Raw genomic sequence first — 57,671 nt, 5'->3', positions numbered from 1 at the left:
TATTTCTGTGCGAGAGCTACAGCTTCCGATAAACTCATTGCGTGTTGGATTACAGTGGTACCTTGAATAGCTTGTTCAATCACAGCTGCATCTTCACCAATCAGAATCACTGATTTTACATATTTTTGAATCGCATCTCGTAATGGTTTGAAATCCTGCCCTTTACCTTGACCTCCTAGGATCAAGGCTAGTTTGCCATGTTTCACTTCAATAGCAGCACCTAAACCATCAATTGCAGCAAGGGTTGCACCTACATTGGTTCCTTTAGAGTCATTATAGTAACGCACCCCAGAAACTGTTTTCACATATTCACAGCGATGCTCTAAACCTTTAAAATGCTTGAGTGTTTCCAACATGGATGCAGTATCTAAACCAATCGCCTCACCCAACGCCAGACATGCGAGTGCATTAGCAACATTGTGCATACCTTGAATATACATATCTGAGGCTTTCATCAAACGCGCTCTGCCACGCGCTAACCACATCGTGCCATCAGCATCACGAAGCACGCCATATTGATTTAAATCAGGTGCATTCAAACCAAAACTTTGCATTGGTGTAACATCAGGTACAAGCGGACGACTTAAATTATCATCACGGTTATAGACCACTTTTTTCACGCCTTGGAAGATTCGATGTTTGGCCTTGTGATAACCAAGCATATCACCATGACGATCTAAATGATCTTCACTCATATTCAAAACAACTGCGACTTCTGCATTTAAATTCGAGGTTGTTTCTAACTGAAAACTAGATAACTCTAAAACAATTAACTCTGGCTTATCTTTGAGTAAATCTAATGCGGGACGTCCTAAATTCCCCCCCACAGCGACTTTTCGACCAGCTTCTTGTGCCATTAATCCAATCAGCGTCGTTACTGTGCTTTTTGCATTTGATCCTGTAATTGCAACAATCGGGACTTCAGTAGCACGACGTAGTATTTGAATATCGCCAACAACAGGAATACCTTGTTCAATTGCTTGTTGAATTTCTGGTAATTGAGGGGCAAGTCCTGGACTAAGAATAATTTCTTCTGCTTGTAATAAAAGTTCTGTATCCAACTTTCCAAAACTGGTACGAACACCAGTAGGAATTTGATCATGCCCTGGCGGTGTTTCTCGAGAATCCGTTACTGCAACTTGGTAGCCTTGCTCATGTAGGAAGTTGACTGCTGACACTCCCGAAATCCCTAAGCCAGCTACAACTTTTAATCCACCACGTTGTATTAACATTTTTGCCCCATTTTTTGCAGATTACAGAATGGCAAAAATGTTAGCACTTTACTGTTTTAAATGCTTTTTCAGTTTTCGTTTTATTCAGGCTTTTTTGTGTCAGTGCGTAAAAGTAAATCTATATCATGTCTAGGGAATTGTTCACATTCGACAGATGTTTGCAATATGAACCGTATAGCGCAAAATTTTTAGATAAAAATACGTTTCGCGAGATTTAGTCATTCTGAATGAAGAAAGATAACGCAGTGACAACAACAATCGTTCTCTGTAGGGCTTTGACTAAAATGCTCACCATTCCCAATTAATTAGGAATAAAATAAGAAAATACCCATAAAATGATCGCAACATACATTATCCCATCAATTTTCTTGGCTGTGGCATTTCGTAGCTGAAAATGAATAATCTCAGGTCTTAACCATAAATACATAAAACAGAGATTAGAACCTAAGCAAGATAAAATTGCTTTTAAATGATGAGTTTCCGACCAATTCAGAATAGCAAAAATATTCAGCAACACGATGAAACCAAACAAAATTAACTTATGTCTAAGGCTCAATACTTTTATTTCTATATTTTCTAGTTGATTCATTCTGTGACTCTTTATTTTAGTTCTTTGATTATTAAAAATTGCCCATACCCTAGAATATGAGCAATCATTATCTTTTAACGCCATTTGACCGCTTGAATGGTTTCCTGTTTCTTGGGTTCATTGTTATCATCGACAGCACAACCGCAACCTCCGCCACAACCCACCACAATTTTAGGTTTTAACCATGTTGCCAAACGGTACCAACCCAAACGCTGACAGAGATTCGATAAGGTAAGAAAGCTTGAACTTGCGGTTTTAGGGAATACTTTCTTAAAAACGACAAAAGCACTCCATAACACTAATACAGCAACAATCGAATACTCAAACATAAGCGACTCCTTTTAGCCCCAAATGCGTGATGCAATTTGGTAGGTGAAAAAAGACATTAGATAAGCCAAGCCAAACAAATACGTTGCCATGATTGCAACATATTTCCATGAACCCGTCTCACGGCGTACCGTTGCTAAGGTTGCCAAACAATGTGGCGCATAAATAAACCAAACCAATAAAGATAAACCTGTAGCCAATGACCAACCTGTACCATCCATACTGATTAAATGTGATAAACCTTGTGCCACTGCATCATCATCAGCACCAGATAAAGCGTAGACCGTACCCAATGCTGCAACGACTACTTCACGTGCTGCCATCGCTGGAATCAATGCAATACAAATCTGCCAATTGAAACCAATTGGGGCAAAAATTGGTTGTATCAAGTGACCTAACATTCCTGCAAAGCTATAATCAATTGCAGGCTGTGTCGCACCATCTGGTGCTTGCGGGAAAGTACATAGGAACCAAAGTAAAATCGAAAGAGCGAAAATAATTCCACCCACACGTTTTAAGAAGATTTTGGCGCGATCTAATAATCCAATCCCAACACTTTTTAAATCAGGAATACGATAACTTGGTAACTCAAGTAATAATGCATGTTGTGATTTATCTTTTTGTAGAAATTTCATCACAATCGAAACACACAATGCACTAACAATACCCGACATATATAAGCCAAAGAGTACCAAACCTTGCAGGTTGAAAATTCCCCATACCATTTGATTTGGAATAAATGCTGCAATCAATAAGGCATAGACGGGTAATCGTGCTGAACAAGTCATTAATGGTGCAACCATAATCGTGGTAAAACGATCACGCGGATCACTAATACTACGGGTTGCCATAATACCCGGCACTGCACACGCAAAGCTTGAAAGTAACGGAATAAACGCACGACCACTGAGGCCTGCTTTAAACATTAATTTGTCGAGCAAAAAAGCTGCGCGTGGTAAATACCCAGACTCTTCCAATACTAAAATAAAGAAGAACAGAATCAAAATTTGGGGCAAGAACACAACAACGCCACCTGCACCCGCAATAATCCCGTCAACGACTAAACTATGGAGCAAAGGCTGCGAAATATAGGTACCAAGTGTCGTACCTAACCATCCGAAAAGGCTTTCAATCCCATCCATAAATGGAGCTGCCCAAGCAAATACAGCTTGGAACACAATAAACATCATCACAGCAAGGCTTAATAAGCCCAATACAGGATGCAAAAATATTTTGTCGAGAAAATCGGTTCGCTTATCTTCCTGATCAACAAAGTTCACCACATCTTTAAAAATAATTTGGATCTTTTGATGATGCTCACCCGTTAAACCACTGAGTTCGGTATGGGGCACTGTATATTTTTGTTGATCTAATGCGTGCAGTAAGTTCTCAATACCCGAGTTACGCACAGCGACTGTCTCAACCACGGGAACACCCAATCGCTCTGATAATTTTTGAGTATTGATTTGAATTCCACGGCGACGTGCTTCATCCATCATGTTTAACACAACAAGGATCGGACGCCCTAACTCAATAATTTCTAGCACTAATCCAAGATGAAGCTTTAAATTAGTCGCATCAACAACACATAAAAATGCATCTTGCTGCCCTTCTTCAGCAATTTTACCTTCACACACATCACGCGTGATTTCTTCATCAGGGCTTGTTGCTTGCAAACTATATGTTCCAGGCAAATCAAGTACTCGAACATTTCGACCTGAAGGCAACTGAAAATGTCCAACCTTACGCTCTACTGTGACCCCTGCATAATTGGCAACTTTCTGGCGTGTTCCAGTTAAGTGATTGAATAAGGAAGTCTTACCACAGTTTGGATTTCCCACAAGGGCAACACGTAACGCATCACTCATGCAGGTGCTCCTTCAAATTGGATTTCAATTTTATCGGCTTCAGTTTTACGTAATGCAAAACGAGTAAAACCAATTTGGATTAGAATCGGATCGCCACCAAAAATACCTTTGGTGATCACCTGTACTTGTGTACCAGGCACAAAGCCTAAACTCTCTAAACGAATAGCCACAAGGTCTGGCTGTTCGGTATCATCGACTAAGCGATTCACTTTAGTAATCATCGCCGTTTGCTTGACTTTTAATGCTGACAATCGCACCGCTTCTAACCCTAAACTCTTTTCTCCAAGAGTATACAGGCAAATGAGAATAATTACCAAAAACAATCTCAATGGCATTCGCTTCTGTGACAGATCGACAACAATTCATTTTTCTTTTACAGTGCAGTTGAATGAAGGACTTTTCTGATTATGTTAAATAAAAAACCTCGTATTCCAACTGCAGTCACAATTCCAGAACATCTCAGTTTTTTACACGGTTTTCGTGATTATTTAGTGGCGCAAACCGTGAGTCCACATACACGTAATGCCTATCTATCAGATCTTATTCAATGTGCTGAGTTACATCCAAATGTGACGTTAACGCAATGGTCCAGTGATGATATTGCTGATGTATTAATTGCACTCACTAAAGCAGGCAAAAGCCCACGCTCCATTGCACGCTGCTTGTCTGCTTTACGTCAATTTTATAAATTTCTAAGAGAACAGAAACTAAGAGATGATAATCCCGTGGCAAACCATCGTTCTCCTAAAATTGGACGTGCTTTACCTAAAGATTTATCAGAACAAGATGTAGAAGCATTAATCAATGCACCCGATGTCAATACGGCGCTAGGTCTGCGTGACCGAGCAATGTTCGAAGTGTTATATGCCTGTGGCTTACGTGTATCAGAACTACTTAATTTACGTTTGGAATTAATTAATCTCAAACAGGGCTTTCTTCGTATCACAGGTAAAGGCAATAAAGAACGCCTCGTTCCTCTCGGACAACATGCTTGTGAATGGATCGAAAAATATCTCGCCGAATCACGACCTCAACTCTATAAAAGTAGTACGGATTATTTATTTTTAACACAACATGGCGGCATCATGAGTCGGCAAAATTTTTGGTATGCAATAAAACGTTATGCACTACAAGCAAATATTCTCGCTGAACTATCCCCACATACCTTACGACACGCGTTTGCAACACATTTACTCAATCATGGTGCTGATTTACGTGTTGTGCAAATGTTACTTGGCCATAGTGATTTATCAACTACTCAAATTTACACGCATGTTGCTCAGCATCGGATGCAAGAACTACATAACAAATACCATCCAAGAGGATAAAACTACCTTTTATCAATCAACATGATTTCATTCACACAGCATCAGCAAGATTTAACGAAGTCAATTTAAATTTTTGGTATGCTTGGGCAAGCTTATAAATACAGTATGAAAGGTTGTTTATGTTGTTTACTCGATCTCAGTTGTTCATTGCATGTGCATTAACCTCAACACTTTTGATCAGTGCTTGTTCAAAAGAAAATTCAGCACAAAAGCCTGATGCTCTGACAGCGAGTGCACCAGCCACTGGTGAAGCATCAACTTTAAATGAACGTAATGCGCAACAACGTCTAGTTGCTACTTTAGAAAAAAATTTTAAAACAGCCAATATCAACGCCAAAATTCTTGCCATTAAAAAAACTGAAGTTCCAAATTTATTTTGGGTGAGCCTAGAAGGTATGGGATCGGTTTATGCGACCAGTGATGGACAATATATAATTCAAGGTGATGTTATTCGTCTTGGTGAAAAACAATTAAAAAATGTGAGTGAAGCTTTACAAGCGACTGAAAATAAAAAGCACTTAGCAGCACTCAAAACAGAAGACCTTATCGTTTACCCAGCACAAGGGGGTAAAGCGAAACACGTCATTTATGTATTCACTGATTCAAGCTGTCCTTATTGTCACAAACTACATGAACATCTTGCCGAAATTAATGCGAAAGGCATTGAAGTCCGTTACATCGCATGGCCACGTGGAGAGCAATTTATGCCAACCATGCAAGCGATTTGGTGTAGTCAAGATCGTAAAGCTGCATTCGATCAAGCTGCGCAAGGCTTACCAGTTGCATCAGCAGAATGTAAAAATCCAGTTCGTGATCAATATCAATTAGGCTTAAATATGGGCGTGAATGGCACACCTGCAATTTATAATGTTGAAGGTGTTTATTTAGGTGGATACATGACTCCAGATGAAATCATTAAACGCCTAGAAAAATAAAACATTCTCTACACCACCTCACCACGACTCGGGCGACAGATTAAAGATGATCTTAGCCCTAGTGTCTGCGCACTTTTTTAGCTATGATCAAGCTTCATTAAAATGATTGAATAAAATGGAGTGTGACGTGAAACCAGTTCGTCTGGCGATACTCGGTCTTGGTACTGTAGGTGGTGGAGCCCTTAAATTATTACAAGAAAATGCTGCTGAAATTAAACGCCGTACCGGTCGCGAAATTCAAATTACACATGTAGGCACACGCCGTCCACGTCCAGATTTACAACTCGAAGGGATCAAACAAAGTGATGATCTCATGGACATCGTACGTCAACCTGATGTTGATGTCGTAGTCGAAGTGATGGGCGGTATTCATCCTGCCTATGAAGTTATCATGGAAGCCATCAAACATGGCAAGCAAGTTGTCACTGCCAATAAAGCACTACTTGCAGAACATGGTAATGAGTTGTTTAAAGCAGCTGAAGATAATGCTGTTCAAATCGCTTATGAAGCAGCGGTTGCTGGTGGTATTCCAATTATTAAAGTCATTCGTGAAGGTCTAGCTGCAAACCATATTCAATGGCTTGCAGGTATCATTAATGGTACAGGTAACTTCATTCTGACTGAAATGCGCGAAAAAGGTCGTGCATTTGATGATGTGCTCAAAGAAGCTCAAGAACTCGGTTATGCTGAAGCAGATCCAACTTTTGATGTAGAAGGCATTGATGCTGCGCACAAACTGACTATCTTGGCGTCATGTGCTTTTGGTATCCCATTACAGTTTGATAAGGTCTACACAGAAGGCATTAGCAAAATTACCGCACAAGATGTGAAATATGCTGAAGAACTTGGCTTCCGTATCAAACATTTGGGTATTGCACGTCGTGCAAGTAATGGTATTGAGTTACGTGTTCATCCTACACTGATTCCAGCAGAACAACTGATTGCCAATGTGAACGGTGTTAAAAATGCGGTATTGGTACAAGCACATGCTGTAGGCCCAACGCTTTACTATGGCGCTGGTGCTGGTGCTGGTCCAACGGCTTCTGCAGTTGTTGCTGATGTGATTGATATCGTACGTGATATTTCTTATACCGAAGATGGTGCAGGAACGATTCCACAATTGGCATTTGAAGCACTAACGAACATGCCTATCCTGAGTCGTGAAGAAATGACGACTGGATACTACATCCGTTTAAATGCTGAAGACCAAACGGGCGTACTCGCTGATATAACCACCATCCTTAGCCGTGCTGGTATCAGCATCGATGCGATCATGCAGCAATCTCGCTTGAAAGATTTGATTCCTATCGTGATTTTGACAGACCCAATTGTTGAATCAAAAATGGATGAAGCACTTGCTCAAATTCAAGCATTACCAGCTATTCGTGGCGAAATCGTAAGAATTCGTTTAGAATCGCTCGATAGTTAATCAGGTTGAGGGAAAATGCATTCCCTCTCCCAGCTCTACCTCATATTGGAACACCATCATGTCGAATGCCAATCGTTATACTGGTCTTGTAGATCGTTATCGTGACCGTTTACCTGTGTCTGCAACTACACGTGCAATTTCTCTAGGTGAAGGAAATACTCCTCTTATTAAACTTGAGAATATTCCACGTATTATTGGCAAAAGCGTTGAAATCTATGTGAAGTACGAAGGTCTTAACCCAACAGGTTCATTCAAAGACCGTGGTATGACGATGGCTGTAACCAAAGCAGTTGAAGAAGGCTCGAAGGCAATTATCTGTGCATCAACAGGGAATACTTCAGCTGCAGCAGCGGCATATGCAGCACGTGCAGGAATCAAAGCATTCGTTTTGATTCCTGAAGGCAAAATTGCAATGGGTAAAATGGCTCAAGCAATGATGTATGGTGCGATCACCATGCAAATCCGCGGTAACTTTGATGATGGTATGCGCCTCGTAAAAGAAGTTGCAGATCAAGCGCCCGTGACGATCGTAAACTCAATCAACCCTTACCGTTTGCAAGGCCAAAAAACGATTGCTTATGAAATTGTAGAAGCATTGGGCCGTGCACCTGACTATCACTGCTTACCAGTTGGTAATGCAGGTAATATCACGGCTCACTGGATGGGTTATACAGAAGCAGTAGCAAATCAACCTGCTGATCAGTTCGAACAAGTCATCTATGATGCAGCAACAGATCAATTCACGGGTCCTAAACCTGAAGGCTTACCAACGATGGTTGGTTATCAAGCTTCTGGTGCAGCGCCATTCTTACGTGGTGCTCCAGTGGAAAGTCCTGAAACCGTTGCAACGGCTATTCGTATTGGTAATCCACAAAGCTGGAATCATGCAAAAGCAGTTGTACGTGATTCGAAAGGTTGGTTCGATGAACTTCAAGATAGCGAAATTCTTGAAGCTCAACGCTTACTTTCTATGTATGAAGGTGTTTTCGTAGAGCCAGCTTCTGCTGCTTCTATCGGTGGTGCTATTCGTGACATCAAAGCAGGTAAAATTGCTGAAGGTTCTGTGATCGTATGTACTGTGACAGGTAACGGTTTGAAAGATCCAGATACAGCAATCAAACAATGTGCGGATGCTGTGATGTTATCCATCGATGCAACGATGGATCAAGTTAAAGATTCTATTCTTTCAAATATGTAAGAATAAATTTTTAGTAATAAAAAACCAGTTGCTTGCAACTGGTTTTTTATTAACTAGAACATGATTTTATTCTTCATATTCATAATCTTCATCATAGCTATATTGTTTCGCTAAGTCTTTTTCAATTTTTTGAATTTCTTCTAGACTAATTTCCTTAATTTCAAACAAAGGCTGCTTCAATAGCGAATTCACAGCATACAATGCTTCATCTTGCCAAGCATCAATGACAAGAGTTTGTTTTGCTTCATCATAACTTAAACCAGATTGTGTACTAATCATTGCTTGCAATAAAATCGGTTGGGCTGAAAGTTCATCCAAGCTGCCTTTTATTTCAATTGCTGAATAATCATAATCAGCAAAAATATGCTCAACTTTAGATTTAAAAGCATCTAAACTTTCTGAATATATTAAACCCGCAAAGCATTCATCATGCTCCTCCACCCATTGCTGTTTTTTTACAGACCATAAACTATAAAACTTGACTTCATTTTCGAATTCAACCAATTGGAATTTTTGCATTCCAGCAAGCTGAATAAATTCAAAGGTATCATCGTCACTTAAACTTGCAGGTAATACATCGTCAGAAATATCCCCTTCTTCGCAAATATGTTCACCACAACGTGAATATACGAAGTCATCTAATTGCTGCAATAATGCTTCATCAGCATCAAAAAGGGATTCAACTTCATATAATGCAAAATCACGCGCTCCATCTATCTCAAGTTTTTTATAAGCTAATTCAGCCTGTTGCTTATTATCAAAAACATTCGCAATACGATTGCCAGCTACGTAGAAAACTTCATCGTTATAACCAAAATACTTGGCACGAATCACATAAGTCGCCATCTTATTTCCCCAATTTTAGCTTTTTTGAAATCAAAATAAATATTAATGTCTGAAATGCTAATCTAACAAAAATTACTCAAAATAAAAGTGATAAAGCATTTTTTACGTCATAAAATGTCGTTACGTTATATAAAAAAGCTCCTCATATGAGGAGCTTTACGTTCGTAAGTAATTAAATTCTTTTCGGTAAAGTACTCAGCCAAGTTAATAAGTTGGTTGCATCATTGGTACGTGCTTGAGAAGTTGAAGCCCCCAATAGCACGACTACAGCAGGACGTGAATTAACAGTTGCATGCATGACCACACAGCGCCCAGCCTCACCAATATATCCTGTTTTAGATAGATTAATATTCCAACCACCATTACGCACTAAGGCATTGGTATTATTTGACTTAAGCACACGATAACCTAAATTAAAATCATAGGTTGGCGTGGTGGAAAATTGACGAATTAAGCCATACTGAGAAGCAGCACTCACCAAAATACCAAGATCACGTGCGGAAGAAACGTTATGAGGATCTAAACCTGTTGACTCTGCATAACGGGTTGAGGTCATTCCTAATTGTTTTGCTTTGGCATTCATCGCTGCAATAAATGCTGAACGCCCACTTGGGTAAGTCCTTGCTAATGCTGCCGCAGCAGGATTTTCTGATTTCATCAAAGCGAATAACAAAAGTTCCGCTCGATTCATGGTATCGCCTACTTTCAAGGTCGAACTTGAATTCTTTCCACCTGCACCCGCAAAGTCAATTTGCTGTAGCGTGATTTCTTCCGACATATTCAGCCGTGCATCTGCGGTAATCACAGCAGTCATCAATTTGGTAATTGAGGCAATCGGTACCGACATATTACTGTTTTTACTAAACAGTACTTCGCCCGTTTGTGCATCCATCACCAAGGCTGCACGTGCATTTACAGCGGGTTGGCTACTGAAATGAGAGGTATCTCGAATCTGTATGCTTTTTTGTGGCGTTGCAGATGAACTAATACTTGCAGAACCACCACTTCGTAAAGTGGTTGTAACCGAAGTTGAACCTTGCGGGCTGATCTCTAATGAATCATCATCTTGCATCAATTGGCTTGCATCACTTGCAGACCAATTTAACGAAGCTGAAGAACTATTCGCACTTGTAGAGGCTGGATTGTTGTTTACAACCAGCTCAGCATAACTTGTTGAACTAAGCGCCAACAAAATAGACATGCTCAAGGCATGCATGATAGATTTTTTAGAATTTTTCACGACACAATACTCAACTCGGGACGCTGCACATTTGCGCTTAATAACATTATGCCTTACATTTGAACAAATCGGGTAAAGCTTTTATAGACACAATTGTGTACAACTATTCTCTAAACATGGAGAATAGGATTGCTAATTTTGTCGTTTGATTGCAAGCTCATTTTTCTTTATGTAACAAAAAAATCGTTTTTTTGAAAAAAGGAGGTCTTCTTGATCACTGTTCTCGTTGTTGATGATCATGAACTCGTACGTACAGGCATTTGTCGTATGTTGGAAGACCACCCAGATGTAGAAGTCATTGGACAAGCTGAATCTGGAGAAGAAGCGATTGCTTTAGTTCGATTAAAGCATCCTCAGGTTGTACTCTTAGATGTCAATATGCCAGGAATTGGTGGCGTAGAAACAACACGTCGCCTTTTACAAACAGCACCTGAGACTAAAGTGATTGCTGTCAGTGGTTTAGCGGAAGAACCTTATCCATCGTTGTTATTAAAAGCAGGTGCAAAAGGCTATATTACAAAAGGCGCGCCTATTTCAGAAATGGTACGTGCAATCAATAAAGTGATGCAAGGTGGTAAATATTTCAGTGCAGATATTGCTGAACAGCTTGCGAGTTCTTATCTTTCAGATACGCAACAATCACCTTTTGACGCACTTTCTGAGCGTGAAATGCAAGTCGCAATGATGGTGGTTAATTGTATTAGTGCTCAAGAAATCGCCGACAAATTATTTGTTAGTGTTAAAACCGTAAATACTTATCGTTACCGCATTTTCGAAAAACTAGCAATTGATAGTGATGTAAAGTTAACCCATCTCGCCATCCGTTATGGTCTCATTAAACCTTAATCATATTAAGTGATCGCTTATGTTGGGAAAAATTGCGTCCTCAGTGTCCCAAACCGTTTATCGGCTCGGAATTTGGTATAGTGGATATCGACTGATTATTTCAATCAGTCTAATCCTGATTTACTTACTTACCGCAGAGCAGCTTGCTACCAATTATGATTATCCATTTTTATATTTTTACACTCTGATTTGTTATATCAGCTTTAATATTTTTCAGCTTTTTTTACTAAAAATAGTTCCATTACAAATCAGCAAACAGCTCATTTTTATTTTTATTATAGACGTGATTTGCCTGAGCCTAATTACATTTTCAGCAGGCGGGCCAAACCTCCAGTTGAGCCTGCTCTACGTCATCATCATTTTTTCCTCTGCCATTTTACTGAATGCCCAATTGTCCTTAATCGTGACGCTGTTTGCGGTAATTATGGTGATTTATCAGCGTTTTCTGGGCAACTTTTTTGACTACAATAATTTAAATCATCTCGGCAATAGCGCTCTCCTTGCCTTTCTATTTTTTGTGGTGCATGCGATTGGCCGTATTGCGGTGCAACGATTTAAAATTCTGGAAACCTTAACTTTCCACCAATCTATCGAGATCCATCAACTCCAGAATATTAACCGTTATATTCTCGAACAAATTGAGGATGGCTATCTGGTGCTGGATGAAAGCAACCATATTGTACTGAGCAATCCCGCCGCCAATACCCTACTGGGTGTTCATTTTTCGATGTCCACGGAGAAAACCCCTTTAATCAAATGGCAACCAGATCTATTTGAATTGATTCAGCTCAGCGACTTAAAAGATGGTGAGGAATTTAGTTTTGAATCGCAGCAAAGTCCATATACCGTTAATGTCAAAGTTAAACATCTGATTGTGCCTGAGCAAGCCCTTATTTTATTGATTTTAAAAGATACACAGAAACTAAACCAACAAGTCCAGCAATTGAAACTAGCGGCTTTAGGACAGCTCTCAGCCAGTATTGCACATGAAATTCGCAACCCTTTAGCGGCGATTGTACAGGCCAATGAATTATTTAAAGAAAGTGACAGTCATCAACAAGAAATGCTCTGTCGTATGATTAGCAAACAAGCTAGACGTATTGATAATATTGTGCAAGATACATTAGGCATGGCGCGCAACAAACCAACTGAGCCACAAGTCATTCAATTGGCTGATTTTTTTGAGAGCCTATTGAATGAAGATCTAGTCGATGCGAAACATATGATTAAACTCAATCTTACAGAACGCATTCATATTCTTTTTGATGAGAAACAATTACGCCAAGTTCTAATTAACCTGATTCGAAATGCTCTGCGGCACAATGCGGTTGATGCTCAATTTATTGAAGTGAATGTAGACTTAAAAGATGGCAGAACATGTATTGATGTGATTGATTTTGGTACGGGTGTCGCAAAACGAGATATTTCTCAGCTATTCAAACCATTTTTTAGTACCGAAATTAAAGGAACTGGTTTAGGATTGTATTTGTCTCACAGCTTTTGTGAGGCAAATCATGCAAAGCTCACTTACGTAGAGCGACAACAAGGAGCATGTTTCAGGATTGAATGCTCAAAAATTCATTGATTCAGATTAGGTTTCTCGGGGAAATGGCAACTAAACAACCGCTCGTCTTACTCGTAGACGATGAAGAAGACTTATGTCTCCTCATGCAAATGACGCTTGCACGAATGGGCATTAAAACCCATCTTGCCTATCGTGTAGAGCAAGCAAAAAAATTCTTTACCGAGTTTCAGTACGATGCCTGTTTAACAGATTTGAATCTCCCAGATGGCAATGGTCTCGATTTAGTTAAACATGTAACGCAGAACTATCCCAACACACCGATTGCGGTACTGACAGCCTATGGCAATATGGATATTGCCATTGCGGCATTGAAAGCGGGTGCATTTGATTTTGTCAGTAAACCGGTCAATCAAACTCATTTAGATCAATTGATTCAAAAAGCATTGAATCGACCACAGCCTGAACAAGAAGCTGCTGAAAGCGCATTAGAAAATAAACTGCTCATTGGTCGATCTACACCCATTCAGCAATTACGGATTGCTTTAAAGAAAATTGCTCGATCTCAAGCCCCTGTCTTTATTACCGGTGAATCAGGGACAGGAAAAGAAGTTGTTGCCAATTTAGTTCATCGTCTGAGTAACCGTAGTGAAGGACCTTTTATTGCGATCAACTGTGGTGCTATTCCAACAGAGTTAATGGAAAGTGAACTATTTGGTCATAAAAAGGGCAGCTTTACAGGCGCAACCCAAGACAAACAAGGTTTAATTCTTTCCGCACATGGGGGTAGTTTATTCTTAGATGAGATCGCTGAATTACCCTTAAGTATGCAGGTAAAACTGCTTCGTGCTGTACAAGAAAAGAAAATTCGCCCTGTCGGCTCAGATCAAGAAATTGATGTTGATTTCCGGGTCATCAGTGCGAGTCATCAAGATCTTGAATTACTAGTGCAACAAGGTCGTTTTAGACAAGATTTATTTTTCCGCATTCACGTCATGGATATTGTATTACCTCCTTTACGTGAACGTGGGCAAGATATCTTATTGTTAGCAAATCACTTTATTCAGAAAATCAGCCAAGAATGGGAAGTCTCTGTCAAAACCCTTTCTTCTCGTGCTGAACAATTCTTATTGCAACAATATTTTCCAGGTAATGTACGCGAGCTTCGAAATATTATTGAACGTGCAATTACGCTCAGTGATGATGAAACCATTGATCTAGCTCATCTTCAAACAGCTCCTCTACGTAGCCCTATTGCAACGCCAACAGTCTCATTTTCAACACAGGATGAAAATGATCATGCGGTAAGCACTAGCCCTATGGGTTCTAAAAAGCTACCATCTGAAGGACTGGAGCTCTATCTAGAAAATATTGAAAAAGAGATTCTTCTCAATGCACTGAATTTAACCCATTGGAACCGAACGTTAGCAGCAAAGAAATTAGGAATGACTTTCCGTTCTTTACGTTATCGTTTGAAAAAATTTGGTTTAGATACAGAAGATGATGAATAGTCTTAAAAATAAAGCCCCTAAATAGGGGCTTTATTTTTAATTAAATTTTACTTTTTAGAACCAAATCTGTGACGTGTTCCAAATAACCATCTTCTTTCATTTCAGGTAACAACGGATAACTTTGATTCGGTTGAATCCCTTGACCTTCAATCATATTCCCATTGGGCGTGTAATAATGTGAGACCGTCATTTGCAATGCTGCGCCACTCGGTAATGGAAATAATTTCTGTACCACACCTTTTCCATAGCTATTTTCACCTACAACCCACGCACGTTTATGTTCTTTTAATGCTGCGGTGAATACTTCAGCTGCCGAGGCTGAACGATGGTTGATTAAGATACCTAATTTTATATTTTGAAATTCATTTGAGGGTAAAGCCTGAAATTGTTGATCTCCTTCTGAACGACTTTTTGTCGTCACAATTAATCCTTGATTCAAGAATAAATCTGTTGATTCAACAGCAGCCGACAATAAACCACCTGGATTATTACGCAGGTCAAGAACGACAGCCTTGAGTTTAGTTGTACTATACTCTTCGATTAAACGTTTAATTTCATTTGCTGTATCTTGTTGAAACACTCTAATTTTAAGTACAAGCACCTGATTATGTAGTAAAACAGGTTCAATATCTGTCTCAACTTTTTTATTTCGAACCAAAATCACCGTACTATTATTATTTTCTGGTTGTATTTGTACGGTACTGCCTATCGAGCCATAAAGCAGACCTTGTACTTGATCCTGATTTAAACTCTTTAATTCTTGATTATCGACTTTGAGTATGGCTTGTCCATTACGCAAACCCAACTTACTAGAATCAGATCCTGATTTTAGGTCTTGAATTTGCCATAAACGAGTATGAGCATCGTAATTTAAATTGAAATCAACAGAAGCCAGATCACCTTCAGTGTATTGAATAAGCTGGCGGTATTCTTCGGCGGATAAATAACGCGAATAACGATCCAAACCGCTCACTAACCCTTTGATTGCTTGCTGAAAAAGTGCATCGTCTGTTTTTTTATCAACGTAGTTATCTTTCACAATCCCATAAATCTGTACAAATTGCTGAATAGATTCAAGTGGCACTTCAGCATTTCGACTTGTAGTCTCTTCCCCCCATCCTGAGGCATGTGTAATAGGTGCAGATAACGTATGTGATCCCCAACACATCAACAAACTCGCAAACAATCCTCGATAAATGTTGTTGTGTTGGGTCATAAGTTCACCTTATTTTAAAGTAATTAAATTCTTGCCTTGCATGTCGGAAGGTACTGGAATATTCATCAAATGAAGTAATGTTGGTGCAACATCAGCCAATACACCACCCTCTGCAATCGTTGCTTGAGTTGGGCCCACATAAATAAATGGCACCAATTCAGTGGTATGTTGTGTATGAACTTGTCCACTGTCGTAGTCTTGCATTTGCTCTACATTACCATGATCCGCTGTAATTAACATATGACCTTTGTTTGCCATTACTGCTTCATAGACACGACCTAAACACGTATCAACAGTTTCAACCGCTTTCACTGCTGCATCAAATACACCAGTATGTCCAACCATGTCACCATTGGCGTAATTGACAACCAAAAGGTCAAACTCGCCCGAATTAATAGCATCTACTAACTCATCAGTGACTTCATAAGCACTCATTTCTGGTTTTAGATCATAGGTTGCGACATTCGGAGAAGGAATCAAAATACGTTTCTCTCCTAGATATTCATCTTCACGACCACCGCTGAAGAAGAATGTCACATGCGCATATTTCTCTGTTTCAGCAATACGCAATTGGGTTTTGCCCAAACCAGATAAATATTCACCGATGGAATTTTTAAGCTCTTCTGGCATGTATGCAACTGGCGCATCAATACTTGCCTGATAGCGTGTTAGCATCACAAATTTAGATAAACTTGGAGCGACTTTACGCGTAAACCCAGTAAAATCTTTCTCAACAAAGGCACGGGTGATTTCACGCGCACGATCAGCACGGAAGTTCATGAAAACCACACTATCGCCATCTTGGATTTTGGCAATTTCACCAATACGTGTTGCTTGAACAAACTCATCATTTTCTTCTGCTGCATAGGCTTGCGCTAAACCTTCTACAGCTGAGTTTACAACACGGACTGCCTCGCCTTCTGTCATTAAACGATAAGCGAGTTCAACACGATTCCAGCGGTTATCACGATCCATTGCAAAATAACGACCAATCATCGAAACGATACGACCTTGATTTGGATACTGAGCAAATAAAGCATCGAATTTTTCTAATGAAGGTTTTGCGCTACGTGGAGGGGTATCACGACCATCAAGGAAAGCGTGTAGATATACTGTTGCGCCACGTTTTAATGCTAGCTCACACATCGCCACAATATGATCTTCATGCGAATGCACTCCACCTTGTGACAACAACCCCATGACATGAACGGCACCATTCGCTGCTTTGGCTTTTTCAACCGCATCAACTAACACTTCATGCTCAAAAAAAGCACCTGTCCGAATATCTTTAGTAATCCGTGTAAAGTCCTGATACAAAACACGACCTGCACCTAAGTTCATATGACCAACTTCAGAGTTGCCCATTTGTCCATCAGGTAGGCCTACATCTTCGCCAGAACCTGAAATCAAACTATTTGGATGCTTTGCTTTCATCGCAGTCAGATTTGGTGTTTTTGCTGCTAAATATGCATTATCCTCAACTGCTTCACGATGTCCTACACCATCCATAATTACAAGAACGTGAGGAATTTTGCCAGCATTTGCATCCGTCATAATGGACTCTCTGTTTGTCTATCATTTGATCGGCGTATTTTACCCAAATTTACTGTAATTCTCTATGGCGTTACTGATGGCTTTCATCAATCAAAAGCATCGGGAATCATCTTTATATTATAATTAAAGGATACTTATCTGGAATTCTTCCATCTTCTGCCATTCGATCCTCGGGACACCAACCACCACACGGCACCCCTAACATCTAATGCGGCATCTAAAGCAGTTCTATCAACTCCAGTTTGTCCACCAGATATAATTTTAATGCGCATAGAAATCTAATTTTCTACCTTGCTCGATATAATAAATAGCTACCCATTATGAACATCAATACCACTGGTAATAATACGAACCAAGCAGGTGACGGTGCATAAACTAAGCTTGCATAACCTAAAAAGTCTTGTAAATAAAAGAACCCTAACCCAGTGAAAAGTGCGATAACTAAGCGAAAACCCATCGACTGCTGACGCAATGGACCAAAAATAAATGAGCAGGCAATAAGAACCAACGTAATCAGTGCAAATGGAGACGTGACTTTTTTCCAAAAGGCTAACTCATAGGTCTTTGGAACTTGGCTATATTCTGATAAATACTGCATAAAACTAATCAATTGACTTGGAGATAAATCATCTGGGTCCAAAGTCACCATATGTACATATTTAGGTTGTAAAGCCAATCCTAATGCTTGTTGCTCGTGATCCGTTTTAATCGCATTCCCTTGAGCAAGTAAATCAACCTGATGTGATTTGTCTAAAGTCCACTGACCATCTTTTAAAAATTGGCCTTTTTCAGCAGTGACAAAGGACTGCAATCGATAGTTCTGATCAAAATCAATCGCTTGAATATTACGTAATTGACCTTGGGAATTCGCATAATCAATATAGATAAAACGTTGACCTTCACGCGACCAATAGCCTTTTACCTCACCCAGTGCAGCAACACTACGTTGGCTTTTTATACTTTGTGCTTTTTCATTGGTATAAGGAATCACCCATTCACTCAATACAAAAGACAATACAATTAAGAGTAAAGCTGAGCGCATCACCCAACCCACTATACGCCACAAACTGATACCAACCGAACGCATGACGATCAGTTCACTATTCGATGCGAGTGCGCCTAAGCCTAAGACAGAACCTATCAGTGCTGCCACAGGTAAAATTTCATATAAATAACTCGGTGCACCCCATATCACATATAGGAAAGCTTGCCATGCATTATAAGTGGGTTTCAGCGAGCCTAATTCACCTAAGTAAGTGAATAATATTTGTAAAAAAGATAACACGAGCGTTGTGCCCAGCATCGCAAGGACTGTAGTTTTTGTCACATGTTTGGCGACTATTCGACGTGCTAACATTACAACCCCACTCGCTGCATACTTTTCTTAAGTTTTGGTGCTAACTTTTGTTTCCGTGCAAAAATTGCCGCCGCAATAGCATAAATCATTAATGCGACAGGATAAGCCCAGATGTCTAACTCACCTTTACTAATTCGTGTCTGAATTGCGATCATTAATACAATAAGGCTAGCAAAAATAAATATAGATGGAATAAGACGATAATATCGACCTTGACGTGGACTTACTTCAGATAACGCAACTGCAAGCATCAATCCAACAACAATCACAAATGGACCAAAGATACGCCAACCAAGCTCGCTGCGAATAACAGGGTCATCACGTCTTTCCCATAGCTTGCTCATTGGCAAGGCTTCCACATCATCACTTTCAAACTTAACGTCTTTATCATTCTCTAAACGTAAGCGATAAGATTGAAATTCTGCTTGGGTATAGCGTGGCTGATTCGGATAAATTTCGTAACGACGACCTTGAACCAAATCAACGACATTCGCCGTATCATTTGCCATTTCGACACGTGTCGCTTCTTTGGCTAAAATCATCACATCTGGTTTATCTTCACGATCGGCTTTCTGATAATAAAAAATATCTTTTAAATTTTTTCGGTCTTCAGAAAGTGAACCTGCATAAATAGTATAAGGACCTGAAGAAATAAATTCTTTAGGTCGAACCAGATCAAAACCTGCTCGCACTGCTTGTGTTTGCATCAAGCTTTCGTAAGCACGAATTCCAGATGATGAACCCCAAAACATTAATATTGCTTGAACAATCAAAAAAACAAATGTCATCGGCAATAAAAGTTTGGCCAATTGATTACGGCTAACACCACTGCCATTTAAAACTGCCATTTCATGGTCAACATATAGACGACCAAAAACCAGCATGAGTCCAATGAAGAAACCCAATGGCAAAATTAAAGTTAGAAACTCTGGCAAACGATAAGCAATGATACTCAGCAACACACTAGCGTCTAAACGACCCTGTGCAGCTCGCCCAAAAATCTTGATTAACTGCCCACCCATAATAATTAAAGTGAGCAAAGCAGTCACAACCAAAGAGGTGGAGACCACTTGTTTGACGAGATAACGCCGAATAATCAAAGTAATGCTTCCAAAAATAGACCAATCGAGGGGTAGTGCTAGTTTACCCGAATGTTAAAAATATAAAACCTATCGCTTGTTGCGGATTGCAACCTCATATCTGAAAGTGTTTAATGGACTTATCTTTCTTTTTCGCTGCTTAGGTTCTATACAAACAATGAAATTTACCCTTCATACCGCATTCCCAACACAGTCGTCTAGTGAATCTTTGTGGATTTTGGTTGATTCAGAACAATTACAACAGAACTTAAATAGTTATCAAATCAATCATCTAGAAGATGTTCTGAATGCCACACAATTCAAAGCTAGTTTTAATGAAAATATTGCCCTGATTACCAATATCGCTGTACAAGCCAATGCACATTTACTCGGTTTAGGCAAAAGTGCTGAATTGAAAGCGACAAAATTAGCAAAACTCGCACAAACGATTATCAAATCATCACAAAATAAATTTAGACAAATCACTGTAGATCTCAGCGCATTACCAACTGATTTACATTACCTATTTGCCTTAGGTTTAACTCAAGCAGCCTATGCCTATGATGAATTTAAATCTAAAAAAAATGAGTTCATCTTAGAAACCATTAATCTAGTTGCAAATGAAACTGTACTTGATGATGCCCAACTAAAGCTCGTCCACGCAGTTCAATCTGGACAAAATTACGCTCGAGATTTAGGCAATCGCCCAGGAAATATTTGCTTCCCTGAATACCTTGCAGATCAGGCGATTGCACTTGCAGCACAATACCCTGACCTATTAAAAGTCACTATCCTGAATGAACAGCAAATGGCTGATTTAGGAATGAATGCTTTTCTTGCCGTCAGCAAAGGTTCTGATCGACCAGGCAGAATTATTACACTTGAGTATCAGGCAAAAGCTGATCAAGCACCTATCGTACTTGTCGGTAAAGGTGTTACTTTTGATACAGGCGGTATTTCATTAAAACCTGGCTTAGGTATGGATGAAATGAAATTCGATATGTGTGGTGCTGCTTCAGTGTTAGGTACGATGCAAGCACTTTGCGAAGCTAAACTCCCAATTCATGTTATCGGTGCGATCGCAGCAGCAGAAAATATGCCTTCAGGTCATGCAACACGCCCTGGAGATATTGTGACGACCATGAGTGGTCAAACTGTAGAAATTTTGAATACGGATGCTGAAGGCCGTTTGGTTCTATGCGACACCCTCACTTATATCAAACGTTTTAATCCTGCGCTTGTGATTGATATTGCGACACTTACAGGTGCATGTGTTGTTGCGCTAGGCAAAGTCGTCAGTGGGCTATTCTCTCCAGATGATGAACTGGTACAAGAATTACAACTTGCTGGCGAACAATCACTCGACCGTGTATGGCGTATGCCTGTGATGGAAGAATATCAAGAACTCCTTGATTCACCGTTTGCCGATATTGCCAATATTGGTGGTCCTTATGGTGGTGCAATAACCGCAGCATGTTTCCTTGAACGTTTCACTCGTGATTATCGTTGGGCACATCTTGATGTGGCTGGTACAGCATGGTTATCTGGTGCAGCTAAAGGTGCAACTGGACGCCCAGTACCATTACTGATGCAGTTTTTAGCGAATCGTGTTGAAACGAATAACTAATCTATGGCACAAGTTAGTTTTTATTTGTTTGAAAACAGCGTTGAGCGGCAAGTCGAGAGTGCTTGCCGTTTATGTCGAAAAATTCTGAATCAGCACCCACAGATTTGGTGGTATTGTGTTGATTCAAATTTACAAAATGAGTTGGATAACAAGCTATGGAGTTTTGATCCAAGTAGTTTTATTGCTCATGGAGTTGATCAGTTGAATAGTCCAGTGTGTATTTCAGCTGAATTACCGCCATCGAATGATTGGATTGTATTTAATTTTAACAATCATGCACTTGAACAAACTCAAGATTTTCGCCACATTATCGAAATTATTGAAAATAATGAAACTGCAAAACAGATCGGGCGAGAGAAATTTAAGATGTATCGTCGTTTAGGCATTGAGCCACGCACATTTAAATTATAAGTCTGTAAACCATAGCATCGTATAAGGAGTGTCGCGTGGCATTAAATGTAGGTCAAGATTTTAAAAAACGTTGGTTAAATACACCTGAAACTGTACGTCAGACCTATCAGGAAGATTTAGCTCGTATCTGTGATCTACTGTTACCACAAACACAAATCCAAACATGGATACAACTCGAAGAAAAAGCTCAGCTACGCTCTCAACAACGTATTGATCAAGCTTATGCACATTTAAAGGCTGAGTTAATTGAACAAGCACGCGTTCGTAAACAATTGGCTTTGGAAAAAGCTCTGGCAGAAAAACGTGCTGCCCAAGCTGCTTATGCCGCGCAACTGCAAGCAGATGAGTTAAATCAGTTCGAACAACAAACGGAAAATCTTGTTGCCCTTCGACAACACATTGATCAAGAAATTGCACAACACACTGAACGTTATCAACCAAATCCTGAACAACCAAGTATTGATTATGCGCAGGCTCAACGTGTTCGGATTGGTGACCAACAAATCTTATCTGAGCTCGAAAGTGTGCGTGTCCGACTGGAATTAGAAGCTGAAAGTATGATTGAACAAGCGGTCACAGTTTTTAGAGCAAAATTACATGCGATTGCGCAAGACGAAATAGAATACATCCTCAAAAATAGTCAATTTTCAGATGAAAAATAATAAAAAAGCCCAGTTTAAACTGGGCTTTTTATGTTTCATTTTTTATTTTAAGAAACCATTTTCGGCCAAAAATGCCATACTGATGTTTGACTCAGTTTTTTGTTCCGCTGCTTTATCACCCAACAATAAGCGCTCGATATAGCGTGCCAGCACATCAACCTCTAAATTAACTTTTGTACCAACTTGCCATGTGCCAATATTGGTACGCTCAGCAGTATGAGGGATGAGATTCAAACTCAGAATATTGCCACGTAGATGGTTAATGGTCAGACTAATCCCATCGACAGTTACAGAACCTTTTTCAGCTAAATATTTTGCCAATTCAACAGGTGCTGTTACTTCAAAATATAATGAACGCGCGTCTTCTCGAACGACTGTAATTTCTCCTAGACCATCAACATGTCCACTCACAATATGTCCACCAAAACGTGTTGTTGGCAACATGGCTTTTTCGACATTGACAGATTGACCTACTTTCCATTGACCTAAAGTCGTTCGATTTAAGCTTTCACGAGACACATCTGCAGCATACCAATTGCTTCCCCACTCGATCACTGTGAGACAAATTCCATTCGTCGCAATTGAATCACCTAAATGTACATCAGACATATCCAAATCAGTTTGAATACGTAGACGTACATCACCGCCTACACTTTGTAAGCTCTCAACCTTACCTAAACTTTCAATAATGCCTGTAAACATGGGAGTTCTAACCTAATCTTATGCAATATATGCCATAGTGAATCGAATACCATAAAGCAAAGCCTTAGAGATAACAAGGGACTCCAAGTTCAAATACCTGCAATAAAAAAGGCGATCTATTGATCACCTTTTATCATTTTTAACCTTAAATTATTGCATTTCAGAGACACGTTGATTGGCTGTCTGTTTAAGCTCAACCGTATTATTTAACAAGAAATGGCTAAAAAATAATTTATAGCCTAATACCCCTAAGCAAGCGCCAACAATCGGTGCAAAGATAGGCACAATAAAGTAAGGAATATCACGACCGCCAGTAAAAGCAATTGAACCCCAGCCTGAAAAATAGGCCACAACTTTTGGACCAAAATCGCGTGCAGGATTCATAGCAAAGCCTGTTAATGGACCAAAAGAAGCGCCAATGACAGCAACTAATAAACCCACCAAAATTGGTGCTAAAGCACCACGTGGCAAACCATTATGATCATCCCCAATCGCCATGATGAGCCAAAGTAATAACATAGTGATAAACATTTCCACCATAAACGCCTGTCCAATAGACAATAAATGATGTGGATAGGTTGAGAAAATTCCAGCCAACTCCAAACTCTCTACACTCCCCCGTACCATATGGTGTGTTTGCTCATAATCCATAAATAGATTGCTATACAAACCATAGACCAATAGTGCGCCTAAAGCAGCACCAGAAACTTGAGCAATAATATAGAAAGGAACTTTACGTTTATCAAAACCAGCAAACAGTGCTAATGCAATCGTAACGGCAGGATTGAGATGAGCTCCAGAAATACCTGCAGATAGATAAACAGCCAATGCTACAGCTAAGCCCCATACAAGGCTGATTTCCCATAACCCTAGACTTGCTCCTGCAAGTTTAAGCGCAGCCACGACACCAATACCAAAAGATAAAAAAACTGCGGTAGCAAAAAATTCAGCTATACATTGCCCCAACAAGCTGGGTTCCGAGCGACTCATCACAACCTCTCTTGGTCAGTGCTGCGTATAGGCATGACCTGAAATAAAGCTCGGCAAAATATATTCATTTTCGAAAATGAGCAATATTATTCTGGTAGTTTTTCAACCAAATAGTAAAATATTTTTTGTAAATAAAAAAGATTAAGCCACGCAACAAAAGTACATAAGTAATTGTTTTTAATTAATTTAAAGATAAATAGTTATTCAGAAAAACTTATTTAAATTCAATGACAATTCATGTAAAAACAATCATTTATTTTATAAAATTATATGTATTAGCAAGAAAGTGAAAAAAATAGAAAATAGAAAATAGACACCACATTATCCCAAAATGATGTCTACTTGAATTTACCAAAGTGCAAGCTGAGTACTATTGCCTGTCGTATCAACACCACCTAACTCAGCAAAATGATATAACTGCCCTAAAAGTTGTCGTAATGGCGGGCCAGACTTCGCATGGGTATCCGTAATCACAATAAACTCAAGCACACGTGCACGTTCTGATTGACGCTGTTTACTCACTCGATAACGCGGTACATCTTGAGTTAGCAAAGTCACTTTGCCGCGCTTTAAATTAGCAGTCAGCAAATCTTTAGGCTCAATATTTCCATCAGTCGAATAACTAGTCAAAATATAGCGTGCATTAATCGTTTCCAATAACTTTTCATAAGCCTCTTTCGCATACTTAGACGAGTTATAAGGGCTTGGGCGTTCTTTACGCCATGCTCGATCAATTCCACTCTTAAAGCCTTTGGTATCAGGTGATGGTAAATCCACTTGATCCCATAAAGTCAGGGCATTGAGAACATGGTAATTACTACTGTAGGCATGCTGATTATAAGGTGGATCAAGATAGGCAACATCAACTTCGAAACCACTCATTTGGTTAGCTAAATGTTGTGCATCGACACACCACATTTCAGCCGCAGGTCGTTTGGGATCTCCAATCTCACAGAAACGACTCGGTGTAAGCCATATTAATGACTCGATCCGTTCTAGCGCCGTTTGAGTTCGACCACCCCAACCCTGATGAAAGCTCTTAAATACACCACTGGTATTACTGACAAAACTTGCCGAATATAAAAGTGGTGCCAATAGAGCACTCATTTCTACATCATTGATTGCACCTTGTGCTTGCCAAGTTGCGATCTGTTGACGAATTGCATCAATACGCATCCCATTACGGCGTTTGAAAAACAAACGATCACGGGAAGGATCGTAAATATCATCATTGCGCGGGCATAAATTATGGGTCACCCAGCCTTTGACTTCAGGGAGCCTGTTTAAGTAATCAATCGCCTTTTGATAACCACCCAACTCTTTGAAAGCTGGTGCATCCACACAAGCTAAAATGGCATGATTGAGTGCATGACTATAGGGCTCCCAATCATTAGCAATCACACGATACCCATTTTGGCGGGCTAAACGAGAAACAACACCACTCCCTGCAAAAAAATCCGCAAAAATCGGTGGGTTCTTCTTTTTACTATTCAGTGTGCCCGTAATCTCAAGCGCTTCTAAAATCAAATGTAGAAGTCGACGCTTATTCCCGAGATATGGAACTAACTGATGAAAAAGATACTCGTCAGTGGTACGTGCTGCATGACGACGTTTGTGATAAACCGAGGGTTCTGGATTCATATCATCTCTTGGATAGGGAGCAATCTCAGGCGAATATCTTGCCCAAGTTGGATTACATCGACCAACTCAAAACGAAGTTGCTCTGCCATTTTGCTAAACTTAGCGTTGAACATTGGACGGGCAGATTGACCAAGTAAAGTAGGTGCAACATAACTAATCATTTCATCAACCAAACCATGTTCTAAAAAGGCGGTTGATAAGGTTGCACCCGCCTCTACCAACACATCATAAATTTGATATTGCTGAGTGAGGGTTTGCAATAATTGATTCAATGGTTGCGGCGCTAATTGTATCACGCCTAAATCGGCAAGTTCTTGACGAAATGGTGTCATCACCATGACGGTTTCAGGACTTTGTAAAATCTTGGCACTCAGGGGTAACTGTCCCTGACGATCTAAAATAATTCGTTTAGGTTGTACAACCGAGCTGAGATCAATCCCGTCTAAGGAACGGACATTGAGTTCACAATCATCTGCCAGAACGGTCTGAATACCTGTAATCACAGCAGCGGAGATGGCTCGCCAATGTTGTACATCTTGACGTGCTGCTGTTCCAGTAATCCATTTCGATTCACCAGATGCCATCGCAGTCCTCCCATCCAAGCTAGATGCAATTTTCAAACGTACATAGGGTAAACCTGTCGACATCGCTTTTAAGAAGCCAAAATTTAAAGTTTTGGCTTCTTCATCACAAATCCCAGTTTCCACTTCTATGCCTGCATCTTGCAAGATTTTGACACCTTTACCAGCCACCAAAGGATTTGGGTCAGAACAAGCAACGACAACCTTTTTGACTTGAGCTTTTACTAAGGCTTCCGCGCAAGGTGGTGTCCGACCAAAATGGGCACACGGCTCTAAAGTCACATATGCCGTGGCATCTTTGGCATTTTCTCCAGCTTGCCGAAGTGCAAATACTTCTGCATGTGGCTGACCTGCTTTAGGATGAAAACCCTCACCTATGATTTTTCCATCTTTAACAATAACGCAACCCACATTGGGATTTGGTTTAGTCGAATACTGACCACGTCGTGCTAGATCAATAGCCTGTTGCATCCAGTACTGATTTTCAGAATGATGATCTTGGATTAAATCGGACATGATTTCCCTAACTTAAGCTTCGTTTTCACGTTGTTGCATTTGCTCGATTTGACGACGAAATGCCTCCACATCTTGGAAATCTTGATATACAGAAGCGAAACGAACATACGCCACATGATCCAATGCAAACAAAGCCTGCATGACAATTTCACCAATCGTTCTAGATTTGACATCACGTTCACCTAGACGGCGAATTTGGGATTGAATGTCGCTCAGCACTGTCTCAATTTGCTCTTGGGTTACTGGGCGTTTCTGTAAAGCATGCATCAATGAGCGGCGCAATTTTGCTTCATCAAATGGTTCACTCTTGGCATCTGATTTAATGACCCGTGGCATCACCATTTCATAACTTTCAAAGGTGGTAAACCTTTCACCACAAATCGTGCATTCTCGACGACGACGGATTTGACAACCCTCAGCCGCAAGGCGAGAGTCGATGACTTTACTATCAGCAGCGTTACAAAATGGACAATGCATAATGGTGCGATTATTTATTCACTTTGCTTAAGTGTAGCAAAGTTTCTGCAATTGCTGAACTAGCACACCAAAGGCATAAAAAAACAGCCTTATTCGGCTGTTTTTTAAACTTCAAAGAATAATGAATTATTCGATACGCTCGCCATGTTGGCTAAGGTCAAGACCCATGCGCTCATCATCAGCACTTACGCGGATACCAATCACAAGATCAATCACTTTAAGGATAATGAAAGTCACTACTGCGCTATATAGCATCGTTGCGAGTACACCTTCAACTTGCACCCATAATTGACCTGCAAATGTTGGAGCAAGCGCAACGTTAGCAGCTTTAATGATTTCATCACTGTAGAACACACCAGTAAGAATCGCACCAACGATACCACCAACTGCATGTAGACCGAAAGCATCCAATGCATCATCTGCTTTAAGGAGACGTTTAAGTGCTGTAATACCCCAGAAGCACACTACACCACCGATTAAGCCCATGATTAATGCACCACCCACACCAACGAAACCAGCAGCAGGAGTGATTACAACCAAACCAGCAACCGCACCGGATGCACCACCAAGTACTGAAGCCTTACCACGAATGAGACGTTCAACAATCAACCAAGAGAATGCAGCGGCAGCAGCAGCAACTTGAGTTACAAGAATTGCCATACTTGCACGAGCGCCAGCACCTAGAGCACTACCACCGTTAAAGCCAAACCAACCTACCCAAATTAAGCTTGCGCCAATCACAGTGAGCGTAAGGTTGTGCGGTGCCATTGATTCGCGACCTAGACCAGCACGTTTACCCAACATGTACGCAGCCACTAAACCAGCTACACCTGCGTTGATGTGTACAACTGTACCGCCAGCGAAATCTAAAGCACCTGCTTTGAATAACCAGCCATCAGCAGCCCAAACCCAGTGAGTAATTGGTGCATAAACTAAGATTACCCAAACTGCAATAAACGCCATGAATGCTGAATATTTCATACGATCAGCAATCGAGCCGCTAATAATTGCAACAGTGATAATCGCAAAAGTCATTTGGAAAATAACAAACAAGCTTTCTGGAATAGTTCCACTTAAGGCATCAAATGCCACGCCATTTAGCATTGATTTGGCAAAGTCACCGACATAGGCGCCTGAACCAGAGAATGCAAGCGAATAACCAACGATAACCCAAATTAAGCTGACTAGAATTGCCGCAGAAAGGCTAAACATCATGGTGCTGAGTACGTTTTTCTTACGCACCATACCACCATAGAATAGAGCCAAACCAGGGATAGTCATCAACAGAACCAGTGCTGTTGAAACGAGAATCCAAGCTGTATCGCCTGTATCAACTTTTGCAACTGGTGCAGGAGCTGGAGTGGCTTCTACAGGAGCAGGAGCTTCTGCTGCGACAGTCACAGTTGATGCAGCCGCCGTATCAGACGCTGCTACAGTTTGTTCAGCAACTGGTGTTGATGCAGCATCTTCTGCCCAAACCATCGCTGAACCTCCTAAGAGTGCGCCAGATAGACTGAGCGCCATAAGCATTTTTTTCATTCGTGTCCCCCAACCTTATTTTGTGAGCTATTTCTCTTAATTCTAACTCAGCAAACTTTGTGCCAATTTAGACAGCATCTGGTCCAGTTTCACCAGTACGAATACGGATGACTTGTTCCAAATTCGTGACAAAGATTTTACCGTCACCAATTTTCCCAGTGCTTGCAACACGAGTGATAGATTCAATAACCGCATCGACCATTTCATCGCTAATCGCAATTTCAATCTTTACTTTCGGTAAAAAATCAACGACATACTCTGCACCACGATACAGTTCAGTATGACCTTTTTGACGACCAAAACCTTTTACTTCAGTTACGGTAATCCCTTGAACACCAATATCAGAGAGTGCTTCACGCACATCATCGAGTTTGAATGGTTTTACAATTGCAGTTACAAGCTTCATGTGTGTTTTCCTTCGGCTTATTTTCACCAGTAAGGTTTTATGTTCAATTTTCATGCCAATATTTGAAGGTTGGGGATTTTCAAACCATCAGCAAGAGCTTTCTTTATAACCTATTTGGACGTCAAGATGTAGATATTCAATCGAAAATAAGTTTCATTTGCTCCTGTTTAACTGAATTTAAATATCGGTGGCATCAATGCGTTGAAGAGGGCTATGGGATTACTACAAGCAATGGTACACTTGCCTACAAATACATATAACCTATTGAGCGCTTCATGATTGAAACTCTTTTACAAGCCATTCTTGAACAAGTTGATCAACCTAAAAAAGATTTAGAAAAAAATTTACGTGCTTTGCTCAATGAAAGCGTCGAAAAATTAGATTTAGTCTCTAAACAAGAGCTGGAGCGCCAGAAAATAGCGCTAAATTTGGCAAACCAACGCCTCGCTGCGTTACAACAGCAAATGAGCATCCTAGAAAAAATGGTGCAAGATCAAAAATAAGCACCAGTTTAGCGCAGAGATCAACAAAAATGATTAAAAATAAAGCACCATGATGGAACAATAATAAAATGTCTTTCGCAAAAATTTACACGAGGGGTTTATTAGGTTTACATGCCCCTCAAATCGAAGTTGAAGTTCATATCAGTTCAGGACTCCCCTCCTTAACCATTGTAGGTTTAGCAGAAGCCGCTGTAAAGGAAAGTAAAGATCGTGTTCGATCAGCAATTATCAATAGTGGTTTCTTGTTTCCAACCAAACGTTTAACGATTAATTTAGCACCTGCAGATCTTCCTAAAGATGGCTCCCGCCTAGATTTACCGATCGCACTAGGAATTTTAATTGCTTCAGGTCAACTTCCTGAAAATTGTACTGACGGCTTTGAATTTATTGGTGAACTTGCATTAGATGGACATTTACGCCCTGTTACTGGAATATTGCCAATTGCGATGGCTTGCCAACAAGCCCAACACCGCTTATTGGTACCTACTAATAATCTAGAAGAAGCCAATCAACTTCCGCAGTTTGAAGTTTATGCTGCCAATCATTTACAAGATGTATGTGCACACTTTTTGGGCACTTCTCATTTATCAGCATCACCCAAACATGAAAATTTAACCACTACTCAGTATCAATTTGATCTTGCAGATGTCAAAGGTCAATTACGTCCACGTCGTGCACTAGAAATAGCAGCAGCGGGTGGACATTCTTTACTTTTCAAAGGTCCACCTGGTACAGGTAAAACATTACTGGCTTCTCGGCTACCTTCTATTTTGCCACCACTTAATGCCCAAGAAAATTTAGAAGTCGCAAGTATTTATTCGGTTGCAAATGCTCAACATACTTTTGGACAACGCCCCTTCCGTGCACCACACCATACTGCGTCAGCGATTGCATTAGTTGGAGGCGGTTCACAACCTAAACCAGGCGAAATTACACTTGCACACTTAGGCGTATTATTTTTAGATGAATTACCTGAATTTGACCGCAAAGTTTTGGAGGTTCTCAGACAACCGCTAGAGTCGAAAGAGATCGTCATCTCCCGTGCGGCAAGACAAATGACATTTCCAGCGAATTTTCAATTTATTGCAGCAATGAATCCATGTCCTTGTGGTTACGCATTTAACCAAGATAGCCGCTGCCAGTGCTCAGCAGAAAATATTCAGCGCTATCAAAACCGTATCTCAGGTCCATTACTAGATCGTATTGATTTACATATTGATGTGCCACCTTTGCAGACCAAAGAACTACAAGATCAAAGTCCGACAGAAAGTTCTACAATTGTGCGGCAACGCGTGATGAAAGCTTATGATAAACAAATGTTAAGACAGCAATGTTTGAATCAGGCACTTTCTCCAAATTTGCTAGAACAATATGCTCAATTAGATGAAAATTCAACCAAAATCATCGAAATGGCTCAACAGCGACTTAATCTCTCAGCACGCGCCTATCATCGGGTGTTACGTGTGGCACGCACCATTGCGGATTTGGCAGAAAGTGAAATTATCTCAAGCTCGCACCTGACTGAAGCACTGTCTTATCGGGGTCATTCAACTTAAAACCAGACCATAAAAAAAGCGACCTTATAGGTCGCTTTGGTTTTTATTGTTCTTAGAAAGCGTAACCTAAACCCAAAACAACTTTATTTTTTTGCTTTGTTTCATCACGAGTATAGCCACCGAAGATATAGTCTAGACTCCAAGTTGCACCAGTATTACCTAAAGGATGTGACAGTCCAAGAGTTGCGTGACGGAAAGCAAAATCAGTTTTGGTAACATCTCCTGCTTTAGCTTGGTAAGCTAAATACTCATCATTATCACCATAATAATAAGCCGCAACTTGTGCTTTACCTGTAAATCCGCCAGCTAATTTAGGTGCATAAGTTGCCAAGAAATAGGTGTCACCTTTATTACCAAAAGTCACATTATTTAATAATGTCTGAGCAGTAATATTAAAGTCTTTGTAGCTCAGTCCGACAATTGTTTCATAACCCGTTGATTCCCAGCCTGGATAGTAATAATAAACAGTCCCACCAATTTGATAGCCCAAATCTTTTGTGATTTTTCCTTTGTATCCTGCATACAAATCATTTTCAAATGACTTCTTCTCTTCTTTTACATAAGTCGGTGAGGTATTAAAATCTGCATATGCAGCAGTTAAGGTCGAAAACCAGTATCCTAAATAGAATCCACTATCATGTGTATAATCAAGCCCACCTTGTACTGCAGGTGTATCACTTTCAGGTGAATTTGTCATACCACGTAGATTATAACTAGATACTACGTTTACATTGCCTGTAATCGTTCCTGGAAATGGTAGCTTTGTTTCTTCAGCCAAACTTAAAGTTGATGCTGTAAATACCATCGCTAGAACTGTAGCTTTGCATGCAAATTTCATCATATTGATTTCCCCCATGATTTAGATATTCAACTGATTTATGTTCTAAATTGCATCATGATGAAATTTGCAAATGCTGTGCCAAAAGTAAAAATTAAATTAAAATTAAATACAAGTTATTGATTATAATTATATTTTAAATATATTTATTTTATTTTTCTATTAATCAATCAACCGCTCAGGATTAAAATGTGATAACAAAATGCATCTTTAAATATAGAGACGCACATAATTAGCTCCTATTTTTAATATGAAATTTTCGTTTTTCTTTTCTAAGAATGAATAAAAAAAGCCAGCAATTTGCTGGCTTTTTAAAGGTTTATAAATGTTTTTTAAATTAGAATGTTTTAGTCAAACTAAATAAAACACCCGTATCATAAGGTTTTTTAGCATTATCGCTCATACCTGAAGTACTTACATTTGTTCCAACAACATCAACTTCAGCGAGGATACCTAAGAAGTTATAATTTACACCAACTTTATAGTCGATATAATTATCATCTTTTCCAGGACCACCAGCAACAACACTTAAAGCGTCTTTATTTTTTAATTTATTATACCCTACAGATGCTAAACCTGTTAAACCTGTGCTTGCAATTGGTGCTGAGTAACCTAAGTTAAAATACCAAAAATCATCAGTTCTACCCCAGTAATCAGGTGAATAATTCACGCCTACACTTAGAGCATCACCTGCTAATAATGTTTCAGGGAAAGTCAGCTTACCAAATACTTCTGTAAAAGCTAAACCTTTCTTACCATTATATCCATTTACAGCATTAGATTTAGAACCTATATATCCATAATGAATTACACCTACATCGTAGGTTGGTTTAATTTTATCTGTTAAGGCAAAACTATTAGTAAAACCTAATGTAGCGTCAGTTTCAGTTGAAACACCAGGAATACCGAAATCTACACTTGAACCCCAAAGTGCTAAATACGCACCTGAAGTATGTGAAAATGTAAATCCACCTTGAATCGCAGGATTATTCGAAGATTGTGTCACACCACGAAAACGATAATCTGTTACAGCTGAAACATTGCCCGATGCAGTAATACCATATAATGAAGGTTTATCTTCTGCCATAGCAAAAGTCGAAGTCACAGCAAAAATACTTAACGCGATCGCCTTACATGCAAATTTCATCATATTGATCTCCCCCATGATGGATATTCGACTGAATTTATGTTTTAAGTTGCATCACTATGTGAATAGCAAATGCTATGCCAACTTCTTTAAAGGACTATAAAATATAGGTTTGATGTCACATCTTTGTCATGAAATATATAAAGAGAATAAAAAAGGGCTACTTAAGCGTTTTAAAATAGATTTTTTGATCCATTTTTAAGCAAAAAATAAGATTAGTAATTAAACCGCACAAAAATAATGCAACAACACTGCTCGACAATCGATCATTGTTAAACATTTAAAGTATTGGCTTAAAAAGTGAGGAAAATTCGCACAACATAAGTGCAACTTCTAAAAAACGAGCGCTTTTTGATACAAAAATCTTACCACTCATCGGGATGTCATTTTTTGCAAATCAACTCAATCATTTTTTAATCAATTACAAAATAAATCATTAAATTTGAAAAGAAATTATGAATATAGTCACATATTTTAAAAAGAAAATATCAAAAAATAATCAATTTTAATTACAGGAATTATATTATATTTTTTATATAAAAAATAATTATTTAAGTTTAATTTATCTATTTTTTATACAAGAATAAAAACAAAAAATCTTATCCTATTTTTGTGTAAATTTAATTAAAATATTTTAATAAAAATCTATCTTTTTTATGCATAACTTATACAATTGGTCAAAATTTCGATTCTGACCGAAATTGATCTTATTTATTATGAGGCTACCTATGCCAAAGGCAAAGAAACTAACATTAGCGGTTTTGATTAATGCCGCATTGATCTCCTCAACATATGCAAGCGAACAAAGCGAAGCTAAAGGTTTTGTTGAGGATGCAAATGGTTCAGTATTGTTCCGCACAGGCTTTTTAAATCGTGATAAAAAAGACGGTTTAACAAATGATACAAGCTCAACAGCGCAAACTGCCATTTTTGATCTTCAATCAGGCTTTACAAAGGGTGTTGTTGGCTTTGGTGTTGGCCTAGTAGGTGATGCATCTTTCAAGCTTGGTGCGAATAATAATACGGGTAATCAAATGATTCCTGTAGATGATCGTGGATTTGCTTATGATCATTGGGCTCGTGGTGGTGCCAATGTGAAAGCACGTATTTCCAACACAACCGTGACTTATGGTACACAGGTGTCAACACTTCCTGTCATGGCAAGTAATCAAGCCCGTTTAGTGCCTGAGTATTACACAGGTGTTTTCATTGAAAGTAATGAAATTCCAAATCTAAATGTGGTTGCAGGTAAATTCACAAAAAACCAAATGTCAAACCAAATTAGTACCGATAAAGATGTGACAGGTCAAGGGCTTGATCGTGCAGTAGTTTGGGGTGCTAAATATAAATTTAATGATCAACTCAATTCATCGTATTATGGCTTAGATGTTCAAGATAAGTTAGAACGTCATTATGCTAATGTAAACTTTACCCAAAGCTTAAAAGACAAGAGTACCTTAACACTTGATGCCATGGGTTATCATACAAAATGGGATAAAGATGCACTCACTGATTCACATACCACAGATGATCTAGCAAACCGTAAAAACTCGATTTGGGCTGTTTCAGTGGGCTATGGCAAAGATGTACATAATGTCATGCTTTCTTATCAAGATAACACAGGTAATACTGGATATGACTATGGCTATAATGCTGATGGTTTACAAAGTATCTATGTCCCTAATTCCTATTTAGGTGACTTTAATGGTAATGATGAAAAATCTGTCGGGCTACAATATAACTACAACTTCAAAAATCACGGTTTACCTGGTCTAAACTGGACAACTGCATTTGTTTATGGTTGGGATATTGATATCGCTAAAATAACAGATCGCTCAAAAATCATTGACCAAGCCGAAGAACATGAGTTCTTTAACCAAGTCAAATATACAGTTCAAACAGGTGCATTGAAAGATGCAAGCCTACGTGTTCGCTATTCTTACTTACGTTCAAGTGATACCTATAATAATGTTTCTGGTCAATATGTCAGCAATGTCATTGGCTCAACCAATGAATGGCGTTTGTTCCTTGATATTCCTGTGAAACTGTTCTAATTCACAGCTTTATTTAAGTCATAAAAAAACCTCCATTCAATTGAATGGAGGTTTTTTTATCAGCTAGACTTTAAATCATAAAATCTAGCTGAATCTACTCAGAAAATTACTTCTTAGCAGCTTCGATTGCTTTCAATACTTCAGCTTTTGCAACGTCAGCACCTTCCCACCCGCTGATTTTTACCCATTTACCAGGCTCTAAATCTTTATAGTGTGCGAAGAAGTGCTCAACTTGGCTAATCAATAAAGGCGGAAGATCTGTATATTCTTTCACATCTTTATAGAGAGGAGATAACTTCTCATGTGGAACTGCGATGAGTTTCGCATCGATACCACCATCATCTTCCATTTTTAATTTACCCACTGGGCGGCAACGGATGACTGAACCCGCAGCAACAGGATGTGGAGTTACAACAAGTACGTCTAATGGGTCGCCATCTTCAGATAATGTATTTGGTACATAACCATAGTTAGCTGGGTAGAACATTGCTGTACCCATGAAACGGTCTACAAACAACGCATCAGAATCTTTATCGATTTCGTATTTGATTGGCGCTGCATTTGCAGGAATCTCAATGATGACATAGATGTCATTTGGTGCGTCTTTACCCGCAGGAATATTGCTATAACTCATATCAACACTCGTTTATCTTGTGAACTTAGATGTAAATCCGACAGATTATAGCGTGAATACCATAAAAATGATGCTAGATATGCTGAGCGTTAATGAATTTTATACTCAACATCGATTTAGGTCAGTTTAATTGTAATCACAAACAGTAAAATTGGACAAAATATTGAAAAAAACCAAATAATCGAACGTAAAGAAGCTAGATTCGCTAAATAACAGATGCCATAAATAATGCGAAATATAATATACGCCCAGCCTAAGCTCAGAATAAATTTCTCAGGCACAACCATATATTCAGCCATTAGAATTGCAGCGATAAATAAGGGTAAACTTTCAAAACTATTCTGCTGTACTGCATTGGCTCTTGCAGCTAGACCTGTCGTTTTCGCCAAAAAATCACGCGGATTCTGATTATCCTTTGCTTGGAAGCCACCTTTTGCTTTTGCAATTAAGGTAAAAACATATGGCAATAAACACGCAACGATAAGAATCAATATAATGCCGCTAATACCTTGCATGCTAATATCCATCATTTGAAGTTCTTGTGATCATGCTATCATAACTTATAATTTATCAAACTTTCATTTGTGCTTGTTCAACAAGCACTGCTTTTATATATTCTGCTAGTTTTAAAAGTAGTTTTCTTTGATTCAATCTCAAGGTCATGTTATGCCAGCTCAAGATCAAAACAAATTGTTTGATGTTCTTGCTCAACAACGACAGCATCAGCTTTTAGTTGACCGCGTTCTCAAAGTAGTGTTGCCCATCATCGCATTTCTACTCAGCGTGATTTGTGCAAACCTCAATTGGCAATCAACTTTGGGGACTTTCGCGATTCTCACACTTGCATTTTATGCGGTTGGAATTAAAAGGCTCACTCTTTGGCATTGGCTAACGATAGTTGTTCTCTACGTTTTTGCGGACAATTACTTCAGCTTTAATGGAATTGACCCAATTCGGTTACGTTTTCAACTTGCGACCATGCTGGTATTTGTCGGCATTGTTGGGATTGGACGGCCTTATATTGATCGTTGGTTGATGAAATCAAATAATACTCAATAAGCCCAAATAAAAAAACGCCACAATTGTGGCGTTTTTTATTTCCAATAGCTCCCTTATTTTAAACGGAGACTAAGTGGGATTCTTAAGCTGGTTTACGTAAATCTTTACGTAAGATCTTACCTACGTTCGATTTTGGTAGATCATCCATAAACTCAACATAACGTGGGCATTTATAGCCTGTTAAGTTTTGTTTTGCATAAGCAATAATTTCTTCAGTTGTTAATGAAGGATCTTTTTTCACGATGAATAATTTAGGCACTTCACCTGATTTTTCATCTGGCACACCAATCGCAGCAACTTCCAATACCTTTGGATGCTTCGCAATCACTTCTTCAATTTCACTCGGGTAAACGTTAAAGCCTGAAACCAAGATCATATCTTTTTTACGGTCTACAATTTTGAAATAACCGCGTGAATCCATGACACCAACATCACCCGTACGGAAGAAACCGTCTTTGGTCATGACTTTCTCAGTTTCATCAGGACGATTCCAGTAGCCTTTCATTACCTGTGGGCCACGAATCGAAATTTCACCCTGCTCACCAAATGCCACTTCATTACCATCATCATCAAGTAAAGCAACTTCAGTCAATGGTAATGGGATACCAATCGTGCCGCTAAACTCAGTCGTTGCAGGAGGGTTTGCAGTCGCCACTGGCGATGTTTCAGACAAACCATAACCTTCGATAATGATCGTACCTGTTACTTTCTGCCAAGCAGCAGCCGTAGATGGTAATACAGCCATACCACCACCCATTGCCATCTTCAATTTGCTATGGTCAAGCTGTTTGAATTCTTCGTTATTCACTAGGGCATTAAACAAGGTGTTTACTGCTGGGAAGAAAGAAGGTTGGTATTTACGTAATTCGCCAACGACTGCTGGTAAGTCACGTGGGTTCGGAATCAAGATATTCGCTTGACCTTTATACATACCGTAAAGCGCGCACACCATGAATGCAAAGATGTGATAAAGCGGTAACGCACACACGATACGATCATCTTTAGAACCGTCACCTGTGCCAAATTTACTTGAGAAAATACCATCACATTGTAATAGGTTAGAAACCAAGTTACGGTGTGTTAACTCAGCACCTTTAGAAACACCTGTCGTACCACCTGTATATTGCAGTACAGCAGTATCGCTTAAGGTCAAACTTGGACGTTTATAATTGCTTGGATTCGATTTACCTAACGCTGCATTAAATTTAACGTGGCCAGGGATGCTCCATGCTGGAATTTGCTTGCGAACCTTACGTAAAACGAAGTTTACAATCGTACCTTTCAGTGTACCGAGCATGTCACCGACAGAAGCAACCACAACATGCTTCACTGGTGTTTTACCAATAATGCTTTGATAAACACTAGCAAAGTTTTCGATGATTACAAGAGCTTCTGCCCCAGAGTCATTTAACTGATGCTCAAGCTCACGTGAAGTATAAAGTGGGTTTACATTGACCAATACTAAGCCTGCACGGAATACACCTAGAGCAACTACTGGATACTGGAATACGTTCGGCATCATCACCGCAACGCGCGATCCTTTTTTCAAGCCCAGACCTTGCAGGTAGGTGGCAAATTTACGGCTAGCGACTTCTAATTCATTATACGTTAAAACTTTATCCATGAAGATAAAGGCATCACGTGAACCAAATTTTTGGAAATTGCGTTCAAAAATATCAACAAGTGAGGTGTTTTCAGCAGGCAGCGCAACTGTTTCTGGGATTCCTGTCTTTTGGTATTCTGCAAACCAAATCTTTTCCATAATGCCATTATCTCCGAGTAGTAATCCTTAAAAATGTAACGACGTTACTTTCCATGACAAAACTTTTTTTTAACTTTTGGAATTGCCCTGTCAATCTATTCAAATAATATGAATACCTTGTCATATATAACGTATTTTTATCACAGAATACTAGCCTTATCTCTGAATGAGGAGTCTATTTGCTTTTTGATATCCCCGTGGTAAAAGTTGCCCCTTTGTTGCTCTTTTTCCTATATATTTTTGGAGATCGTCCCCTTTCAGTTTTAGGTGTTGTTGTCCTGCAGCGACTTGGATTATTTCATCTAAACCTAGGGTTGTCATGGATAAAATTTGCTCTTTTTCATCAAGTTGTATCAACTTGTTACCTTTACCTTTATTCAGAACAGGTAATTCAGCCAAATCTATGATCAGTAAACGCCCTGATGAACTGAGAATTGCAACATGTGTGGCTTGTTGAATTGGTAGTAAAGGTAAAGCGGTTGCATTATCTGCTACAGTCAAAAAGGCTTTACCTGCTTTCGCATTGGTATCTAACTGCGCTGCTTGCGTTTTAAATCCATATCCATTTGAACTGACAGCAAGTAACTCATTACTGTCCTCATCAACAAATACTTGAATAAATGACACGCCGCTGGCTGGTGCAAGCTTCGAACTCAATGGTTCGCCTAAGCCACGCGCAGAAGGAAGACTACTAATCGGCAGTGCATAACTCCGCCCTGTTTCATCTAAAAAGTAGACTCGCTGATTGGTTTTCCCAACAGCATGACTCAAATATTGATCACCCGCACGGAAATTTAGATTTGCTGCATCAACATCACCACCTTTAGCAGCTCTCACCCAGCCTGCTTCTGACAAGACCACAGTTACCGTTTCCGCAGGCATTAAATCTTGTTCTTTGATTTGTACCGCATCTGCACGTGTCACAATCGGTGAACGACGATCATCGCCAAACTTTTTCGCGTCTTCTTTTAATTCACCAATAATTAAATTTTTCAATGATTCAGGATTTGCCAGTTGCTCGCGAATAATGGCAGCTTTCGCTTCTAGTTCTTCTTGTTCACGGCGGATTTCCATTTCTTCAAGTTTAGCCAAATGACGAAGCTTGAGCTCCAAAATTGCCTCAGCTTGGATATCATCAATCCCAAAGTGCTGCATCAAAACAGGTTTTGGCTGATCTTCTTCACGAATAATCCGAATTACAGTATCAATATCTAAATAGGCAATTAAAAGGCCTGCCAAAATGTGCAAACGTTTTTCAATTTTAGTTAAATGGTATTGCAAACGGCGCGTTACGGTTTGCTTACGGATCTCAATCCATTCCAACAAAATACGGCGAATCGATTTGACTTGAGGACGACCATCTGCACCAATCATATTCAAATTAACGCGATAGCTTGATTCTAAATCAGTGGTTGCAAATAAATGGCTCATCACCGTTTCGGCATCAACACGATTAGAACGTAATACAATGACTAAGCGTGTTGGATTTTTATGATCTGATTCATCACGAATATCTGCCACCAAAGGTAACTTTTTCGCAATCATTTGATCTGCAATCTGAGTGACGACTTTTGAACCTGAAACTTGATAAGGCAGCTCAGTAATCACGATCTCATTTTTTTCGACCGTATACACTGCACGCGCACGATAGCTACCACGCCCTGTGGTTTGAATTTTTAGTAATTCTTCTGGCGGTGTAATGATTTCAGCTTTGGTCGGCAAATCGGGTGCTGGGATATATTCTGCTAATTTTTCATCAGTGGTTTCAGGATTACGAATCAGTGCAATCGTACCTTTGACCACTTCACGTAAGTTATGCGGTGGAATATCGGTTGCCATCCCCACTGCAATACCCGTTGTACCGTTCAGTAGGATATTGGGAATCCTTGCAGGTAAAGTGATCGGTTCTTTCATCGAACCATCAAAGTTATCTTGCCATTCACTTGTTCCTTGCCCAAGCTCACTCAGTAATAATTCACTATAAGCTGACAATTTGGCTTCGGTATAACGCATTGCAGCAAATGACTTAGGGTCATCAGGTGAACCCCAGTTGCCTTGACCTTCAATCAATGGATAACGGTAGCTAAATGGCTGTGCCATCAACACCATCGCTTCATAACAGGCTAAGTCACCATGCGGATGATATTTACCGAGCACATCACCAACAGTACGGGCCGACTTCTTCGGCTTGCCAGTGGATTTTAAGCCCAGCTCACTCATTGCATAAACAATACGACGTTGTACAGGTTTTAAACCATCGCTGATATGCGGCAGTGCACGATCCATAATCACGTACATGGCATAATTTAAGTAAGCTTGTTCTGTGAATTCGGCTACGGAGCGGTTTTCGGTTGCATGATGTGCAAGGCTGGTCATTTCAGCAAGTCATCCAAAATCATTGTTATCGTCAATGCTTTGTATGCTATGTGGATGAAAGCGTTGTGACAAGCCCTTGTTGTTGTTTAAACGTCAAATGGTGTCTTATCAATGCTCATCTGTTGAAGAAGCAGACTCAGCATCATCTTCTTTATAAATAAATTTCGGCATTTCCAAGCCAAAATAAATTGCAATTACACGTAAAGTAAAACCAAATACTAAGGTGAAAATCACGGTAAGATCGTGCTGCAATCCGATCTCTAAACAGACCCAATAACAGATCACCGCAACAAAAGAAATACTAGCATACAACTCACGGCGGAACACCAAAGGCACATCATTACAGAGAATGTCTCGTAGGATACCGCCTGAAACTCCTGTTAACACGCCTGCCACGGCAGAAACTACAAAACCATGCCCCATCGATAATGCAATTTGACAGCCAATAATCGTAAAACCAATTAAGCCCATGGCATCGAGCAATAAGAATACACTACGTAAATGCTTCATCCATTTGGCGATAATAATGGTCACAAACGCTGCACAGCAAGTCAGAACCAAATATTCAGGATGTTTGACCCAAGTTAAAGGATAATGACCTAGCAAAACATCTCGAACTGAACCACCACCCAAAGCTGTCACACATGCAATCAGCGTTACCCCAAACCAGTCCATACTACGTCGTCCTGCTGATAACGCCCCTGTCATCGCTTCCGCAGTAATGGCAATAATATAAATCACGGTGAGTAACATCTGCCGACATCCCTAAATCAGGCATCAAAGTGTGCGCTATTTTAAGGCAAACTTAGATGAATTGCGCACAACATTGTTTAAATTTTTTCCCTGAACCGCAAATACAGGGTTGTTTCATGGTGATTTGCAGATCCAAGGTTGGATCAAGAAAATACCAGTGCTGCTGATGCAAAACAAAATGAGAGATTTCATGATGAACGTGTTGCTGTTTTCCATCATGGTAATGGGCCTTGAATTCTACCAAGGCATGGGTTTTATCCAGTTTTGGCTGGTGCTGCACGACTTCTAATTTTAGCCACTGATTGGATTGACTCCAATCTGCAATCGCATCTCGATCCAAACCGGTTTGCTGCCCCAAAGCGGTGGTTTCCAAAATATAATCAATCTGTTGTAAAGCAAAAGCACTGTAACGCGAACGCATTAATTGCTCTGCATTTTGAGCAAATTGTTGTTTCAAATGCAAAGGTTGGCAACATGTTACATATAGCCCACTTCCACATGGGCAATTCTCTGTCAATGTCATTTCAATACTCAAATAAAAATAGCCTTGAGCAAAACGACCGTAATCACGATCGTAAAACTCAGAGGCTATTTAAAACAAACTTAATTATGTATCGGCTAACTTTTCTTCGGCAATAATACGCACTTTTTCAATTTTGTGCCCATCCATTGTAACAACTTCAAAGCGATAGCCATCAGCTTCAACCATTTCCCCATTTTCAGGTAAACGACCTAAATGGAACAACACATAACCAGATAAAGTTGAATATTCTTCACTTTCATCAACCAGATCTTTACCTAATAACAGTGATACATGGCGAATGTCCGTTGAACCTTCTAATAACATTGAACCATCATCCAAACTGGCAGCCACAGCTTCCAATTCGTCTTCATCAGGGAACTCACCTGCGATCGCCTCTAATACATCTATCGGCGTTGCAATTCCCTCGATAGAACCATATTCATTTAAAACGATGGCAATTTGTAATGGAGCCTGACGTAACTGCTCCATCACCATTAATACTTGCGCATTTTCATGCACAATCACAGGCTCACGTAAGTGTTTACTGAAATCAATTGCACCTGTTTCAATATATTCATTCAACACTTTATGCGTTAAAACAACACCTTCAATATTGTCTAACTCACCACGCGCAATAATCAACCGCGAATGAGTCATTGTCATTAAACGTTCTTTCAATTCGGCTGGGTCAGCATCAAGGTCCAGCCATTCCAATTCAGGACGTGGTGTCATCACCGATTTCACAGGACGTTCAGATAAGCCTAAAACACCCTGTACCAATACGCTGTGATAGACGCCATTATCTTCGTCAAACACTTCTTTGGCATAGGCTTGAGTCGCTAAAACATCTTCGGCTTCTTTATTTTGGCCTTCACTACCATTACCTTTACTGCCCAACATACGTAATACTGCAGAAGCTGTGCGATAACGTAAATCAGTCGTCGTCACCAATTTCTCTTGATTACGACGCATGGTCTGATTCACGATTTCAACTAAGACAGAGAAACCAATCGCAGCGTACAAGTAACCTTTCGGAATATGGAAACCAAAGCCTTCAACCACTAATGAGAAACCGATCATCATCAGGAAGCCAAGACACAGAATCACCACTGTTGGATGCTTATTCACAAAATCCATCAGCGGTTTGGATGCCCAAAGCATAATACCAACAGCGATAATCATTGCTAGCATCATGACACTTTGATGCTTCACCATGCCAACCGCAGTAATCACACTATCTAAAGAAAAGACGGCATCCAAAACGACAATCTGAACAATCACCATCCAAAAAGTCGCATGTACAGGATTTTCTTCTTTCAGTGTTTGGTGACCCTCGATTCGTTCATGTAACTCCATCGTCCCTTTGAAGAGTAAGAACACACCACCAAACAGCAAAATCAGGTCACGACCAGAAAAGGCATGGTCAAAAATATGGAATAGTGGTTCAGTTAGAGTCACAACCCATGCAATTGCAGCAAGCAATCCTAGACGCATAATTAAGGCGAGAATCAAACCAACTCTACGAGCAGCATTACGTTGTTCTGGTGGTAGTTTTTCTGCCAAGATTGCAATAAATACTAGGTTATCAATACCTAGGACGATTTCAAGCACCACCAATGTGGCTAAACCAACCCATGCAGCAGGATCAGACATCCATTCAAAAATCATTGATGTGACTCCTCTGCAAAATCAGCAATATCGTTATGAAGTTGAAATTTTAAAAGGTCGGCACAAATAGCCAAAACATTTTTTTTAGGAAATAAGAACAAAGCGGAGCGACAACAACCACTACTCATAGAGGTACATAAATTAATAAAAGGATTTTCAGTATAGGCAAGATTGCAGTGAAATTCATCTTTTTTATGTGCTTGTTGTTTTCAAATTTTTTCTAAAATTCATGATATTGTTTTGTACGTAAAGTGTGCATAAAACTGTCATAAAAGTCATTTAACCTAGACAAGCATAATGAAAATGATAAGGTGAAAATAAACCGAATGAATAGTGTATTTAGAATGACAGATAAAAAAACCATTTCTTCTACCCCCAGAAAAACCACCCAATCTCTGATTGCGTTATATTGCGGTTCTCGTACAGGTAACAAACCCATTTATCGAGATAAAGCCATCGAACTTGCTCAACACATCGCGAATCAAGGTCTTGGAATTGTCTATGGCGGGGCAAGTATTGGCTTAATGGGTCAAGTTGCAGATACTGTACTCGAACATAGTGGTGAAGTAGTCGGTGTAATTCCTGAGTTTATGTTGGACTATGAAATTGCACACAATAAATTAACAGAGCTTCATATTGTTGAAACCATGCATGAACGTAAAGCATTGATGGCAGAACGTGCCAGTGCTTTTATTGCTTTACCTGGTGGTTTGGGTACTTTTGAAGAGATTTTAGAAATAGCGACTTGGGGCCAACTCAATCAGCACCAAAAACCGATGATTATTTATAATGTTAATCGTTTTTATGATGCCTTGATTGCTCAACTAGATCATGCTGTTGAAGAAGGATTTTTACCTCCTCAACATCGTGCCAAAGTGATTATTTGTGATTCGCTTGAACAAATTACCAATGTAATTAAAAATTTGAATAGTCCTACACGTATCGAAGTCTAAAATACTGAGTATAAAAAACGGATCAAATTGATCCGTTTTTTTATGCCAAGAGTTTATTGAAGATTAACTTGGTAAACAGCCGTTGAACCACTGACTTCATTACCAACCACGAGCAATGGCTTACCATTTGGAGAATCTTTTGCAGAGACAAAAATCAACCCCTCAGGTCCTAAATCACCCTGCTGCGCAATATCTGTTTCTACAAAGTTACGGGTAGTCAAGTATTCAATGAACTTAGGTTTATTCGGCGTAGTGATGTCATACGCCATAATGCCACTCATACGTTCCAAACCAATAAAAGCAAAGGTTTTCTTCCCGATTGTGCCCACAGTAATACCTTCTGGTTCTGGGCCTTTGGCAGCACTTCGCTTATCAAAAGTGACTTCTTCATGATCACTATTAAAGTATTTAGGGAATAACTCTGCTATTTTCTTTTCAAATTCGCTGCCCGAATCCCAAACAAGTTGACCTTGGGTATTCCAGATACTAAATGAACGTGCACCATAGGCATAGAGTTTGTCATAAACCAGATAACCATCTGCATCCAGTTTTGGTGAACCGTCTTGATTCACTTGGTATCCTTTGGTCCACGTCACTTTTAAACGACCTAATTGACCATCTTCACGACAGCCTTTTGCATCTGTTGCTGTTGCGCCACAATAACCAAAAGTTGATGCATTTAATCGTGCACCTTTTACGCCTACAGCGATTTTCTGTAAATGCGCTGGATACTCATCTTTGACTTTATTGGTAAAACCACTACTCTTAAACAGGTCTTTAACGCGAATTTCTTCTACAAAGCCCTTACTGGTATCACCACCAAAATATGCATCAGCATCTTTTAACCAAGCGCGTGAATCCCCTTCATTGGCAGTCACCAAATAAGTTTGTCCATTCACCTGATAGTTCGCAATCGAATCTGGTTGATACATCCCCACTAAACCTGCCCACGGTTTGATATTGATAATTCCCTTATCTTTATCTTTGGTATCAATAACACCATCACCATTACAATCCGTTTTTGGATCACAATCCCGATCACTCACATCTAAAGCATTCTCAACCAAACTATGCTCTTTATAGCCTAATGGATAAATATCGGTGACTTTCTGTTGTGCGATATCTATTCTCGCAATTGCATTATTTTCTTGTAACGTGACCCAAGCGGTTTTGCTATCTGCTGAAATGGTTATATATTCAGGTTCTAAATCTTGAGCAACGCTGGCATTTGGACCAAAGATACGTACTCCTTTGGCCAATAAATCTGACTTTTGATTATTCCATGCACTAAAACCTGCCACACTGGCTTTAGGTTGCTTAATATTGCTGATATCAATAATGCTGATTGAACCTTCAGGATCAACCGAGTAATCATCATTCGGTTCTGCTTCATTTGCGACTAAAACCGTTTTAGCATCTGGACTAAAAGTCAGCATATCAGGTAAAGCACCCACACTCACTTTGCTAATAAAACTGAGATCTTTGGCATTAAAAAACACCACCATTCCAGTATCCGTTTTATTCTCAGCTTGTACTGCAAGCGCAACAATGCCATTTTTCACAGCAACACTATTTACTTCAGAATTTGCTAAATAAGTTCGCGCTGAAAGCTCTGCAATATGTACAGGCTGTGCTGGTTTAGATGCATCTAAAACATCGACTAAACCTTTTTGTGCATTGACTACAAATAAGCGTTTACTTGCCGCATCATACGCAGGAATCTCAGCTGCACTTTTAACAAACACCTTGGTTTCATAACGCCCTAACAAACTTAACTTCATTGTTTCAGGCGTTGCGTCTACAACCTCTGGTGAGTTCGTAGCGTTATCATTCTCATTACAGGCAACCAACCCGACAGACAACAATGTTGTCAATAAAACTGAAATCTTAAATTTCATCATCAAATTCCATACCCTTATTTTGTATGGTTAATTTAGTGATTGGAGATGCAAGTTAGATGACACTTTAATGTCAGTTCCATGACCACTCTTTGACAATTTTGGTCTTTATTTCCAATAGGGTTGCATTAAACTAGAACCGATTTCTTATGTGTCAGAACTCATGACCACGACAACACACCAAGCTGTACAGCCCGAATTTCGATGGTTGGTCATATTGGTTTCGATTGGCTTTTTTATGCAAGCCTTAGACACCACCATCGTGAATACTGCAATACCAGCAATGGCGATTCAACTGAATGAAAATCCATTACAAATGCACAGCGTAATTGTCGCCTATGTATTATCTGTTGCAGCCTGTATTCCCTTGAGTGGTTGGTTAGCCGATCGTTTTGGGATTCGTAATATTTATCTCAGCTCTATGGTGATTTTCAGCTTGGCTTCATTGGGATGTGGCTTATCGCAAAACCTAGAACAATTGTTGTTTTTCCGTGTGATTCAAGGTATCGGCGGCGCCTTATTGATGCCTGTAGGCCGTTTGGCTTTATTAAAGCTAATTCCACGCTCCCAATTTCTTTCAGCCATGAGTCTCATGAGTTTGGCAGGGCTAATCGGTCCACTGATGGGACCTACATTAGGCGGTTGGTTAGTTGAAGTCGCAACATGGCATTGGATTTTTCTGATTAATTTTCCGATGGGTATTCTCGGTATGATCATGACATTTAAGATCATGCCCAATCAAAAAGAGCCGACGGTGAAAACTTTCGATTTCAGCGGTTTTATCTTATTGATGGTCGCAATGGTCGGTTTATCCTTAGGCATTGAAAATATGGCCTCCTCACAATATTCAAATCTTGTGAGTATCAGCTTATTGTTGATCGGCATAATTGCCACAGTTAGCTATGCCTATCATGCGCATACCCATCAAAATGCGCTATTTCATGGGCGTTTATTCCGTTACAAAATCTTCTCAATCGGTGTATTAGGTAATTTCTTCGCACGTTTGGGAAGCAATGCTATTCCTTTTATTTTACCTTTGATGTTGCAAGTCGCCTTTGGCTTTGAACCTTTCATTACAGGATTAATGATGATTCCAATGGTACTCGGTTCATTATTTTCCAAGCCCATTATTCGCCCCTTGATTCAACGTGTGGGGTATCATCGTTTTCTACTCACCAATACCATCTTAGTCGGATTATGTATTGCGAGCTTCTCATTCATGACAGCAGTGACTCCACTGTGGTTGAAAGTCTTACACTTGTTTATTTTTGGCACATTAAATTCGCTACAGTTTGTAGGCATGAATACGCTCACTCTCAAGGACTTGCCACAACACGATGCCAGCAGCGGTAATAGTTTCTTATCAATGATTATGATGCTGTCTATGAGTATTGGGGTCGCAATGGCAGGCACACTGATTAATCTATTCAGTCAGCACTTTTCAACGACATCAATGAGCAGTGCTTTCCATGCCACATTGATTACACTGGGTTGTATTAACATCATTACTGCAATCATCTTTTGGCAGATTCCGAAAGAAACTACGGATGAGTCTCCATAAGAGAATGTCTAGGATTACTCTCAATACATCATGTAAATTTGTGGAACAATTGAGCCATCAGATGATCAATCTAAAAGCTAAACCGAGTACAATCTCTGCATGATCAATACTGTAAATCCAATACGCAACTCGATCTTGCATAGCATAAAATATGGCAAAGAAACTCTTGAAGCACTCGCTCTCTCAACATTACCCAACGGTGACTAGCATCGCTTTAACAGTGATGCTTGGGCTTGTGAGTTATTTCGGTTTGTTCTATCAACAAAAAGCCGTAGCACAAGATTATTCAATCCGTGGATTTGATGTATCACATCATCAAGGTGAGATTAACTGGAAAAAGATCTCTCCGATGCAATACCAATTCGTGTATCTCAAAGCCACCGAAGGTGGCGATTTCAAAGATCAAAATTTTCAGCAGAATTGGCTCAAAGCACGTGAAAGAGGTTTACATGTCGGTGCGTATCATTTCTACCGTCTCTGCCGTGATGGCACCGTTCAGGCTGAAAATTTTATCGCTACTGTGCCAAAGAAAGCAGATGCCTTACCGCCTGTGATTGATCTTGAATATGACAGTAATTGCATTAATACCTATACCAAAGAGCAGCTACTCAAAGAAATTCAGATCATGAATGATCAACTCCATAAACATTATGGCAAACAACCTATTTTTTATATTTCCAAGACTTTTTACCACATTATCTTGATGGGTAATTTTAGCAATACCCCATTATGGGTGAGAGATTATGAGGGTAAACCTGAATTAAAAGATGGACGGCAATGGCTCTTTTGGCAACATAGCCAAAGTGGAAAGATAGAGGGTATTCCAAAACCTGTTGATCTAAATGTCTATGCAGAATCGCCAAAACAGTGGCGAATCTTTTTAAAACAACAAGGCATCGTAGATGCCAAGTGAACTGCGCAAAATCATCCATATTGATATGGATGCCTTTTATGCATCGGTTGAACTCAGAGAGCTCCCTGATCTCAAAAACTTGCCTGTGGTGATTTCATCACACCACCCTCGTGCTGTAATTGCTGCAGCATCCTACCCCGCTCGCGTATTTGGCCTACGCTCTGCCATGTCGATGGGGCAAGCTAAAAAACTCTGCCCTCAGGTTGTGGTGATTGAGCCGAATTTTGAAAAATATCGTGAAGTCTCAGCTCAAATTCATCAGATTTTCCAACAATACACTCCTCTGATTGAACCGCTATCATTAGATGAAGCTTATTTAGACGTGACTGAGAATCTAAAAAACATTCCGAGTGCGACTGAGGTCGCTGAACACATTCGTGCTGATATTTTTGCAGTAACAGGACTCACTGCGTCCGCTGGTGTAGCTCCCAATAAATTTTTGGCAAAGATCGCCTCTGATTGGAACAAACCTAATGGTTTATTTGTGATAAAACCCCATCAGGTACTCAATTTTATTCAGGATTTAGCTCTCAATAAAATTCCAGGGGTCGGTAAAGTCACTCAAGAAAAATTAAGTCAACTGAATTTACACACGCTCGGTGACCTACAAAAAATAGAAGAAAATATACTTATTCATCATTTTGGCAAATACGGAAAACAACTGTATTTATATGCTCAAGGGATTGACCATCGTCCCGTCAAAGCTGAGCGAGAACGCCAACAAATATCAAAAGAGACCACCTTTGATGATGATTATACACTTGAACAATGTCATCACACTTGGCAGCCCCTAGCTGCGCAAGTGTGGCGTAGTCTAAATAAAAAACAATTAACTGCTCGAGGAGTCAATGTAAAACTTAAACTTAAAAATTTTCAGGTTTTACAGCACAGTAAAAGTTTCAAACAAGCGCTACAATCTGAACAAGACTTAGCACAAGTCATCTTTCAACTACTGAATGAAATGCATATTGACCCGACTTTTCAATTCCGTTTAGTCGGTGTTGGCGTCTATCAATTACAGCCCATGCAACAAGAATCTCAACTTTCTTTGTGGTAGTGGCGTTTTTTTACACAAAAGCATATCCCAAACTAAAATTTATGTTTGCTTTTTATGCGGTTTTCAGTACTCTAGGCGGCGCGGTAACATTATCCTTGTTGCTTGCCCTTGCTAAAGAAATCCTCGCTTTTAGCATTTGCTCCTGTGGTTAGCGTGACGATCAAATCCGAATATTACAGGGCACTTCAGGTGTCCTTTTCTTATTTATCTTTTATAAAAATTCTCAACATTAGTTCTCTCGATCCAGACTTCAGTTAAACTAACATCATAAAATTAGAAAATATTGATTACTGATCATTATGAATCAAAAACAAATTCTCTGTATTGAAGACGAAGCCGCAATTGTGTTGCCACTACGTTATGCGCTTGAACGTGAAAGATGGAGTGTCAGTTGGGCAAATACAGGAACGCAAGCACTCGAATTACTCTCTCAACAGACTTTTGATTTTATTATTTTAGATGTAGGTTTACCTGATCTCAATGGTTTTGAAGTCTGCAAACAACTGCGTCAAAAATATCAAACACCTTTATTATTTTTAACAGCTCGCGATGATGAAATTGATCGGGTTGTCGGTTTAGAAATCGGTGCTGATGATTATTGTACCAAGCCTTTTAGTGCACGTGAAATTGTGGCAAGGATTAAAGCCTTTTATTTTTCCAGCAACGCAGGCTGGTTCGCATGGAAAGCTTTGCTGCCTGATTTATACAAAATTACACTGTAGTTAGGGGCCATGCAGTACAATCAGTCTATGTTTTTTTCATTAGGTTACCATTATGACTGTGCAAAGACTGCATGTCACTTCACGTTATTGCGAAGTCGCAATTTCAGGAAATCTAGTTCATTTGGCAGGTCAACTGGCAGATGATACCAGTGTCGATATTACTGCACAGACACAACAAACTTTAGATAATATCGATCGTTTACTCGCAGAAGCAGGTACAGACAAAACGCATATTTTATCTGTCCTTATTTTTCTAAAAGACATTGAACAAGATTATGCAGCCATGAATGCGGTTTGGGATGCATGGATTGCTGAAGGTCATCCCCCAGCACGTACCTGCGTAGAGTCTAAACTGTATACGCCAGATGTTTTGGTTGAAATGACCGTGACAGCAGTACGTCCATAATCAATTAAGATCATTTTGCTGCTAGAACATTATATTTCATAACTCGTTCCGTTTGCGGCATTGTGGTTGCTGTGATTGAAACAGGCATGATCGGTTCAAATAGATCAGGAACTAAGTTCTCACGTAACTCTTGCTCCGTTGGAATACTGCTATAGCGCAATACTCGATAACCCGCTAATTCTAATAAGCTGTCTTGATAATGCTTCTGATGTAGACGATTCACATATGACTCGTCTGCAATCTCAATAATTGCAAGCACTTGATGTTGCTGATCGAGTACGACAAAATCAGCAACTAAACCTTGATATTTACGGCGCGTATGCGCAAATTTTGTTGTTAATAGCGCATCAAAAGAAACATGCGCCAAAATCGTATGACGAGGTAATACAGCTTGTAAACGCATCAAGGTAATTTGCTCAGAAATATTGAGAATACCACGGCGTTTTAATGGACTATCTTGACGCCGATTAGGATGTAGGCGTCGAAACACAAGTGCTGTAATCAACAGCAATCCAACTATTGTTATGAAATAATACATTTCTAACGAATCCCTTTAGATTTTTTATAATCATTTTGGCTTTGAGCCATTTTTTTAATCAGTAACAACGATAGTTAAAGTCATTTTAGCAGTGTAACTTAAATTTTTTTAATCGTGTTTCCCTCGTCGACCAAAGTCGTAAAAGCATCCTGCATCTATATTTATAATCATCAGTAGGCAAATATTCAAGCAGATATTGTCAGTATATGTTTCGATAAATTGTACTTTTATAACTAGATTGTGACTACCCTACCATTTGTGTACAAAAAAGAAGGCATCATGATTGATGCCTTCTGTTTATCCATTTAACGCTTTGGTTTCACTTTAGGTTTTGCTTTTCCTGAGAATGGTTTTTTGTCACCTGTTTCACGTGGCGGTAAACCTGTATGTTGCGTTAAGATCTGCCCTTTTTGTGGATGTTTCTGACCTGATTGTGGCTGAGATTGCGCTTGACCACGTTTCGCTGAATCACCTGCAACAGTTGAGTTCTTTTTACGTGCCGATTTATATTCACCTTCAGCCGTACCTTGTGGCTGATAGGTTGGGATCAGATGCTGCTTCGAATTACCAATTAAATCAGAACGCCCCATCTCTTTCAGTGCTTCACGTAACAAAGGCCAGTTATTTGGATCATGGTAACGCAAGAATGCTTTATGCAGACGGCGACGCTTTTCACCTTTCACGATATCGACATTTTCAGTATAACGTGCCACTTTAGACAACGGATTTTTGCCTGTGTAGTACATCGTGGTCGCAGTGGCCATTGGTGATGGGTAGAAGGTTTGTACCTGATCAGCACGGAAACCATTTTTCTTCAACCAAATCGCCAAGTTCATCATGTCATAATCGGTGGTACCCGGATGTGCTGCAATGAAGTATGGAATGAGATATTGTTCCTTACCTGCTTCCTTACTGAAACGCTCAAACATTTGTTTAAAGCGGTCATACGTCCCAATTCCCGGTTTCATCATCTTCGACAATGGGCCTTGTTCAGTATGCTCAGGTGCAATTTTTAAATAGCCACCCACATGATGCTGTACCAATTCTTTCACATATTCAGGGTTCAATACCGCAAGGTCATAACGTAGACCAGAACCAATCAAAATCTTCTTCACACCTTTGATTTCACGCGCTTTACGATAAAGCTGAACAAGAGGTGCATGATCGGTATGTAGGTTTTGACAAACCCCTGGATAAACACAAGACGGCTTACGACAATTTTTTTCAATTTCAGGGTCGTTACAATGCAAACGGTACATGTTTGCAGTTGGACCACCTAAGTCTGAAATGATGCCTGTAAATTGAGGTGCCGTATCACGGATCTTTTCAATTTCACGTAAAATTGAATCTTCAGAACGGTTTTGAATAATACGCCCCTCATGTTCAGTAATTGAACAGAAGGTACATCCACCAAAACAGCCACGCATGATATTGACCGAGAATTTAATCATATCAAAGGCTGGGAAACGTGCATTTCCATAAGAAGGATGCGGTAAACGTGCATAGGGTAAATCAAACACATAATCCATTTCCTCAGTGGTCAGAGGAATTGGTGGTGGGTTGATCCAAACGTCCCGCTCACCATGACGCTGCACTAAGGCACGTGCATTACCCGGATTGGTTTCCAGATGCAAGATGCGGTTGGCATGGGCATATAACACATGATCATCAGCAACGGCTTCAAAAGACGGTAAACGAATCACGGCCAATTCACGTGGAGGTAATTTATGTTTAATCGCTTTTGATGGCGCAGGCTTTAACTGCACAATCTGTGTATCTGGATCGAGCTGGTCGCCTTCACGCACGATTGGATTGGCAACGATTTCTTTTTGGAAATTTTGATACTGCGCTAATGAGTTACCTTTTTCTTTTTCAACTTCACAGCCATCAATATCTTCAGTCATGACATAAGGATTAATAATTGGATCGACACGTCCAATGGTATCCACGTCATTACTGGCAATTTCAACGAATTTGGCTTTAGATGCTTTATTATGCTTATTAATAATAAATGCTATACCACGAACATCTGTAATTTCGTGGATTTTCTCACCTTTGGCTAAACGATGCATCACATCGATAATCGCACGCTCGCCATTACCATACATCAATAGATCAGCTTTTGAGTCCATCAAAATAGAGCGGCGAACTTTGTCAGACCAATAATCATAATGTGCAATACGACGCAAGCTGCCTTCAATACCACCAAGCAATACAGGAACGTCAGGAAAAGCTTCACGGCAACGCTGACAGTAAACTGTTGCTGCGCGGTCTGGACGCTTATTTGCTTCATTGTTTGGCGAATAGGCATCATCGGAACGAATTTTACGATCTGCCGTATAACGGTTGATCATTGAATCCATGTTCCCTGCAGTCACACCCCATGCAATGGTTGGCTTGCCTAGAACACGAAAGCTCTCTGCATTGGTCCAGTCTGGCTGTGCAATGATGCCGACACGGAAACCTTGTGCTTCGAGTACACGCCCAATTACACCCGAAACAAAAGACGGATGGTCAATATAGGCATCACCACAAACCAAAATAAAGTCACACGCATCCCAGCCGAGTTGATCCATTTCTTCTCGTGACATCGGCAAAAATGGTGCGGGTTCAAAACACGAGGCCCAATATTTGTCGTAATCAAACAGCGCTTTTGGCGCGGTCTGCATAGTGTAGGCAGTAGACATGGCTTGCGAATCTCGGCTAGCAGATGGAGGAGAGACATCTAAAGATGAAAGCCGATCATATTAGCATGAATTCCATTCATTTTTATAGATCAAAAAACAAACAGAAGCATTTCCCCAAAAAGTATTTGTAACTTATTGAGGAAATAACATCATAAGATGTTGATAATTACTCTTCTTCGTTCAAGAAGCCTTCTTTAATTCCAGAAGGTAAATCTTGATGCCACCACGTATAAATAGAAGCTTTAATTTCTTCATCTTCATCAGGATCATTCAATGGTTCATCATCTTCACGAATAAGCTCATCGCCATCAAATTTGAACCAAAACTCCCATGGATCATCATCACCACAGCCCCAAGCTTGTGCATGAATATCAGGTAATAAGCCTTTTAAAAATAATAAAATATTTTCAATGTTTTCATCGCCATTTGAGCCATGGGTAAAATCTAGGACAGCAAACCCATCAATATAGTGTAATGTCTCTGGCGCAAGATCATGTTCAATCGAATCAATCAAATCAACTAGCTCTTGAGTAATCTCATCCGCTTGCGGATTAATGAGTAAAGCTGTCTGAATGAACTTTTCTTCATCTCCATGATGTGTAGTAAATAAGACCTCTAATTGTCCCATGATTGTTGAGTCAGGATGTTTATAATAAACTCGACTATGTAATTCCATCTTATCTCCCCCAATTTTAATATTATCTCTACACCCAAATAGGTGCTTGTTTAAATTACTAAATTTTCAGGAATTTTATCAAGTTTATGCGACTTTATTTGTTGTTTTAGTTTCGTTTTTCATTAAGTGTATCGCGAGCGCAAAACCAATCACTAAGACCACTCCGACACTCAAATTAATTCCAATCCATCCAAAATGCTCCCAGACCAAACCACCACTACTCCCAAGCAAACTTGAGCCGATGTAATAGCAAAATAAATACAGCGAAGAAGCAACTGCCCGATATTGTACCGCCTGAACGGAGACCCAACTACTGGCTGTCGAATGTGCCGCAAAAAATGAAAAAGTGAAAATCGTCAATCCCAGTAAAATTGCCCAAAGCAAAGGAATAAGCGTAATGAACAGACCAACCATCATGCTAAATAATAAAAAAGGCAGCACTTTTGCTCGACCATATTGATACCCCCATCGCGCAGCTTTCGGTGAACTATAAATTCCAGCAAGATAAGCAATCGAAATCAAACCAATCCATGTTTGTGATAAATGAAATGGCGCTTCTAATAAGTGGTAACTGATATAGTTAAAAACTGTGACTAGGCAGCCCATTAAAATAAAGCCTTGGGCAAATAAAATTCGTAGTTTCGAGTCTTTTAAATTTTGCTCAAACGCGGCTTTAAAACGTGAAAATCGGAATGGAAATGGCTTGAAATGCTGTGATTTGGGCAACAATAAATAAAATAGACAAGCAATAATAAAATTTAGAAAACCAATGATATAGGTTGCAGATTGCCAAGAAATAAAGTCAACCAATACCCCTGCAATTAAACGTCCACCCATGCCGCCAATCGCTGTGCCAGAGATATACAATCCCATCGCAAAACCGATATCTTTCTGCGCAATCTCTTCGCCGATATAAGTCATTGCAACGGCTGCGACCCCACTCACGGCTAAACCAATGAGAATACGGGTGCTGAGAAAAATCTCCCAAATTGGAAACGAAGCACTAATCAATAAGAGAATCGAAACGAGGAATAAGGCACAAACCATGATCGATTTACGTCCAAAACGATCAGAAATAAAACCTGTGAATAACAGACCAATTGCTAAGGCGACGGTAGAAAAGGATAAAGGAAAACTACTATGCGTCGGTGTAACCTGAAAGAATTTTGCAAAAATTGGCATCATGGGTTGTACACAGTACAACGATGAAAAGGATGCAAAACCAGCAAAAAATAAAGACCATAAAATCGCAGTAAACGATTTTGAACCATATTCGATATGGGTTTTGACAATGTCCGACATAAATCAGCTTTTTCTACAGGTCTGGTTTGATTTTAGTCTCTTTTAGACTCCCTGTAATGGCTGCCTTTAAAAAACCCTGAAAAGTTGTGCATAGCATATAGTTTTCTGCAAAATGACCCTATATTTTGTAGGCTAAAACGTACATAAGTTGCGGTGATTGGCGAATAGCTGATAGCAGGTTTATCCCCTAAAATACAAATCATGCAGAGACAGGATGTCTCATTCAGAACAACAAAAAGCACAGGACGTGGTCGTTGACAGGAGTTGGCGGTAAGAAACCAAATATGAGAAAGCCTCGACAGGATGTCGGGGCTTTTTCTATTGATAAAGAGATATTCACATAATCATAAAGGGTAATCCCCCCTAAAAATAAAAGGACGTAAAAGTAGAATTTTCTCTTAAGATCAAAGCAGGAGATTCTGCATGAAAACATCTAAATTTACTGACAGTCAGATT

52 protein-coding genes and 2 pseudogenes (1 of these 54 running past the window's edge) are annotated in these 57,671 nt (G+C 39.7%); 20 read left to right on the top strand and 34 right to left on the bottom strand.

Annotated elements, in window-relative coordinates; all coding sequences use genetic code 11:
- The 5 genes from murD to CDG59_RS10000 all read right to left on the bottom strand — a co-directional run.
- Positions 1-1,232, bottom strand: partial view of a UDP-N-acetylmuramoyl-L-alanine--D-glutamate ligase gene (murD, locus tag CDG59_RS10020; RefSeq protein ID WP_087545149.1) — the 5' portion only. 127 nt of this gene lie to the left of the window's left edge; the window shows 1,232 of its 1,359 coding nt (coding positions 1-1,232); its start codon is at positions 1,230-1,232; its stop codon lies beyond the left edge, outside the window.
- Positions 1,233-1,533: 301 nt separating this feature from the next.
- Positions 1,534-1,821, bottom strand: coding sequence for a hypothetical protein (locus tag CDG59_RS10015; protein ID WP_087536563.1), 288 nt, complete (start codon positions 1,819-1,821; stop codon positions 1,534-1,536).
- A 74-nt stretch (positions 1,822-1,895) separates the two neighbouring features.
- Complete coding sequence (locus tag CDG59_RS10010) at positions 1,896-2,150, bottom strand: DUF6587 family protein (protein ID WP_087545148.1); 255 nt, start codon at positions 2,148-2,150, stop codon at positions 1,896-1,898.
- Between the two features lie 12 nt (positions 2,151-2,162).
- A complete protein-coding gene (gene feoB, locus CDG59_RS10005) occupies positions 2,163-4,016 on the bottom strand; it encodes a ferrous iron transporter B (protein ID WP_087545146.1) in 1,854 nt (617 codons plus the stop codon).
- On the bottom strand, positions 4,013-4,273 hold the full coding sequence (locus tag CDG59_RS10000) for a FeoA family protein (RefSeq protein ID WP_034600743.1): 261 nt from the start codon (positions 4,271-4,273) through the stop codon (positions 4,013-4,015). The genes feoB and CDG59_RS10000 overlap by 4 nt, the downstream gene beginning before the upstream one ends.
- 150 nt (positions 4,274-4,423) lie before the next feature.
- Here CDG59_RS10000 and xerD point away from each other — a divergent pair, with 150 nt between their 5' ends.
- From xerD to thrC, 4 genes are all read left to right on the top strand, one after another.
- Positions 4,424-5,344 carry a site-specific tyrosine recombinase XerD gene (gene xerD, locus CDG59_RS09995; RefSeq protein ID WP_005163144.1) on the top strand — a complete coding sequence of 307 codons (921 nt, stop codon included), beginning with the start codon at positions 4,424-4,426 and terminating at the stop codon, positions 5,342-5,344.
- A 119-nt stretch (positions 5,345-5,463) separates the two neighbouring features.
- Positions 5,464-6,279 carry a DsbC family protein gene (locus CDG59_RS09990; RefSeq protein ID WP_087545144.1) on the top strand — a complete coding sequence of 272 codons (816 nt, stop codon included), beginning with the start codon at positions 5,464-5,466 and terminating at the stop codon, positions 6,277-6,279.
- 127 nt (positions 6,280-6,406) lie between these two features.
- Entirely contained in the window at positions 6,407-7,708 is a 1,302-nt protein-coding gene (locus CDG59_RS09985; RefSeq protein WP_005163149.1) for a homoserine dehydrogenase, read from the top strand.
- Positions 7,709-7,766: 58 nt separating this feature from the next.
- The gene (thrC, locus tag CDG59_RS09980; protein ID WP_087545143.1) at positions 7,767-8,906 is read left to right on the top strand and encodes a threonine synthase; all 1,140 of its coding nucleotides are present in this window, start codon (positions 7,767-7,769) and stop codon (positions 8,904-8,906) included.
- 66 nt (positions 8,907-8,972) lie between these two features.
- Here thrC and CDG59_RS09975 read toward each other — a convergent pair whose 3' ends face one another.
- The gene (locus tag CDG59_RS09975) at positions 8,973-9,752 is read right to left on the bottom strand and encodes a hypothetical protein (protein ID WP_087536541.1); all 780 of its coding nucleotides are present in this window, start codon (positions 9,750-9,752) and stop codon (positions 8,973-8,975) included.
- 172 nt (positions 9,753-9,924) lie between these two features.
- Positions 9,925-10,992, bottom strand: coding sequence for a D-alanyl-D-alanine endopeptidase PBP7/8 (pbpG, locus tag CDG59_RS09970; RefSeq protein WP_143225221.1), 1,068 nt, complete (start codon positions 10,990-10,992; stop codon positions 9,925-9,927).
- Positions 10,993-11,202: 210 nt separating this feature from the next.
- Between pbpG and CDG59_RS09965 the strand changes: the two genes are divergently transcribed.
- The 3 genes from CDG59_RS09965 to CDG59_RS09955 are packed head-to-tail and all read left to right on the top strand — an operon-like array spanning position 11,203 to position 14,871.
- Complete coding sequence (locus CDG59_RS09965; RefSeq protein ID WP_005163158.1) at positions 11,203-11,838, top strand: response regulator; 636 nt, start codon at positions 11,203-11,205, stop codon at positions 11,836-11,838.
- A gap of 19 nt (positions 11,839-11,857) precedes the next feature.
- On the top strand, positions 11,858-13,423 hold the full coding sequence (locus tag CDG59_RS09960) for a sensor histidine kinase (RefSeq protein ID WP_087545141.1): 1,566 nt from the start codon (positions 11,858-11,860) through the stop codon (positions 13,421-13,423).
- A 23-nt stretch (positions 13,424-13,446) separates the two neighbouring features.
- Complete coding sequence (locus tag CDG59_RS09955; RefSeq protein WP_087545178.1) at positions 13,447-14,871, top strand: sigma-54-dependent transcriptional regulator; 1,425 nt, start codon at positions 13,447-13,449, stop codon at positions 14,869-14,871.
- Between the two features lie 40 nt (positions 14,872-14,911).
- Here the strand turns inward: CDG59_RS09955 and CDG59_RS09950 are convergent, their stop codons facing one another.
- The 6 genes and pseudogenes from CDG59_RS09950 to lptF form a co-directional block, all read right to left on the bottom strand.
- Positions 14,912-16,087 carry a S41 family peptidase gene (locus CDG59_RS09950; RefSeq protein ID WP_087545139.1) on the bottom strand — a complete coding sequence of 392 codons (1,176 nt, stop codon included), beginning with the start codon at positions 16,085-16,087 and terminating at the stop codon, positions 14,912-14,914.
- Between the two features lie 9 nt (positions 16,088-16,096).
- Entirely contained in the window at positions 16,097-17,641 is a 1,545-nt protein-coding gene (gene gpmI, locus CDG59_RS09945; RefSeq protein WP_087545137.1) for a 2,3-bisphosphoglycerate-independent phosphoglycerate mutase, read from the bottom strand.
- Positions 17,642-17,753: 112 nt separating this feature from the next.
- Positions 17,754-17,804: a putative molybdenum carrier protein gene (locus tag CDG59_RS15655; RefSeq protein WP_264754467.1), complete on the bottom strand. Its 51-nt coding sequence runs from the start codon at positions 17,802-17,804 to the stop codon at positions 17,754-17,756.
- Between the two features lie 64 nt (positions 17,805-17,868).
- Positions 17,869-17,913, bottom strand: a pseudogene (locus tag CDG59_RS15650) (hypothetical protein); the annotation flags it as partial.
- Between the two features lie 14 nt (positions 17,914-17,927).
- Positions 17,928-18,998 carry an LPS export ABC transporter permease LptG gene (lptG, locus tag CDG59_RS09940; RefSeq protein ID WP_087545135.1) on the bottom strand — a complete coding sequence of 357 codons (1,071 nt, stop codon included), beginning with the start codon at positions 18,996-18,998 and terminating at the stop codon, positions 17,928-17,930.
- Positions 18,998-20,098, bottom strand: coding sequence for an LPS export ABC transporter permease LptF (gene lptF, locus CDG59_RS09935; RefSeq protein WP_087545133.1), 1,101 nt, complete (start codon positions 20,096-20,098; stop codon positions 18,998-19,000). The genes lptG and lptF overlap by 1 nt, the downstream gene beginning before the upstream one ends.
- 157 nt (positions 20,099-20,255) lie before the next feature.
- On the opposite strand from lptF, the gene CDG59_RS09930 reads away from it, so the two are divergent.
- The 3 genes from CDG59_RS09930 to CDG59_RS09920 are packed head-to-tail and all read left to right on the top strand — an operon-like array spanning position 20,256 to position 22,777.
- A complete protein-coding gene (locus CDG59_RS09930) occupies positions 20,256-21,704 on the top strand; it encodes a leucyl aminopeptidase (protein WP_087545131.1) in 1,449 nt (482 codons plus the stop codon).
- A 3-nt stretch (positions 21,705-21,707) separates the two neighbouring features.
- Positions 21,708-22,115: a DNA polymerase III subunit chi gene (locus tag CDG59_RS09925; RefSeq protein WP_087545129.1), complete on the top strand. Its 408-nt coding sequence runs from the start codon at positions 21,708-21,710 to the stop codon at positions 22,113-22,115.
- A 35-nt stretch (positions 22,116-22,150) separates the two neighbouring features.
- Positions 22,151-22,777: a hypothetical protein gene (locus CDG59_RS09920; RefSeq protein ID WP_087545127.1), complete on the top strand. Its 627-nt coding sequence runs from the start codon at positions 22,151-22,153 to the stop codon at positions 22,775-22,777.
- A gap of 42 nt (positions 22,778-22,819) precedes the next feature.
- Here the strand turns inward: CDG59_RS09920 and CDG59_RS09915 are convergent, their stop codons facing one another.
- The 7 genes from CDG59_RS09915 to glnK all read right to left on the bottom strand — a co-directional run bounded on the left by CDG59_RS09915 (position 22,820) and on the right by glnK (position 29,629).
- Complete coding sequence (locus tag CDG59_RS09915; protein ID WP_087545125.1) at positions 22,820-23,479, bottom strand: riboflavin synthase; 660 nt, start codon at positions 23,477-23,479, stop codon at positions 22,820-22,822.
- 150 nt (positions 23,480-23,629) lie between these two features.
- A complete protein-coding gene (locus CDG59_RS09910; protein ID WP_087545123.1) occupies positions 23,630-24,469 on the bottom strand; it encodes an MIP/aquaporin family protein in 840 nt (279 codons plus the stop codon).
- 348 nt (positions 24,470-24,817) lie between these two features.
- Entirely contained in the window at positions 24,818-26,110 is a 1,293-nt protein-coding gene (locus CDG59_RS09905) for a DNA adenine methylase (RefSeq protein ID WP_087545121.1), read from the bottom strand.
- A complete protein-coding gene (gene ribD / locus CDG59_RS09900; protein ID WP_087545119.1) occupies positions 26,107-27,207 on the bottom strand; it encodes a bifunctional diaminohydroxyphosphoribosylaminopyrimidine deaminase/5-amino-6-(5-phosphoribosylamino)uracil reductase RibD in 1,101 nt (366 codons plus the stop codon). Before ribD ends, CDG59_RS09905 begins: the two co-directional genes overlap by 4 nt.
- 12 nt (positions 27,208-27,219) lie before the next feature.
- Entirely contained in the window at positions 27,220-27,684 is a 465-nt protein-coding gene (nrdR, locus tag CDG59_RS09895) for a transcriptional regulator NrdR (protein WP_087536531.1), read from the bottom strand.
- Positions 27,685-27,810: 126 nt separating this feature from the next.
- On the bottom strand, positions 27,811-29,223 hold the full coding sequence (locus CDG59_RS09890; protein ID WP_087545117.1) for an ammonium transporter: 1,413 nt from the start codon (positions 29,221-29,223) through the stop codon (positions 27,811-27,813).
- A 67-nt stretch (positions 29,224-29,290) separates the two neighbouring features.
- Positions 29,291-29,629, bottom strand: a complete 339-nt coding sequence (glnK, locus tag CDG59_RS09885; RefSeq protein ID WP_000780326.1) for a P-II family nitrogen regulator — start codon at positions 29,627-29,629, stop codon at positions 29,291-29,293.
- Between the two features lie 275 nt (positions 29,630-29,904).
- Here glnK and CDG59_RS09880 point away from each other — a divergent pair, with 275 nt between their 5' ends.
- Both CDG59_RS09880 and CDG59_RS09875 read left to right on the top strand, forming a co-directional pair.
- Entirely contained in the window at positions 29,905-30,132 is a 228-nt protein-coding gene (locus CDG59_RS09880) for an accessory factor UbiK family protein (RefSeq protein WP_087545115.1), read from the top strand.
- Positions 30,133-30,200: 68 nt separating this feature from the next.
- The gene (locus CDG59_RS09875) at positions 30,201-31,688 is read left to right on the top strand and encodes a YifB family Mg chelatase-like AAA ATPase (protein WP_087545113.1); all 1,488 of its coding nucleotides are present in this window, start codon (positions 30,201-30,203) and stop codon (positions 31,686-31,688) included.
- A 52-nt stretch (positions 31,689-31,740) separates the two neighbouring features.
- Here the strand turns inward: CDG59_RS09875 and CDG59_RS09870 are convergent, their stop codons facing one another.
- Both CDG59_RS09870 and CDG59_RS09865 read right to left on the bottom strand, forming a co-directional pair.
- Positions 31,741-32,529: a TorF family putative porin gene (locus CDG59_RS09870; protein WP_087545177.1), complete on the bottom strand. Its 789-nt coding sequence runs from the start codon at positions 32,527-32,529 to the stop codon at positions 31,741-31,743.
- 334 nt (positions 32,530-32,863) lie between these two features.
- A complete protein-coding gene (locus CDG59_RS09865) occupies positions 32,864-33,676 on the bottom strand; it encodes a TorF family putative porin (RefSeq protein ID WP_004674244.1) in 813 nt (270 codons plus the stop codon).
- Between the two features lie 725 nt (positions 33,677-34,401).
- On the opposite strand from CDG59_RS09865, the gene CDG59_RS09860 reads away from it, so the two are divergent.
- The gene (locus tag CDG59_RS09860) at positions 34,402-35,727 is read left to right on the top strand and encodes an OprD family outer membrane porin (protein WP_042892338.1); all 1,326 of its coding nucleotides are present in this window, start codon (positions 34,402-34,404) and stop codon (positions 35,725-35,727) included.
- Between the two features lie 106 nt (positions 35,728-35,833).
- Here CDG59_RS09860 and ppa read toward each other — a convergent pair whose 3' ends face one another.
- Together ppa and CDG59_RS09850 are read right to left on the bottom strand one after the other, a co-directional pair.
- Positions 35,834-36,361 carry an inorganic diphosphatase gene (ppa, locus tag CDG59_RS09855; protein ID WP_046737873.1) on the bottom strand — a complete coding sequence of 176 codons (528 nt, stop codon included), beginning with the start codon at positions 36,359-36,361 and terminating at the stop codon, positions 35,834-35,836.
- 116 nt (positions 36,362-36,477) lie between these two features.
- Positions 36,478-36,876: an MAPEG family protein gene (locus tag CDG59_RS09850; protein ID WP_087545110.1), complete on the bottom strand. Its 399-nt coding sequence runs from the start codon at positions 36,874-36,876 to the stop codon at positions 36,478-36,480.
- 151 nt (positions 36,877-37,027) lie between these two features.
- Between CDG59_RS09850 and CDG59_RS09845 the strand changes: the two genes are divergently transcribed.
- The gene (locus CDG59_RS09845; protein ID WP_087545108.1) at positions 37,028-37,420 is read left to right on the top strand and encodes a hypothetical protein; all 393 of its coding nucleotides are present in this window, start codon (positions 37,028-37,030) and stop codon (positions 37,418-37,420) included.
- A gap of 82 nt (positions 37,421-37,502) precedes the next feature.
- Here CDG59_RS09845 and CDG59_RS09840 read toward each other — a convergent pair whose 3' ends face one another.
- The 5 genes from CDG59_RS09840 to CDG59_RS09820 all read right to left on the bottom strand — a co-directional run bounded on the left by CDG59_RS09840 (position 37,503) and on the right by CDG59_RS09820 (position 44,502).
- Positions 37,503-39,182, bottom strand: coding sequence for an AMP-binding protein (locus CDG59_RS09840; RefSeq protein ID WP_087545106.1), 1,680 nt, complete (start codon positions 39,180-39,182; stop codon positions 37,503-37,505).
- A gap of 156 nt (positions 39,183-39,338) precedes the next feature.
- Positions 39,339-41,558 (bottom strand): DNA topoisomerase IV subunit A, encoded by a 2,220-nt coding sequence (gene parC, locus CDG59_RS09835; protein WP_087545104.1) that lies wholly within the window; start codon positions 41,556-41,558, stop codon positions 39,339-39,341.
- A 108-nt stretch (positions 41,559-41,666) separates the two neighbouring features.
- On the bottom strand, positions 41,667-42,311 hold the full coding sequence (locus CDG59_RS09830; RefSeq protein WP_087545102.1) for a trimeric intracellular cation channel family protein: 645 nt from the start codon (positions 42,309-42,311) through the stop codon (positions 41,667-41,669).
- A 52-nt stretch (positions 42,312-42,363) separates the two neighbouring features.
- On the bottom strand, positions 42,364-42,834 hold the full coding sequence (locus CDG59_RS09825; protein WP_087536519.1) for a YchJ family protein: 471 nt from the start codon (positions 42,832-42,834) through the stop codon (positions 42,364-42,366).
- An 84-nt stretch (positions 42,835-42,918) separates the two neighbouring features.
- On the bottom strand, positions 42,919-44,502 hold the full coding sequence (locus CDG59_RS09820) for a TerC family protein (RefSeq protein ID WP_087545100.1): 1,584 nt from the start codon (positions 44,500-44,502) through the stop codon (positions 42,919-42,921).
- Between the two features lie 326 nt (positions 44,503-44,828).
- Here CDG59_RS09820 and CDG59_RS09815 point away from each other — a divergent pair, with 326 nt between their 5' ends.
- Entirely contained in the window at positions 44,829-45,455 is a 627-nt protein-coding gene (locus tag CDG59_RS09815; protein WP_087536517.1) for a TIGR00730 family Rossman fold protein, read from the top strand.
- 53 nt (positions 45,456-45,508) lie between these two features.
- On the opposite strand, the gene CDG59_RS09810 is transcribed toward CDG59_RS09815, so the two are convergent.
- Positions 45,509-47,353: a choice-of-anchor I family protein gene (locus CDG59_RS09810; RefSeq protein ID WP_087545098.1), complete on the bottom strand. Its 1,845-nt coding sequence runs from the start codon at positions 47,351-47,353 to the stop codon at positions 45,509-45,511.
- Between the two features lie 163 nt (positions 47,354-47,516).
- Between CDG59_RS09810 and mdtD the strand changes: the two genes are divergently transcribed.
- From mdtD to CDG59_RS09785, 5 genes and pseudogenes are all read left to right on the top strand, one after another.
- Positions 47,517-48,914, top strand: coding sequence for a multidrug transporter subunit MdtD (mdtD, locus tag CDG59_RS09805; protein ID WP_087545096.1), 1,398 nt, complete (start codon positions 47,517-47,519; stop codon positions 48,912-48,914).
- 151 nt (positions 48,915-49,065) lie between these two features.
- A complete protein-coding gene (locus CDG59_RS09800) occupies positions 49,066-49,827 on the top strand; it encodes a GH25 family lysozyme (RefSeq protein ID WP_087545095.1) in 762 nt (253 codons plus the stop codon).
- Position 49,828: 1 nt separating this feature from the next.
- On the top strand, positions 49,829-50,884 hold the full coding sequence (dinB, locus tag CDG59_RS09795) for a DNA polymerase IV (protein ID WP_171295027.1): 1,056 nt from the start codon (positions 49,829-49,831) through the stop codon (positions 50,882-50,884).
- A gap of 296 nt (positions 50,885-51,180) precedes the next feature.
- Positions 51,181-51,537 (top strand): annotated as a pseudogene (locus tag CDG59_RS09790) (response regulator); the annotation flags it as partial.
- A gap of 121 nt (positions 51,538-51,658) precedes the next feature.
- Entirely contained in the window at positions 51,659-52,012 is a 354-nt protein-coding gene (locus CDG59_RS09785; protein ID WP_087545091.1) for a RidA family protein, read from the top strand.
- Positions 52,013-52,022: 10 nt separating this feature from the next.
- On the opposite strand, the gene CDG59_RS09780 is transcribed toward CDG59_RS09785, so the two are convergent.
- The 4 genes from CDG59_RS09780 to CDG59_RS09765 all read right to left on the bottom strand — a co-directional run bounded on the left by CDG59_RS09780 (position 52,023) and on the right by CDG59_RS09765 (position 57,215).
- Positions 52,023-52,550, bottom strand: a complete 528-nt coding sequence (locus tag CDG59_RS09780) for a DUF2726 domain-containing protein (RefSeq protein WP_087545089.1) — start codon at positions 52,548-52,550, stop codon at positions 52,023-52,025.
- A gap of 305 nt (positions 52,551-52,855) precedes the next feature.
- A complete protein-coding gene (locus tag CDG59_RS09775) occupies positions 52,856-55,237 on the bottom strand; it encodes a YgiQ family radical SAM protein (RefSeq protein WP_087545087.1) in 2,382 nt (793 codons plus the stop codon).
- Positions 55,238-55,403: 166 nt separating this feature from the next.
- On the bottom strand, positions 55,404-55,913 hold the full coding sequence (locus CDG59_RS09770) for a hypothetical protein (RefSeq protein ID WP_087545085.1): 510 nt from the start codon (positions 55,911-55,913) through the stop codon (positions 55,404-55,406).
- Between the two features lie 84 nt (positions 55,914-55,997).
- Positions 55,998-57,215, bottom strand: a complete 1,218-nt coding sequence (locus CDG59_RS09765) for an MFS transporter (protein ID WP_087545083.1) — start codon at positions 57,213-57,215, stop codon at positions 55,998-56,000.
- Between the last annotated feature and the right edge of the window lie 456 nt (positions 57,216-57,671).

Origin of the sequence: Acinetobacter sp. WCHA29 (assembly GCF_002165335.1) — a bacterium.
In the GTDB taxonomy this organism is placed as follows: Bacteria; Pseudomonadota; Gammaproteobacteria; order Pseudomonadales; family Moraxellaceae; genus Acinetobacter.
The sequence above is the reverse complement of the archived record's forward strand: the minus strand, read 5'-3'. Positions and strand labels throughout refer to the sequence as shown.

Excerpts from the sequence above, each read along its gene's own strand:
- CDG59_RS10015 (WP_087536563.1), bottom strand. The coding sequence starts at position 1,821 with ATGAATCAACTAGAAAATATAGAAATAAAAGTATTGAGCCTTAGACAT.
- CDG59_RS10010 (WP_087545148.1), bottom strand. The coding sequence starts at position 2,150 with ATGTTTGAGTATTCGATTGTTGCTGTATTAGTGTTATGGAGTGCTTTT.
- feoB (WP_087545146.1), bottom strand. The coding sequence starts at position 4,016 with ATGAGTGATGCGTTACGTGTTGCCCTTGTGGGAAATCCAAACTGTGGT.
- xerD (WP_005163144.1), top strand. The coding sequence starts at position 4,424 with ATGTTAAATAAAAAACCTCGTATTCCAACTGCAGTCACAATTCCAGAA.
- CDG59_RS09990 (WP_087545144.1), top strand. The coding sequence starts at position 5,464 with ATGTTGTTTACTCGATCTCAGTTGTTCATTGCATGTGCATTAACCTCA.
- thrC (WP_087545143.1), top strand. The coding sequence starts at position 7,767 with ATGTCGAATGCCAATCGTTATACTGGTCTTGTAGATCGTTATCGTGAC.
- CDG59_RS09975 (WP_087536541.1), bottom strand. The coding sequence starts at position 9,752 with ATGGCGACTTATGTGATTCGTGCCAAGTATTTTGGTTATAACGATGAA.
- CDG59_RS09960 (WP_087545141.1), top strand. The coding sequence starts at position 11,858 with ATGTTGGGAAAAATTGCGTCCTCAGTGTCCCAAACCGTTTATCGGCTC.
- CDG59_RS09955 (WP_087545178.1), top strand. The coding sequence starts at position 13,447 with ATGGCAACTAAACAACCGCTCGTCTTACTCGTAGACGATGAAGAAGAC.
- CDG59_RS09950 (WP_087545139.1), bottom strand. The coding sequence starts at position 16,087 with ATGACCCAACACAACAACATTTATCGAGGATTGTTTGCGAGTTTGTTG.
- gpmI (WP_087545137.1), bottom strand. The coding sequence starts at position 17,641 with ATGACGGATGCAAATGCTGGCAAAATTCCTCACGTTCTTGTAATTATG.
- lptG (WP_087545135.1), bottom strand. The coding sequence starts at position 18,998 with ATGTTAGCACGTCGAATAGTCGCCAAACATGTGACAAAAACTACAGTC.
- CDG59_RS09930 (WP_087545131.1), top strand. The coding sequence starts at position 20,256 with ATGAAATTTACCCTTCATACCGCATTCCCAACACAGTCGTCTAGTGAA.
- CDG59_RS09925 (WP_087545129.1), top strand. The coding sequence starts at position 21,708 with ATGGCACAAGTTAGTTTTTATTTGTTTGAAAACAGCGTTGAGCGGCAA.
- CDG59_RS09915 (WP_087545125.1), bottom strand. The coding sequence starts at position 23,479 with ATGTTTACAGGCATTATTGAAAGTTTAGGTAAGGTTGAGAGCTTACAA.
- CDG59_RS09910 (WP_087545123.1), bottom strand. The coding sequence starts at position 24,469 with ATGAGTCGCTCGGAACCCAGCTTGTTGGGGCAATGTATAGCTGAATTT.
- CDG59_RS09905 (WP_087545121.1), bottom strand. The coding sequence starts at position 26,110 with ATGAATCCAGAACCCTCGGTTTATCACAAACGTCGTCATGCAGCACGT.
- ribD (WP_087545119.1), bottom strand. The coding sequence starts at position 27,207 with ATGTCCGATTTAATCCAAGATCATCATTCTGAAAATCAGTACTGGATG.
- nrdR (WP_087536531.1), bottom strand. The coding sequence starts at position 27,684 with ATGCATTGTCCATTTTGTAACGCTGCTGATAGTAAAGTCATCGACTCT.
- CDG59_RS09890 (WP_087545117.1), bottom strand. The coding sequence starts at position 29,223 with ATGAAAAAAATGCTTATGGCGCTCAGTCTATCTGGCGCACTCTTAGGA.
- glnK (WP_000780326.1), bottom strand. The coding sequence starts at position 29,629 with ATGAAGCTTGTAACTGCAATTGTAAAACCATTCAAACTCGATGATGTG.
- CDG59_RS09880 (WP_087545115.1), top strand. The coding sequence starts at position 29,905 with ATGATTGAAACTCTTTTACAAGCCATTCTTGAACAAGTTGATCAACCT.
- CDG59_RS09875 (WP_087545113.1), top strand. The coding sequence starts at position 30,201 with ATGTCTTTCGCAAAAATTTACACGAGGGGTTTATTAGGTTTACATGCC.
- CDG59_RS09870 (WP_087545177.1), bottom strand. The coding sequence starts at position 32,529 with ATGATGAAATTTGCATGCAAAGCTACAGTTCTAGCGATGGTATTTACA.
- CDG59_RS09865 (WP_004674244.1), bottom strand. The coding sequence starts at position 33,676 with ATGATGAAATTTGCATGTAAGGCGATCGCGTTAAGTATTTTTGCTGTG.
- CDG59_RS09860 (WP_042892338.1), top strand. The coding sequence starts at position 34,402 with ATGCCAAAGGCAAAGAAACTAACATTAGCGGTTTTGATTAATGCCGCA.
- ppa (WP_046737873.1), bottom strand. The coding sequence starts at position 36,361 with ATGAGTTATAGCAATATTCCTGCGGGTAAAGACGCACCAAATGACATC.
- CDG59_RS09850 (WP_087545110.1), bottom strand. The coding sequence starts at position 36,876 with ATGCAAGGTATTAGCGGCATTATATTGATTCTTATCGTTGCGTGTTTA.
- CDG59_RS09845 (WP_087545108.1), top strand. The coding sequence starts at position 37,028 with ATGCCAGCTCAAGATCAAAACAAATTGTTTGATGTTCTTGCTCAACAA.
- CDG59_RS09840 (WP_087545106.1), bottom strand. The coding sequence starts at position 39,182 with ATGGAAAAGATTTGGTTTGCAGAATACCAAAAGACAGGAATCCCAGAA.
- parC (WP_087545104.1), bottom strand. The coding sequence starts at position 41,558 with ATGACCAGCCTTGCACATCATGCAACCGAAAACCGCTCCGTAGCCGAA.
- CDG59_RS09830 (WP_087545102.1), bottom strand. The coding sequence starts at position 42,311 with ATGTTACTCACCGTGATTTATATTATTGCCATTACTGCGGAAGCGATG.
- CDG59_RS09825 (WP_087536519.1), bottom strand. The coding sequence starts at position 42,834 with ATGACATTGACAGAGAATTGCCCATGTGGAAGTGGGCTATATGTAACA.
- CDG59_RS09820 (WP_087545100.1), bottom strand. The coding sequence starts at position 44,502 with ATGATTTTTGAATGGATGTCTGATCCTGCTGCATGGGTTGGTTTAGCC.
- CDG59_RS09815 (WP_087536517.1), top strand. The coding sequence starts at position 44,829 with ATGAATAGTGTATTTAGAATGACAGATAAAAAAACCATTTCTTCTACC.
- CDG59_RS09810 (WP_087545098.1), bottom strand. The coding sequence starts at position 47,353 with ATGAAATTTAAGATTTCAGTTTTATTGACAACATTGTTGTCTGTCGGG.
- mdtD (WP_087545096.1), top strand. The coding sequence starts at position 47,517 with ATGACCACGACAACACACCAAGCTGTACAGCCCGAATTTCGATGGTTG.
- CDG59_RS09800 (WP_087545095.1), top strand. The coding sequence starts at position 49,066 with ATGGCAAAGAAACTCTTGAAGCACTCGCTCTCTCAACATTACCCAACG.
- CDG59_RS09785 (WP_087545091.1), top strand. The coding sequence starts at position 51,659 with ATGACTGTGCAAAGACTGCATGTCACTTCACGTTATTGCGAAGTCGCA.
- CDG59_RS09780 (WP_087545089.1), bottom strand. The coding sequence starts at position 52,550 with ATGTATTATTTCATAACAATAGTTGGATTGCTGTTGATTACAGCACTT.
- CDG59_RS09775 (WP_087545087.1), bottom strand. The coding sequence starts at position 55,237 with ATGTCTACTGCCTACACTATGCAGACCGCGCCAAAAGCGCTGTTTGAT.
- CDG59_RS09770 (WP_087545085.1), bottom strand. The coding sequence starts at position 55,913 with ATGGAATTACATAGTCGAGTTTATTATAAACATCCTGACTCAACAATC.
- CDG59_RS09765 (WP_087545083.1), bottom strand. The coding sequence starts at position 57,215 with ATGTCGGACATTGTCAAAACCCATATCGAATATGGTTCAAAATCGTTT.